54 protein-coding genes, 1 tRNA gene and 1 pseudogene (1 of these 56 cut by a window edge) are annotated in these 56,119 nt (G+C 65.6%); 24 read left to right on the forward strand and 32 right to left on the reverse strand.

Going from position 1 to position 56,119, the window contains the following annotated elements; translation table 11 throughout:
- Positions 1–271 precede the first annotated feature (271 nt).
- The 3 genes from LWE61_RS18715 (at position 272) to LWE61_RS18725 (ending at position 3,502) form a co-directional block, all read left to right on the forward strand.
- Complete coding sequence (locus LWE61_RS18715) at positions 272–1,201, forward strand: hypothetical protein (RefSeq protein WP_234152172.1); 930 nt, start codon at positions 272–274, stop codon at positions 1,199–1,201.
- Positions 1,202–1,347: 146 nt separating this feature from the next.
- A complete protein-coding gene (locus LWE61_RS18720) occupies positions 1,348–2,664 on the forward strand; it encodes a hypothetical protein (RefSeq protein WP_234152173.1) in 1,317 nt (438 codons plus the stop codon).
- Complete coding sequence (locus LWE61_RS18725; protein ID WP_234152174.1) at positions 2,657–3,502, forward strand: Cthe_2314 family HEPN domain-containing protein; 846 nt, start codon at positions 2,657–2,659, stop codon at positions 3,500–3,502. The genes LWE61_RS18720 and LWE61_RS18725 overlap by 8 nt, the downstream gene beginning before the upstream one ends.
- Before the next feature lie 268 nt (positions 3,503–3,770).
- Here the strand turns inward: LWE61_RS18725 and LWE61_RS18730 are convergent.
- Positions 3,771–3,845, reverse strand: a tRNA-Gly gene (locus LWE61_RS18730).
- Positions 3,846–3,941: 96 nt separating this feature from the next.
- Positions 3,942–5,354, reverse strand: coding sequence for an HD-GYP domain-containing protein (locus tag LWE61_RS18735; RefSeq protein WP_407696265.1), 1,413 nt, complete (start codon positions 5,352–5,354; stop codon positions 3,942–3,944).
- A gap of 93 nt (positions 5,355–5,447) precedes the next feature.
- On the opposite strand from LWE61_RS18735, the gene LWE61_RS18740 reads away from it, so the two are divergent.
- Positions 5,448–6,125: a LolA family protein gene (locus LWE61_RS18740; RefSeq protein WP_407696266.1), complete on the forward strand. Its 678-nt coding sequence runs from the start codon at positions 5,448–5,450 to the stop codon at positions 6,123–6,125.
- A gap of 463 nt (positions 6,126–6,588) precedes the next feature.
- On the opposite strand, the gene LWE61_RS18745 is transcribed toward LWE61_RS18740, so the two are convergent.
- The 3 genes from LWE61_RS18745 to LWE61_RS18755 form a co-directional block, all read right to left on the reverse strand.
- Positions 6,589–8,022, reverse strand: coding sequence for an aldehyde dehydrogenase family protein (locus LWE61_RS18745; protein ID WP_234152176.1), 1,434 nt, complete (start codon positions 8,020–8,022; stop codon positions 6,589–6,591).
- Positions 8,023–8,161: 139 nt separating this feature from the next.
- Entirely contained in the window at positions 8,162–9,802 is a 1,641-nt protein-coding gene (locus LWE61_RS18750; protein ID WP_234152177.1) for an acetolactate synthase large subunit, read from the reverse strand.
- A gap of 354 nt (positions 9,803–10,156) precedes the next feature.
- Complete coding sequence (locus tag LWE61_RS18755; protein WP_234152178.1) at positions 10,157–11,530, reverse strand: class II 3-deoxy-7-phosphoheptulonate synthase; 1,374 nt, start codon at positions 11,528–11,530, stop codon at positions 10,157–10,159.
- Positions 11,531–11,758: 228 nt separating this feature from the next.
- Between LWE61_RS18755 and LWE61_RS18760 the strand changes: the two genes are divergently transcribed.
- The gene (locus tag LWE61_RS18760; protein ID WP_234152179.1) at positions 11,759–12,811 is read left to right on the forward strand and encodes an NAD(P)H-dependent flavin oxidoreductase; all 1,053 of its coding nucleotides are present in this window, start codon (positions 11,759–11,761) and stop codon (positions 12,809–12,811) included.
- 99 nt (positions 12,812–12,910) lie between these two features.
- Here LWE61_RS18760 and cysS read toward each other — a convergent pair whose 3' ends face one another.
- Positions 12,911–14,401, reverse strand: a complete 1,491-nt coding sequence (gene cysS / locus LWE61_RS18765) for a cysteine--tRNA ligase (RefSeq protein ID WP_234152180.1) — start codon at positions 14,399–14,401, stop codon at positions 12,911–12,913.
- 254 nt (positions 14,402–14,655) lie between these two features.
- On the opposite strand from cysS, the gene LWE61_RS18770 reads away from it, so the two are divergent.
- Complete coding sequence (locus LWE61_RS18770; protein WP_234152181.1) at positions 14,656–15,276, forward strand: hypothetical protein; 621 nt, start codon at positions 14,656–14,658, stop codon at positions 15,274–15,276.
- Positions 15,277–15,550: 274 nt separating this feature from the next.
- Here LWE61_RS18770 and LWE61_RS18775 read toward each other — a convergent pair whose 3' ends face one another.
- The 4 genes from LWE61_RS18775 to LWE61_RS18790 all read right to left on the reverse strand — a co-directional run bounded on the left by LWE61_RS18775 (position 15,551) and on the right by LWE61_RS18790 (position 19,653).
- On the reverse strand, positions 15,551–15,724 hold the full coding sequence (locus LWE61_RS18775; protein WP_234152182.1) for a hypothetical protein: 174 nt from the start codon (positions 15,722–15,724) through the stop codon (positions 15,551–15,553).
- Positions 15,725–16,090: 366 nt separating this feature from the next.
- The gene (cobT, locus tag LWE61_RS18780; RefSeq protein WP_234152183.1) at positions 16,091–17,917 is read right to left on the reverse strand and encodes a cobaltochelatase subunit CobT; all 1,827 of its coding nucleotides are present in this window, start codon (positions 17,915–17,917) and stop codon (positions 16,091–16,093) included.
- Positions 17,918–17,926: 9 nt separating this feature from the next.
- Positions 17,927–18,931 (reverse strand): cobaltochelatase subunit CobS, encoded by a 1,005-nt coding sequence (cobS, locus tag LWE61_RS18785; RefSeq protein WP_234152184.1) that lies wholly within the window; start codon positions 18,929–18,931, stop codon positions 17,927–17,929.
- Positions 18,932–19,023: 92 nt separating this feature from the next.
- Positions 19,024–19,653 (reverse strand): J domain-containing protein, encoded by a 630-nt coding sequence (locus tag LWE61_RS18790; RefSeq protein WP_234152185.1) that lies wholly within the window; start codon positions 19,651–19,653, stop codon positions 19,024–19,026.
- Between the two features lie 27 nt (positions 19,654–19,680).
- Here LWE61_RS18790 and LWE61_RS18795 point away from each other — a divergent pair, with 27 nt between their 5' ends.
- Positions 19,681–19,965 (forward strand): BolA family protein, encoded by a 285-nt coding sequence (locus tag LWE61_RS18795; protein ID WP_234152186.1) that lies wholly within the window; start codon positions 19,681–19,683, stop codon positions 19,963–19,965.
- The gene (locus LWE61_RS18800) at positions 19,962–20,447 is read left to right on the forward strand and encodes an NUDIX hydrolase (protein ID WP_234152187.1); all 486 of its coding nucleotides are present in this window, start codon (positions 19,962–19,964) and stop codon (positions 20,445–20,447) included. Before LWE61_RS18795 ends, LWE61_RS18800 begins: the two co-directional genes overlap by 4 nt.
- 14 nt (positions 20,448–20,461) lie before the next feature.
- On the opposite strand, the gene LWE61_RS18805 is transcribed toward LWE61_RS18800, so the two are convergent.
- From LWE61_RS18805 to hisC, 3 genes are all read right to left on the reverse strand, one after another.
- Positions 20,462–21,529 carry a phytanoyl-CoA dioxygenase family protein gene (locus LWE61_RS18805; RefSeq protein ID WP_234152188.1) on the reverse strand — a complete coding sequence of 356 codons (1,068 nt, stop codon included), beginning with the start codon at positions 21,527–21,529 and terminating at the stop codon, positions 20,462–20,464.
- 106 nt (positions 21,530–21,635) lie between these two features.
- Positions 21,636–22,541 carry a prephenate/arogenate dehydrogenase family protein gene (locus LWE61_RS18810; protein ID WP_234152189.1) on the reverse strand — a complete coding sequence of 302 codons (906 nt, stop codon included), beginning with the start codon at positions 22,539–22,541 and terminating at the stop codon, positions 21,636–21,638.
- Positions 22,542–22,546: 5 nt separating this feature from the next.
- Entirely contained in the window at positions 22,547–23,695 is a 1,149-nt protein-coding gene (gene hisC, locus LWE61_RS18815; protein WP_407696267.1) for a histidinol-phosphate transaminase, read from the reverse strand.
- 171 nt (positions 23,696–23,866) lie between these two features.
- Between hisC and LWE61_RS18820 the strand changes: the two genes are divergently transcribed.
- The 4 genes from LWE61_RS18820 (at position 23,867) to LWE61_RS18835 (ending at position 26,205) form a co-directional block, all read left to right on the forward strand.
- A complete protein-coding gene (locus LWE61_RS18820; protein WP_234152190.1) occupies positions 23,867–24,016 on the forward strand; it encodes a hypothetical protein in 150 nt (49 codons plus the stop codon).
- A complete protein-coding gene (locus LWE61_RS18825; protein WP_234152191.1) occupies positions 24,013–24,231 on the forward strand; it encodes a hypothetical protein in 219 nt (72 codons plus the stop codon). Before LWE61_RS18820 ends, LWE61_RS18825 begins: the two co-directional genes overlap by 4 nt.
- A gap of 268 nt (positions 24,232–24,499) precedes the next feature.
- Positions 24,500–25,048, forward strand: coding sequence for a hypothetical protein (locus LWE61_RS18830; protein ID WP_234152192.1), 549 nt, complete (start codon positions 24,500–24,502; stop codon positions 25,046–25,048).
- 272 nt (positions 25,049–25,320) lie between these two features.
- Positions 25,321–26,205: a DUF2189 domain-containing protein gene (locus LWE61_RS18835; protein ID WP_234152193.1), complete on the forward strand. Its 885-nt coding sequence runs from the start codon at positions 25,321–25,323 to the stop codon at positions 26,203–26,205.
- Between the two features lie 7 nt (positions 26,206–26,212).
- Here the strand turns inward: LWE61_RS18835 and pyrE are convergent, their stop codons facing one another.
- Complete coding sequence (gene pyrE, locus LWE61_RS18840; protein WP_234152194.1) at positions 26,213–26,749, reverse strand: orotate phosphoribosyltransferase; 537 nt, start codon at positions 26,747–26,749, stop codon at positions 26,213–26,215.
- A 36-nt stretch (positions 26,750–26,785) separates the two neighbouring features.
- Positions 26,786–27,931, reverse strand: coding sequence for a succinyl-diaminopimelate desuccinylase (dapE, locus tag LWE61_RS18845; RefSeq protein ID WP_234152195.1), 1,146 nt, complete (start codon positions 27,929–27,931; stop codon positions 26,786–26,788).
- Between the two features lie 44 nt (positions 27,932–27,975).
- On the opposite strand from dapE, the pseudogene LWE61_RS18850 reads away from it, so the two are divergent.
- From LWE61_RS18850 to LWE61_RS18860, 3 genes and pseudogenes are all read left to right on the forward strand, one after another.
- Positions 27,976–28,422, forward strand: a pseudogene (locus tag LWE61_RS18850) (cupin domain-containing protein).
- Positions 28,423–28,536: 114 nt separating this feature from the next.
- A complete protein-coding gene (locus LWE61_RS18855; protein ID WP_234152196.1) occupies positions 28,537–29,004 on the forward strand; it encodes a carboxymuconolactone decarboxylase family protein in 468 nt (155 codons plus the stop codon).
- Between the two features lie 4 nt (positions 29,005–29,008).
- Complete coding sequence (locus tag LWE61_RS18860) at positions 29,009–29,905, forward strand: sigma-70 family RNA polymerase sigma factor (RefSeq protein WP_234152197.1); 897 nt, start codon at positions 29,009–29,011, stop codon at positions 29,903–29,905.
- A 37-nt stretch (positions 29,906–29,942) separates the two neighbouring features.
- On the opposite strand, the gene LWE61_RS18865 is transcribed toward LWE61_RS18860, so the two are convergent.
- Positions 29,943–30,341 (reverse strand): EthD domain-containing protein, encoded by a 399-nt coding sequence (locus LWE61_RS18865; protein WP_234152198.1) that lies wholly within the window; start codon positions 30,339–30,341, stop codon positions 29,943–29,945.
- A 257-nt stretch (positions 30,342–30,598) separates the two neighbouring features.
- Between LWE61_RS18865 and LWE61_RS18870 the strand changes: the two genes are divergently transcribed.
- Positions 30,599–31,270 carry an energy transducer TonB gene (locus LWE61_RS18870; protein WP_234152199.1) on the forward strand — a complete coding sequence of 224 codons (672 nt, stop codon included), beginning with the start codon at positions 30,599–30,601 and terminating at the stop codon, positions 31,268–31,270.
- 307 nt (positions 31,271–31,577) lie between these two features.
- On the opposite strand, the gene LWE61_RS18875 is transcribed toward LWE61_RS18870, so the two are convergent.
- The 10 genes from LWE61_RS18875 to crcB form a co-directional block, all read right to left on the reverse strand.
- The gene (locus LWE61_RS18875) at positions 31,578–32,048 is read right to left on the reverse strand and encodes a nuclear transport factor 2 family protein (RefSeq protein WP_234152200.1); all 471 of its coding nucleotides are present in this window, start codon (positions 32,046–32,048) and stop codon (positions 31,578–31,580) included.
- A gap of 10 nt (positions 32,049–32,058) precedes the next feature.
- A complete protein-coding gene (locus LWE61_RS18880) occupies positions 32,059–32,841 on the reverse strand; it encodes an SDR family NAD(P)-dependent oxidoreductase (RefSeq protein ID WP_234152201.1) in 783 nt (260 codons plus the stop codon).
- Entirely contained in the window at positions 32,841–33,347 is a 507-nt protein-coding gene (locus LWE61_RS18885) for a nuclear transport factor 2 family protein (RefSeq protein ID WP_234152202.1), read from the reverse strand. Before LWE61_RS18885 ends, LWE61_RS18880 begins: the two co-directional genes overlap by 1 nt.
- A gap of 107 nt (positions 33,348–33,454) precedes the next feature.
- A complete protein-coding gene (gene nadB / locus LWE61_RS18890) occupies positions 33,455–35,071 on the reverse strand; it encodes an L-aspartate oxidase (RefSeq protein ID WP_234152203.1) in 1,617 nt (538 codons plus the stop codon).
- Positions 35,072–35,091: 20 nt separating this feature from the next.
- A complete protein-coding gene (locus tag LWE61_RS18895; protein WP_234152204.1) occupies positions 35,092–36,021 on the reverse strand; it encodes an ABC transporter ATP-binding protein in 930 nt (309 codons plus the stop codon).
- Positions 36,018–36,737 (reverse strand): ATP12 family chaperone protein, encoded by a 720-nt coding sequence (locus LWE61_RS18900; protein ID WP_234152205.1) that lies wholly within the window; start codon positions 36,735–36,737, stop codon positions 36,018–36,020. The genes LWE61_RS18895 and LWE61_RS18900 overlap by 4 nt, the downstream gene beginning before the upstream one ends.
- Positions 36,734–37,036 (reverse strand): hypothetical protein, encoded by a 303-nt coding sequence (locus LWE61_RS18905; RefSeq protein WP_234152206.1) that lies wholly within the window; start codon positions 37,034–37,036, stop codon positions 36,734–36,736. Before LWE61_RS18905 ends, LWE61_RS18900 begins: the two co-directional genes overlap by 4 nt.
- On the reverse strand, positions 37,033–37,692 hold the full coding sequence (locus LWE61_RS18910; RefSeq protein WP_234152207.1) for an HAD-IA family hydrolase: 660 nt from the start codon (positions 37,690–37,692) through the stop codon (positions 37,033–37,035). Before LWE61_RS18910 ends, LWE61_RS18905 begins: the two co-directional genes overlap by 4 nt.
- The gene (locus LWE61_RS18915) at positions 37,689–39,047 is read right to left on the reverse strand and encodes an RluA family pseudouridine synthase (protein ID WP_234152208.1); all 1,359 of its coding nucleotides are present in this window, start codon (positions 39,045–39,047) and stop codon (positions 37,689–37,691) included. The genes LWE61_RS18910 and LWE61_RS18915 overlap by 4 nt, the downstream gene beginning before the upstream one ends.
- Positions 39,044–39,421: a fluoride efflux transporter CrcB gene (gene crcB / locus LWE61_RS18920; protein WP_234152209.1), complete on the reverse strand. Its 378-nt coding sequence runs from the start codon at positions 39,419–39,421 to the stop codon at positions 39,044–39,046. The genes LWE61_RS18915 and crcB overlap by 4 nt, the downstream gene beginning before the upstream one ends.
- 141 nt (positions 39,422–39,562) lie before the next feature.
- Between crcB and LWE61_RS18925 the strand changes: the two genes are divergently transcribed.
- On the forward strand, positions 39,563–40,345 hold the full coding sequence (locus tag LWE61_RS18925; protein WP_234152210.1) for an SDR family NAD(P)-dependent oxidoreductase: 783 nt from the start codon (positions 39,563–39,565) through the stop codon (positions 40,343–40,345).
- Positions 40,346–40,671: 326 nt separating this feature from the next.
- On the opposite strand, the gene rarD is transcribed toward LWE61_RS18925, so the two are convergent.
- Entirely contained in the window at positions 40,672–41,598 is a 927-nt protein-coding gene (gene rarD / locus LWE61_RS18930) for an EamA family transporter RarD (RefSeq protein WP_234152211.1), read from the reverse strand.
- A gap of 172 nt (positions 41,599–41,770) precedes the next feature.
- On the opposite strand from rarD, the gene LWE61_RS18935 reads away from it, so the two are divergent.
- Positions 41,771–42,535, forward strand: a complete 765-nt coding sequence (locus LWE61_RS18935) for a hypothetical protein (protein WP_234152212.1) — start codon at positions 41,771–41,773, stop codon at positions 42,533–42,535.
- Between the two features lie 376 nt (positions 42,536–42,911).
- On the opposite strand, the gene LWE61_RS18940 is transcribed toward LWE61_RS18935, so the two are convergent.
- Positions 42,912–44,243 carry a dihydroorotase gene (locus tag LWE61_RS18940; RefSeq protein WP_234152213.1) on the reverse strand — a complete coding sequence of 444 codons (1,332 nt, stop codon included), beginning with the start codon at positions 44,241–44,243 and terminating at the stop codon, positions 42,912–42,914.
- Positions 44,244–44,290: 47 nt separating this feature from the next.
- Here LWE61_RS18940 and ygfZ point away from each other — a divergent pair, with 47 nt between their 5' ends.
- Complete coding sequence (gene ygfZ, locus LWE61_RS18945; protein WP_234152214.1) at positions 44,291–45,130, forward strand: CAF17-like 4Fe-4S cluster assembly/insertion protein YgfZ; 840 nt, start codon at positions 44,291–44,293, stop codon at positions 45,128–45,130.
- On the forward strand, positions 45,127–45,906 hold the full coding sequence (locus tag LWE61_RS18950) for a glutaminyl-peptide cyclotransferase (protein WP_234152215.1): 780 nt from the start codon (positions 45,127–45,129) through the stop codon (positions 45,904–45,906). The genes ygfZ and LWE61_RS18950 overlap by 4 nt, the downstream gene beginning before the upstream one ends.
- A 168-nt stretch (positions 45,907–46,074) precedes the next feature.
- Here LWE61_RS18950 and LWE61_RS18955 read toward each other — a convergent pair whose 3' ends face one another.
- Together LWE61_RS18955 and acnA are read right to left on the reverse strand one after the other, a co-directional pair.
- Positions 46,075–46,440 (reverse strand): hypothetical protein, encoded by a 366-nt coding sequence (locus LWE61_RS18955; protein ID WP_234152216.1) that lies wholly within the window; start codon positions 46,438–46,440, stop codon positions 46,075–46,077.
- A gap of 261 nt (positions 46,441–46,701) precedes the next feature.
- Positions 46,702–49,374, reverse strand: a complete 2,673-nt coding sequence (gene acnA / locus LWE61_RS18960) for an aconitate hydratase AcnA (protein WP_234152217.1) — start codon at positions 49,372–49,374, stop codon at positions 46,702–46,704.
- 395 nt (positions 49,375–49,769) lie between these two features.
- Here acnA and LWE61_RS18965 point away from each other — a divergent pair, with 395 nt between their 5' ends.
- Positions 49,770–50,582 (forward strand): TauD/TfdA dioxygenase family protein, encoded by an 813-nt coding sequence (locus LWE61_RS18965; RefSeq protein ID WP_234152218.1) that lies wholly within the window; start codon positions 49,770–49,772, stop codon positions 50,580–50,582.
- Positions 50,583–50,586: 4 nt separating this feature from the next.
- A complete protein-coding gene (locus LWE61_RS18970; protein WP_234152219.1) occupies positions 50,587–51,012 on the forward strand; it encodes a VOC family protein in 426 nt (141 codons plus the stop codon).
- 158 nt (positions 51,013–51,170) lie between these two features.
- On the opposite strand, the gene LWE61_RS18975 is transcribed toward LWE61_RS18970, so the two are convergent.
- Positions 51,171–52,019 carry an alpha/beta hydrolase gene (locus tag LWE61_RS18975; protein WP_234152220.1) on the reverse strand — a complete coding sequence of 283 codons (849 nt, stop codon included), beginning with the start codon at positions 52,017–52,019 and terminating at the stop codon, positions 51,171–51,173.
- On the reverse strand, positions 51,917–52,504 hold the full coding sequence (locus LWE61_RS18980) for a putative porin (protein ID WP_234152221.1): 588 nt from the start codon (positions 52,502–52,504) through the stop codon (positions 51,917–51,919). The genes LWE61_RS18975 and LWE61_RS18980 overlap by 103 nt, the downstream gene beginning before the upstream one ends.
- A 278-nt stretch (positions 52,505–52,782) precedes the next feature.
- Here LWE61_RS18980 and LWE61_RS18985 point away from each other — a divergent pair, with 278 nt between their 5' ends.
- Positions 52,783–55,248 carry a glycogen/starch/alpha-glucan phosphorylase gene (locus LWE61_RS18985; protein WP_234152222.1) on the forward strand — a complete coding sequence of 822 codons (2,466 nt, stop codon included), beginning with the start codon at positions 52,783–52,785 and terminating at the stop codon, positions 55,246–55,248.
- 19 nt (positions 55,249–55,267) lie between these two features.
- Positions 55,268–56,119: the start of a 1,4-alpha-glucan branching protein GlgB gene (gene glgB / locus LWE61_RS18990; RefSeq protein WP_234152223.1), read on the forward strand. 1,371 nt of this gene lie beyond the right edge of the window; only the first 852 of its 2,223 coding nucleotides appear in the window; it begins with the start codon at positions 55,268–55,270; its stop codon lies beyond the right edge, outside the window.

Genomic DNA, 56,119 nt, shown 5'->3' on the forward strand with positions numbered 1-56,119 from the left:
CGCTTGGGGGGCGCGCAGCGCCGGCCGTGGGTCCCTCCTATGGACTACCGGGACAACCGCCTGGCAACCCGAAAAGGGGGTCCCTATTGCACGCCGATATGGGGTCCCGGTTCGACGCCTATTTACACATCTCGCGTTCTGTAGATTTGGAGGGCGGCTTCTTTGCGCTTTGAAAATCTGTGACGACGGAGATGATGGAGGAATTCTCTGGTCCATCGTTGAACGCGAACAAGAACTGAATGCTATCCGGGGCGTAGCGTTCGGGTCACCTTTGACCGTGTTTCTGTTCAACGAAATAGCGGTGAATGTCACATGGAACAGCATTCCAATTAGTGGTCAAACGCATGAGTTGGCGCTTTGGGCAACGAGTGTGCAAACAGGTCCGCTTGACCATAATCTGATCGGAGCAAAGGTCCACCGCCTCTTGGAACGGCTCCATCGTAACGTCGAAAGCGATGGCGAATGGATCACAATTGCTATCGGCGGGCACATAGATTGGAAACCGATCTACAATCACTTCATCACGAATGCAGGATCATCAAGTCTTATCGACCTGTTCGACCCCGATGAAGGCAAGCAACAAGAGCAGATTGGGGTCTGGCTTACAGATAACCTGCATCCCCTCGGCGTTCACTACAGCCCGCAAATCCCAAAGGGGAAAGGGACAAGAGAACTGACCGACATACTGCTAAGCTATGAATTCGGCAGCATCTTGCTGGAGTCAAAAGCCCTGTCCGTCCTTTCCCGCGACCGGGTGCCAGATCGAACAAAGCTGAAGGCCGATGTTTCGGGACACATCGCGAAAGCCTTTGCCCAACTGAAAGGAGGCATCCGGAAAATCAAGGCGTCGGTTGAGGTGACGGACCGTTCCGGGAATGTGATCGACGTCGAACGGACGCAACCGCCTCACGCAATTGTCCTCATTCCCGACTTGGATTTGGTCAATGACCCCGACGCCTTCGGGAGGGACTTCATCAAAGATTTCATGGAGAAAACAGGCAATGCATTTCCGCACCTGCTGGACATTTCGGAGTTGCTTCGCGTCGTTCAAGCTGCGGAGATGATTTCAAAGCAGGGTAAGACAACCACACCCATGATGGCATTCGACTATTACCTGATGGCGCGGTTCAATAAGGCCGTAGATGCTGGCAGTTTGAAACTTGAAGTCCTTTTGCGCTTTGGGAACGATCCCAAAGCCTGACACCATGCTCTCCCGTTGGAAAGGCCAGCGAGAAACGCAAAACGACGCAATAGATTGCAATCTCGCGCGCCAATGGTGCGATTCACTCTTTTTCTTGAAACGCGCGATCCTTCGAGACTAGCTTTGCAAGGTGGGGGGGATGCCGAATGAGCTACAAATCAATTCCGCTGGAAAAGCTTCAGGTTAATCGGTCAAATGATCGGCACGGTGAACTTGAAAACGAGACGACGGCGATAGCTTGGCTGTTTGCTAATCATCGCTCTCAGATGAGGAAGCTTGCCCGCGACATCGTGAATACGGGTGGTCTTTATGAACCGCCGCTTGTCTATCCCGAAGGCACAGATTTCATTATTTTTGATGGCAACAGGCGCACAACGTGCCTCAAACTGCTGGCAAATCCTAAACGTGCGCCAGACGCAGACCTCCAAAAGTTCTTTGCGGATTTACGGAGCCAGTGGCGAGGAACTTTTCCTTCACGGATCATGTGCAGAGTTGAAACGGATCGTGATGAAATCGACGAAATTCTGTTTCGACGGCATACAGGCAGCCAAGGGGGTGTAGGTCAAAGCAATTGGGACGACCGCATGAAGACCACGTTCGTTAATCGAACGGGCAAAGGCGGAAAACTCAACGTAGCCGACGAGATCGAGGAAAGGCTGAAAGCCGCTGGGTTACTGCCAAAAGGGCGGCGCATCCCACGAAGCAATCTGAATCGGCTTCTGTCGGCAGAGGCATTCAGGAATCGAGTTGGAATATCGACCGCCAAGGGCCGGTTCCAGTTTGTCCGTACAGAGGAAGTCACCTTAAAAGCACTTGCCCGGATCGCTGACGACCTAGCCCATCGCCGGATCACTCTTGATGACGTTTGGGACGTTGATCGCAAATCCCAATATCTTGATGGACTGGAATCAGAGGGTGTCCTGCCGACCGCCGCAGACGCCATTCCAAAGCCCGCAAAGGGAGGAAAAGGCAAATCTCCGAAAGGTGGGCCAGCCAAGCCCCAGCCAAAGGCTCCAAAGCCAGACAAGCGAACCACGCTAATCCCACAGGTTGAGTATGGCGTTGCCTGGGCTGGTCGGCTTCAACGCCATCGGGCTATATGGGAGGAACTGCAATTCAAGCTCGAACTGGACGAGCATCCGAACGCGATAGCGGTCCTTTGCCGTGTCCTTCTTGAGCTGTCCGTAGATAACTACATAAAACAGACGGGCCTCACGACCTCTGCCGAGAACGACGCTCTATTAAAAAAGCTTATCTGCGCGGCCGAAAATCTGCATTCCCAAGGGAAAATCAACAAGCGGTACGTTGAGGTCGTGAAGAAGGCGCGAACTATGGATGCAATCGTCTCCGTCGATACGCTGAACAAATATGTTCATTCATCTAGCCTTGCACCTGCCGCCGACCATTTGACCGCTCTTTGGGATGCTTTCTCGGAATTGGTGGTGTTGTGCCTCAATGAGTGACAGTTCGGCCATCGAGGATCAGAACGAATGGAAGCCGAAGCGAAGGCAAACGCGCTTCTTGGCTCGGCACATTGTCAGTTCTGACTCACATGGCTTTATAGGTCGCTTGTATGATCTCGGGATCGTCAGCCTCAATTTCGATACATATGAAGAGGTTTGCCAGTTCCCCGACTGCAAATATGCGATCGATAGCGTGCAGTGGGTAGAGAACCTAGCCTATCGGGTAGAGTCCCTTAACCTCGCAGGCGATCTGCTATGGCCTAAGCCGGTGCCAAAGTCGTTCAAGGAGATGCCCGTTAGCCGTTATCAGTGGCTCACGATCGCGGCCGACGTTTTCCTCATGCGCTATGTATCAGTAGTGGATTGCGCGCTGCTTCTGGTGAACCAGATATATCAGCTTAATCTACCCCCGCGATCTTGCACCGTGCAGAAGGTATTGAAGGCTTCTATCTCGGCGGAGCTGGCCTGCCATATCCGACATATGTTTGAGCAGCAGGAGTCCGTTCGCTCAGAGCGGAACGCTCGCATCCATCATGGCTTTGAACGGGACTTCACCGACGATGACCGAACCTTCAAAACAGCTTCGCTGTTCAACGACAAGCTGAATGGGATGGTTGGGACAGACATATATGGGCGCAATATTGACGTTGACCTCTCATTTCGCGAGGGCCTCGTTAACTTGCAACGCGACTTCAACCGCCATGTGCGGGAAATCGAGAAGCAACTGGATCGCCTGTATGATCTGTTATCGGATGAGTTCGAGGAGCGGTTCGCCCCACTTATAGCGGCGGCAACACACGGCATGAACGCAAGGGCGAAACAACGCCCCCCTGCCTGAGCTAGTCAATTTTTTCAAAATTTTTCTGTCGCGCGAGAAGCGGATTTCGAAATCAGAAAGAAAGTGGGGAATTTACCCCTCCCCCCACCGGGGGGCACCCCCATGACTGATCGTTAAGAAAATTAGCTGGCACCCCCACCCCTCAGGGCGGCAGGCAACGAACCGCGCCAATGGGGAAACCAGTGGGGGTTTCAAAGCTGTCTAGTGGGGATATAGTGGGGCGTTTTTCCGAGGGCTGGTCAAGCGACCCCTAAGCCCTTAAAAAAACTGGAGCGGGCGAAGGGATTCGAACCCTCGACCCCAACCTTGGCAAGGTTGTGCTCTACCCCTGAGCTACGCCCGCTCTGGCGCTTGACGAAGCCTGTGACTTCGTCGGGTGAGGCGGCCCACTAGCAGTGCTTTGCCGTCAGGGCAAGAGGCTGCATCATCGGCCGATTTCTTATCGTATCGTGACGCCGGTCGCCTTGCGGAACATGTCCGTGCTCATCTTGTCCCAATCGTCGAATCCCCAGTCGGCCGGATTCTCACGGCTGACGATCGCGTCCTTGCCGATGCGATAGACCAGGTTGAGGTCTTCCTGCTCGATCTTCTCCTGCTCCTTCGTCGCATAGAAAGTGCGGACGCGCGGCAGGGTGGGGTTCTTGGGATTCTGGTCCAGCACCATGGCCAGCTTGTCGCTGCTCAGCCGGACCAGCGTGCCGACTGGGTAGATGCCGACCGCGCGCACGAACGCCTCGAAGATGTCGGGGTCCATGCGATGCATGTCCTCGCGCATGATCGCGATCACCTGCGCCGGGTCCATGCCCGCCTTGTGCGTGCGGCGGGACGTCATGGCGTCATAGCTGTCGCAGATCGCCGCCATGCGCGCGAACAGGGAAATATCCTGCCCCTTCAGGCCATGGGGATAGCCGCTGCCGTCGAACCGCTCATGATGGTGGAGGCAGACGTCCACCACCGATTCGGGGATCTGGCCCTCCACCTCCATGAAATCGCGCGCCAGCGTGGTGTGGCTGTGCACGATCTGCTGCTCGGCGGGGGTCAGCTCGCCCTGCTTGTCATAGATTTCCTGCGGCACATGGCCCATGCCGACGTCCATCAGCAGGCCCGCCAGCCCGGCCTCGCGCACCTGATGCTGGCGCAGGCCCAGTTGCAGGGCGAGGTTTATCATCAGCGCCGACACGGCCAGCGCATGGGTGTGCAGATAGTCGCTGGTCTTCATCAGCCGCACCACGCCGTTGAAGGCATGGGGATGGCGCTGGATAGAGTGCATGATGTCATCGACCAGCGGTTCCACCGCCGCCACGTCCATCGTCTTGCCCAGCCGCGCCTGGCTGAACAGGTCGCGCATCGTCTGGCGCGACCGCTGCGCGATTTCCGACGCGGCGGTCAGTTCGCTGTTCAGCGAGCGGCTGCCCGGCGCGATCATGCGGGAGGCCAGCGGCCGATAGGGGGTGACGCGGGTCGGCGCGGTCGCGGGGGCGCTGTCCTCCGTCTGGCGGGCGCGGCCCAAGATCTGCGCGCGGCGGCCCATCTCCGAATCATGGCGGACCACGGAGGGCGCGGCGAGCGGTTCGGGCGCTTCCGCCACCTCCTCGACCAGCGGCGCACCGACGAGCGCGGCGACGCCGATGTCGCTGCCCTTCTCCACGTCGATCATGACCCATTCGACCGTGCTGCCGCGGATATCCGCCAGCTGCTTCTGGTCGTCGAGCAGGAACTTGCTCTTCCAGAACGGGTGGGACAGCCATGATCCCTCCATCTTGTGGAGGAACATGCCGAGCGCCAAATCTTCGGTTCTTATGCGTTTCAACATGGTGCGTGCCCGGACTATTTGTTTCGCCGATTTTCGCATTCCCGCCTTGCGAACGGGTAAAGAGACGTGGTTTCGAAATTCTCTCCGCCTCGGTTCAGTGGACATTCAACGGCGCGGCCCTACATCGGAGCCATGGCTTTTCCGACCCTGTCGCCGCGTCCACGCGGCCTCCTCGCCCTGTCCCTGGCTCTTCCCCTCGCCCTGATGCCCGGAGGCCCGCCGTCCCTCGTCGCCCCTGCCCAGGCGCAGACGGGGCAACCGGCCGACCTCGCCCTCGTCCAGCGCCACCTGCGCGCCATCACCACCCTGACCGCCCAGTTCAGCCAGACCGACCGCAACGGGCAGGTGCAGAACGGCCAGTTGTCGTGGAAGCAGCCGGGGCATATCCGGTTCCAATATGCCGCGCCCAACCCCCTGCTGATCGTCGCGGACGGCAAGTCGCTCTACATGATCGATTATGAGGTGCGGCAGGTCCAGCGGTGGCCGATCCGCAACTCGCCGCTGGGCGCGCTGCTCGATCCGACGCGCGACCTGTCGCGCTATGGCAAGCTGATCCAGACCGGCGACCCGTCCGTCGTGTCGATGGAGGTGCGCGATCCCGACCATGCCGAATATGGCGTCATCAACATGGTGTTCCAGCGGGACGCCCAGGCGCCGGCGGGCCTGCGCCTCTATGGCTGGGTCGCGCGCGACGCGCAGGGCAACCGCACCAGCATCAAGCTGAGCGGTACCAGCTATGGCGCGCCTATCCCCGATTCGGCCTTTCGCTGGAAAGACCCCCGCCCGGCCCAGCGCGGCGCGGGACGGTAACCGCCACCACAGGCAACCAACGCGGCCATGCAGCGGCGCGGACTTCCCGATGGAGGTTCGCGCCGTTGCGGTATCATACCCGCGGAAAGGGACGCTGACAGACTTTGCGACAAGTTTTCGGACGGACGCCCGTTTCCATTCATCCAGCGGTCAGGTGCGGGCGGCTATTCATCCTCTTGTGACGACGGATGGCTACCGGGCTTCCCCCCTGTTACCCGTACCGCCTCCGCCGTCACATGATTTCGGACCACGGATGTCCGTACAGACGAGACCCTCGCTCCATGCCCCCGGAGCGGGGGTCTTTCTGTATGGGAGCGCAGTGGGTTGCGTCGCTACGCTCGCAATGACGATTCAAGGAAAAGACATCGCGCCCTAGAAAAAAGGCCCGCTCTCACCGGAGCGGGCCTCTTCCCGTTTTCGTTCAGTCCCGTCCCGACCGGCGGGACGCACCACCTTCAACCGATCATTTGCGACGGATGATGAGGTTGCGGATTTCGGTCATGTCTTCCATCGCGAACTTGATGCCCTCGCGGCCAATGCCGCTGTCCTTCACGCCGCCATAGGGCATGTTGTCCACGCGGTAGCTGGGCACGTCGTTGATGACCACGCCGCCCACGTCCAGCCGGTCCCACGCATCCAGCGACTTGAAGATGTCGCGCGTGAAGATGCCCGCATGGATGCCGAACTTGCTGTCGTTCACCTCGTCCAGCGCCGCGTTGAAGTCGCTGAACTTCGACAGGATGGCGAGCGGGCCAAAGGCTTCCTCGCGATAGGCGTTGGTGTCGCGGCCGACATTCTCCAGCAGCGTGGCCTCCAGCATCGCGCCCTCGCGCTTGCCGCCGCACAGCAGGGTCGCACCGGAGGCGATGGCTTCCTGAATCCAACCGTCGAGACGGCTCGCCTCGCTCTCCGAAATCATCGGGCCGACGAAGGTCTTAGGGTCTTTCGGATCGCCCGCGATCAGGCCGCCGGTGCGCTTGACCAGCATGTCGCGGAACGTGTCGTAGATGGATTCATGGACGATGATGCGCTGCACGCCGATGCACGACTGGCCGCTCTGGTAGAAGGCGCCGAAGATGATCCGTTCCATCGCGTCGTTGAGGTCGGCGTCATGGTCGACGATGACCGCCGCGTTGCCGCCCAGTTCCAGCACGACCTTCTTCTTGCCGCAGCGGGCCTTCAGATCCCAGCCCACATCGGGCGAGCCGGTGAAGGACAGGAGCTTGAGCCGGTCGTCGGTGGTGAACAGGTCCGCGCCCTCCCGGTGGGCGGGCAGGATGGAGAAGGCGCCTTCGGGCAGGTCCGTCTCGGCCAGGATCTCGCCGATGATGATCGCGCCCAGCGGGGTGCGGCTGGCGGGCTTCATGACGAAGGGGTTGCCGACGGCCAGCGCGGGCGCGATCTTGTGCGCGGCGAGGTTCAGCGGGAAGTTAAAGGGCGAGATGAAGGAGCAGGGACCGATCGGCACCCGCTTCCAGATGCTCTGATAGCCCTTGGCGCGGGGCGCGATGTCGATGGGCAGGACTTCGCCGCCCAGACGCACCGATTCCTCCGCCGCGATGCGGAAGGTGTCGATCAGGCGGCCGACCTCGCCCTCCGAATCCTTGATCGGCTTGCCCGCCTCGACGCACAGGGCATAGGCCAGCTCGTCGAACCGCTCCTTGAACCGCCGAACGCAATGGTCGAGCACGGCCTGACGCTCATAGGCAGCCATGCGCGCCATCGGTTCGGCTGCACGGACCGCACCCGCGATAGCGGCGTCGATGGTCGCGGCGTCCGCCTGCGCCACGCGGAACGCGACCTCGCCGGTAAACTTGTCCGTCACCGCTAGATCGGTGTTGGGCTGCACCGCCTTGTTGTTGAGATAGAGCGGATAGACATCCTTGAGCTTGGTCATCGGCAATCCTCTTGTGCCCCGTGACGGGGCGACCGGGCGCGGGGCGGGCGGTCTGGGTGGGCGTTGGGCGGAATATGGGAAGGGCCATACTCCACGAAAACCCCTCCCCTCAAGAGCCGAGGGAAGGGGTCGGGACGGATCAGAGCGCCTGGCTCAGTTCCTTGATGTCCTTGTTAAGTATCTGGTCATTCTCGTCATAATCGACCGGGCAGTCGATCAGATGGACGCCGGGCGTCGACAGGGTATGGGCCAGCAGTTCCGCGACATGCTCCGCGCTTTCCGCCCGGTATCCGAACGCGCCATAGGCTTCGGCATATTTGACGAAATCGGGGTTGCCATAGGACAGGCCCCAATCCTCAAAGCCCATGTTCGCCTGCTTCCAGCGGATCATGCCATAGCTGTTGTCGTTGAGGATCAGCACGGTGATGTTGAGGCCGAGGCGAACCGCGGTCTCCATCTCCTGGCTGTTCATCATGAAGCCGCCGTCGCCGCAGATCGCCATGATCTTGCGCTCCGGATAGACCATGGCGGAGGCCATGGCGGAGGGCAGGCCCGCGCCCATCGTGGCAAGCGCGTTGTCGAGCAGCACGGTGTTCTGCTGCCGCGCGGGATAGTTGCGGGCGAACCACAGCTTGTACACGCCATTGTCGAGGCAGATGATGCCATCGGACGGCATCGCCTCGCGCACCTTGCGCACCAGATAGGGCGGGAAGACGGGGAAGCGGGCGTCGCTCTCCAGCTTCGCTGTATGCTCCACCTCCGCCTTGCGATAGGCGAGCATGTGCTGGAAGTCCCAGCGGGCGGCGGGGACGATGTCCTCCTTCATCTGCCACACGGCGTTGGCGATGTCGCCGATCACCTCGATCTGCGGGAAGTAGACGGGGTCCACCTCCGCCGAACGGTTGGAGATATGGATGACCTCCGCGCCGCCATGCTTCATGAAGAAGGGCGGCTTTTCGATCACGTCATGGCCGATGTTGATGATGAGGTCCGCATCCTCGATCGCACGGTGCACGAAATCGCCGGACGACAGCGCGGCGCAGCCCAGGAACAGCGGGTGCATCTCGTCGATCACGCCCTTGCCGAGCTGCGTGGTCAGGAAGGGGATGCCGGTCTTCTCCACGAACTGGAGGAGCATGCGGCCGGTCATCTTGCGGTTCGCGCCCGCGCCGATCACCAGCACGGGGCGCGCGGCGCCCTCCAGCTTGCGCACGGCGGCGCGCACGGCCTTCGGCTCGGCGGAGGGACGGCGTGCGATGCTGGGCTTGATCGGCAGGCTGTCGGTCTGTTCCTCGGCGATGTCCTCCGGGAACTCCAGATGGGTCGCGCCGGGCTTTTCCTCCTCGGCAAGGCGGAAGGCCTCGCGGATGCGCGACGGGATATTGTCGGCGCTGGCGAGCTGGTGCGTATATTTCGTCAGCGGGCGCATCATGTCGACGACGTCGAGGATCTGGAATCGGCCCTGCTTGGACTTCTTGATCGGCTTCTGCCCGGTGACCATCAGGATCGGCATGCCGCCAAGCTGCGCATAGGCGGCGGCGGTCACGAAATTGGTCGCGCCGGGGCCGAGGGTGGATAGGCACACGCCGGTCTTCCCCGTGTGGCGGCCATAGGTGGCTGCCATGAAGCCCGCGCCCTGTTCATGCCGGGTCAGGATCAGCTTGACCGTCGACGTGCGGAGCGACTCCAGCATGTCGAGATTTTCCTCGCCCGGAACGCCGAAGATATATTCGACGCCTTCTTCTTCCAGACACCGTACGAAAAGATCCGACGCCTTCATCCCTTAAACCCCTCACCCTGCGCGCAACCGCGATATAATTCGTCCACCGGCGCGCTTTGCGTGTGGACGATGTCATGATTGTCTGCCCCGTCGCATCGGCCCCGCAATGCCGGGACTCCGATAGGTCGGCAGGGTACGTAACCGGCAGCGGATGGGCAGACAAGGCCCGTCGCGCATGACTGTGACGGCAATGGCCGATTGCCGACATATGAAAAGGCGCGGTTGCCGGTCCCGTCCGGGATGCGCGGCATGGCGCGGAACGCGGGTTGCCCGCCCCGGAACGCAGCGGCCCGCGCCCCCTGTTGCGGGGGCGCGGGCCACAAAAGCGATCGACCATATCGCCCCGGCGAGCGGTCAGGCCGCCTTTGCGCGGCGATCCTTCAACTCGTCGTTCAGCATTTCGGCCAGCAGGAACGACAGCTCCAGCGACTGCGCCGCGTTGATGCGCGGGTCGCAATGGGTGTGGTAGCGGTCGGCCAGTCCCTCGTCGGTCACGGCGATGGCGCCGCCCGTGCACTCGGTCACATTCTGGCCGGTCATTTCCACATGGATGCCGCCGCCAAAGCTGCCCTCTGCACGGTGCACGGCGAAGAAGCCGCGAACCTCGCCCAGGATACGCTCGAACGGCCGCGTCTTGTAGCCGCTCGCCGCCTTGATGACATTGCCGTGCATCGGGTCGCACGACCACACCACCGGATGGCCTTCGCGCTGGACCGCGCGGACCAGCTTGGGCAGGCCCGCCTCGATCTTGTCATAGCCATAGCGGGTGATAAGCGTGATGCGCCCGGCCTCCCGCGACGGGTTGAGCGTGTCGAGCATGCGGATCAGCGCGTCCGGCTCCAGGCTGGGGCCGCACTTCATGCCGATCGGATTCTCGATGCCGCGCAGATATTCGACATGGGCCGACCCCTCGAAACGGGTACGGTCGCCGATCCACAGCATGTGCGCGGACGTCGAGTAAAAGTCGCCGGACGTCGAATCCTTGCGAGTCAGCGCCTGCTCATAGGGCAGCAGCAGCGCCTCATGGCTGGTGTAGAAGTTCGTGGCGTTCAACTGCGGCACATTGTCCGCATTGATGCCGCAGGCGCGCATGAACGACAGGGCGTCGTCGATGCGGTTCGCCATTTCCTCGAACTTCGCCGACCAGGGCGACCGGCCCATGAAGTCGAGCGTCCACTGATGCACCCGGTCCAGCGTGGCATAGCCGCCGTTGGAGAAGGCGCGCAGCAGGTTCAGCGTCGCCGTCGCCTGATGATAGGCGCGCAGCATGCGCTGCGGGTCCGGCTCGCGGCTCTCCGACGTGAAGGCGATGTCGTTGATGATGTCGCCGCGATAGCTGGCCAGTTCCACGCCGCCGATCGTCTCCGTATCGGCGGAGCGCGGCTTGGCGAACTGCCCGGCCATGCGACCGACCTTCACCACCGGCAGCTTTGACGCATAGGTCAGCACGACCGCCATCTGGAGGATGACACGGAAGGTGTCGCGGATATTGTCCGCATGGAACTCCGCAAAGCTTTCCGCGCAATCGCCGCCTTGCAGCAGGAATGCCTCCCCGTTCGCGACCTTGGCGAGATCCGCCTTCAGGTTGCGCGCCTCGCCCGCAAAAACGAGGGGGGGCTGGCGGCTCAGCTCCACTTCCGCCGCGGCAAGACCTGCCGCGTCCGGGTAATGGGGCATCTGCCGACCTTCGTGATTGCGCCAGCTTTCGGGCGACCAGTTTGTCGCCATGACCACGACTCCTCCAAATAAAGACTGCGCCCTATGCGCGCCCAGCGGCCAGAAGACAAGCCGTGCCGCCGTAGTTGAGTGGCCAATATAGGGGACGCGCAGGCCGGGGAAAAGCCGCCTTGCCTGCATGGCTGTGATCGGGTGGCTCGATTGACGGTCCGGCGGCGAGAGTCCCGGTGGCGATCCCGAAGCTATCCCTGCCGTCCTGCCGCGCCTATGGTGCCGCCCATGACCCTGTTCGACCAGCTCGCCATCCCCCTCCCCATCGTGCAGGCGCCGATGGCCGGGACCTCGACGCCCCGGATGGCGGCGGCGGTCTGTAATGCGGGCGCACTCGGCTCCATCGCGTTCGGGGCGACGGATGCGGCGGGCGCGGCAAAAGCGGTCGGGGAGTTGCGGGGGCTGACCGACCGGCCGTTCAACGCCAATCTGTTCGTCCATGCCACCGCCGCGCCCGATGCAGCGCGAGAGGCAGACTGGATCGCAGCGCTGACGCCATTGTTCGAGCGATATGACGCCACGCCGCCCACGGGTCTGCGCCCGATCTATCGCAGCTTTGCGGAGGATGACGCGATGCTGGCGATGCTGGTAGAGGCGCGGCCCGCCGTGGTCAGCTTTCATTTCGGCCTGCCCGCCGCCGATCGCATCGCCGCGCTGAAACAGGCCGGATGCGTGCTGCTGTCCACCGCCACCAGCCTGACCGAGGCCCATGCCGCACGGGCGGCGGGAATCGACGCAGTGGTGGCGCAGGGCTGGGAAGCTGGCGGGCACCGGGGCATGTTCGACCCCGCGCACCCCGACGACCGGCTGGGCGTTTTCGCGCTCACCCGGTTGCTGGTGCGGGAGGCGGGCCTGCCCGTCATCGCGGCGGGCGGCATCATGGATGGCGCGGGGATCGCCGCCGCGCTGCGACTGGGCGCGGTGGGCGCGCAACTGGGCACGGCCTTCGTCGCCTGCCCCGAAAGCAGCGCCGACGAGGGGCATCGTGCCGCATTGCTGAGCGATGCCGCCGGGCACACGGTCATGACCGATGCGATTTCCGGCCGCCCCGCACGTTGCCTGCCCAACCGCTTCACGACATGGGGGGAGGCGCATGCCGACCTGCCCCGGCCGGGCTATCCGATGGTCTATGACGCCGGAAAAGCGTTGATCGCCGCCGCCAAGGCAAAGGGCGAATGGGGCTATGGCGCGCAATGGGCAGGACAGGGTGCGCCGCTGGCCCGCGTGCTGCCCGCCGGGGAACTGGTGGCAGTGCTGGCGCGCGAGATGGCGGCAGGCTGACGCTCGCCATTTCCCGGCAGTCCGGGATTTACGGTTGCGACCTGTGCCTGCCGACCGCGACCCCAGCCTTCGCCGGGGTGACGAAAAAGCGTAGTTGGATCAGCCGCCCAGCGCGACCCGCCATTCCCAACGGAGCGGATCGCCGTCCATCACCTCCACCCCGCGCGCGATCAGGGCGTCGCGGATCGCGTCGGAGGCGGCGAAATCCTTGTCCTCGCGCGCCTGCTTGCGGCGGTCGAGTTCGGCCTCGATCTCCGCCTGCGTGATCGCGGCGTCCTTGGGCGCCACGCGCAGATCGGCACGGGTGATGGTCGCCAGCTTCAGGCCCAGCGCCGCATCCATCTTCAGCGCCACCGCCAGCTTGTCCGGCGCGGGCACCTTCTTCATCGCGACGACCGCCTCCAGATGGGTGATTGCCTTGGGGGTGTTGAGGTCTTCACGCAGGGCCGCGTCGAACCCCGTCAGTTCATCCTTCAGGCGGGGATGCACGGCGGCCAGATCGGCCGTCGGCTCGCCCGCGTGGGCGCGCAGCCCTTCCACCGCCATCACCAGCCGTTTCAGCCGGGTCAGCGCGGTCGCGACGATCTCGCCCGAAAACTCCAGCTCGCTGCGATAATGGGCGGACAGGCACAGCAGGCGATAGGCCAGCGGATGTACGCCCGCGTCCTGAAGCGAGAAAAGCGTGGTGAAGCCACCCTTCGACTTCGACATCTTGCCGGAGCGGTCGACCAGGAAATTATTGTGCATCCACCAGCGCGCGCCCGTGAAACCCTGGGGCGTGAAGCCGGCCGGCGACGCGCCGGTGCAGCCGCAATAGGCCTGATTCTGCGCGATTTCGTTGGGGTGATGGATTTCGCGATGGTCGATGCCGCCGGTGTGGATGTCGAACGGATGGCCCAGCCGGTCGAAGCTCATCACCGAACATTCGAGGTGCCAGCCCGGCGCGCCCTTGCCCCATGGGCTGTCCCATTCCATCTGGCGCTGCTCACCCGGCGGGGACTTGCGCCAGATGGCAAAGTCGGACGGGTGGCGCTTGCCCTCCACCGGGTCGATGCGGGCATTAGCGGCGTCGTCGCGCCCACCCGCCAGCGCACCATAGTCAGGCACGCTGGTCGAATCGAAATAGAGGCCGGTCGCCAGTTCGTAGCAATGCCGGTCGGCGATGCTTTTGGCGAAGTCGATCATTTGCGGCACATAGTCGGTCGCGACCGTCCATTCGCTGGGCGCTATGATGTTGAGGTCCGCGATATTGGCCTTGAATGCCTCCGTATAATGGGCGGCGATGTCCCAGATGGACTTCGCCTGCGCGCGAGCTGCGGCCTCCATCTTGTCGTCGCCCACGTCCGCGTCGCTGGTCAGATGGCCGACGTCGGTGATGTTGATGACATGGGTGACGTCCAGCCCCGCCCAGCCGAGCGTGCGGCGCAGCGTGTCGGTGAAGACATAGGCGCGCAAATTGCCAAGATGGGCATAATTATAAACGGTTGGTCCGCAACTATAGACCCGCGCCGTGCCGGGGTCGATCGGATCGAAGGGCGCGATCTCGCGCGTCAGGCTGTTGAACAGGCGGAGGGGAAGCGGGTCGGTCATGGCGCGACGACATGCGACGCTTTGCCCGCGCCGTCAACTTGTGCCCCCCGTGGTATTCTGGCGGAGCGGGCCGGGGAAAAGACGCGGTCAGGGCCGCGTTAACCCGTCGTTAGAGACTATTTCAGGTCCGAGACAAATATGTCGGTGGCGACATCTTTATGTCAGTCTATTTCACTGATATTTCAATCAGATAAAGACCTGATTTAGCCCCTCCCCCTATGGCTGATCCCCGTCAATATGACAAGGGGACAGTCATGAACATGATGAGTGTAACAGGTTCGTCGGCCACGCGGATGTCGCCGCGCGCCATGATGGACAATCGTATCGATACCGCGGTCAAGAGCGGCAGCATCAGCGCAACCGACGAAACGGCGCTGGAAAACGCGCTCGACGCCATCGACAGCGCCTTGGGCGTCGGGTCGTCGAGCGGCAGCGGGTCCGCCGCGACCGGCAAGCTCGACCCCGCCGGGATGAAGGACCGCATCGACAGCCTGATCTCCGATCAGGTGACGGCCGGCACCCTGACCGACGAACAGGCCGCAACGCTGCAATCGCTGTTCGCGCAGGGCGGCCCGCAACCGCAGGGTGAGGGCGGATCCGGGGATACCGACAGCATGGCGATGGGCGGCGTCGGGGGCCGGGGCGGCATGCGCCCCATGGGTCCGCCACCACCCCCACCATCCGGCACGGAGGAGGACAGCAGCACGTCCGGCACCAGCGCGACCGAGGATACGGACCAACTGGATGCGCTGATCTCGCTGCTCAGCGCGCTGCGCGAGCAGATGGCGTCGAAGAATGTCTATTCCTCCACGTCCGCATCGACGACGGCGGCGGACAGCCGCAACAGCGGCCTGATCGTCGATACGCTCGCCTGAGCAAGCCATGCACGACGGGGGCGGATGGAGGACCAGTCCGTTCGCCCCTCCCTGCGGTTATGGGCGCATAATCATGACGCAGGGAGCCACGCCGACAGCGCAGGGCGCTCCCGGACGATCCCGCCCCCCGCATGTCCGGTGCGGAGTCGCGCCGTGCAGGAAAAGCCACTGAGCGCCGGGGTTTACAGGCATGGTGGCGGTGCACCTCGAGTCCCGCCAAGCCGCCCGCCACCACAGCGTCCGGCCCGCCGATACCCGACCCGACCGATCGCGCCTACTGCCCGTCCCGTCCGGCGATATGGCCCTGCATCCGCAACGCCTTGCCTTCATACATTTCGGCGAGCCGTTCGTGGGTCTGGCGAATCGTGACGTCGGCCACCTTCCCCGCCTTCTCCCGCTCCTTTTCGGCGCATCGCTGATAGTAAAGGCGATCGACTTCATGGGACATGGCCCCTCTCCCTGGTTCGGGCCTGCCTCCCATCCCGCCGGAGAAGCGGTTCGCGCTCAGGCCACGGACACCGACGGGCCGCCGCCGGGTCGCATGGCGAGGCCCTCCGGGCCGTGGCCGCCGCGCAGGAACGGCCTTGTCTTGGCTTTCGCCGTGGCACCTCTCCGGTACAGGGTTGTGGGGGCAACCCCGGCCGCTCTTTGCAGCGAGGGATATAACACCTGATCGCGCCAAACTTTCCGTTCGTCGCACCCATTTGGTGAAAAAATGCGGAAAATGTGGATTCTTTGCGGAAACAAATAGTTGCGCTGAGGGCGAGGGCCGATGGCCTGCATCCGTCACCCCGCGACCCCGAAAAAATCGTCGTCAGTCGCTGTCGAACAGACCCGCAAGCTGCTCGACCATCGTGCCGCCCAGTTGCTCCGCGTCCATGATCGTCACCGCCCGCTTGTAGTAGCGGGTCACGTCATGGCCGATGCCAATGGCGACGAGTTGGACTGGCGATTTCGTCTCTATCCAGTCGATCACCTGCCGCAGATGCCGTTCCAGATAGGTTCCGCTGTTCACCGACAGGGTGGAGTCGTCCACCGGCGCACCGTCGGAGATGACCATCAGGATACGGCGATCCTCATGCCGCGCGATCAGGCGGCTGTGCGCCCATAACAGCGCCTCGCCGTCGATATTCTCCTTCAGCAACCCCTCGCGCATCATCAGGCCGAGCGACGTGCGCGCGCGGCGCCATGGCTCGTCCGCTTCCTTGTAGATGATATGGCGCAGGTCGTTGAGGCGACCGGGGTTGGCGGGACGGCTGGCGCCCAGCCAGTCCTCCCGGCTCGCCCCGCCCTTCCACGCGCGGGTGGTGAAGCCGAGAATCTCCGTCTTCACGCCGCAGCGTTCCAGTGTGCGGGCCATGATGTCCGCGCTGATCGCCGCAATGCCGATGGGACGACCGCGCATGGAGCCGCTATTGTCGATCAGCAGGGTGACGACCGTGTCCTTGAACTCGGTATCGCGCTCGATCTTGTAGGACAGGGAGGAACCAGGGCTGGCGACGACGCGGGCGAGCCGGGCGGCGTCCAGCATGCCCTCCTCCTGGTCGAAGTCCCAGCTGCGCGACTGCTGCGCCATCAGGCGACGCTGGAGCCGGTTGGCGAGTTTCGTCACCACCCCCTGCAAATGGGCAAGCTGCTGGTCGAGGAAACCGCGCAGGCGGGTCAGCTCGTCCGCGTCGCACAGGTCGCGCGCCGCGACTTCCTCGTCATGGGCGCGGGTGAAGACCTTATAATCGAAACTGGGGCTATAATCGGCGGGCGGGCGGTTGGGACGAACGGGCAGCATGCCCTCCTCATCCGAATCGCCCGGATCGCTGTCCGCGTCGGGATCGAAATCGTCCGCGCTGGCGTCCTCCTCCGTCTCACTCCCTTCGGAACGATCCTCGGAGCGCGCCTCGGTCTGGGCGTCGCTGTCGCCCTCTTCCTCGGACTTGTCCTCACCCTGGCTCTCGTCCTCGTCGCCCTCCTCGCCGTCATTCTCGTCCTCATTCTCCTCCGAATCGGGGGGGACTTCGGACTGGGTGAGGTCGAGATGCTCCAGCATCGCGAGCACGGACTTCTGGAACGCCGCCTGATCGTCGAGGGTCAGGCCCAGCGCCTCAAAATCGCCGGACGCCCGTTCGTCGATCCAGTCGCGCAGGAAAGCGACACCCTTTTCGGCCGCAGCGGGCACCGGCTCGCCGGTCAGCCGCTCGCGCAGCAACAGCGCCAGCGCGCCCTGAATCGGCACCTCGTCCGCCGACTGGGCGCGGGTGATCGGGTCAGCGCCCGTCCGCATCAGCAGGGCAGCGGAAAGATTGGCGCGCGTGCCGTCATAGCCGCGCGATCCCAGCGCCTCGTACCGCACCATCTCGACCGCGTCATAGACGGCGCGGGCGGCCGGTTCGGCGGGCATCCGACGGGCGTGGAGGGCGGCGTTGTGATGGCGCAGTTTCAGCGCCATCGAATCGGCAAAGCCGCGCGCCTGCGCCACCTGCTCAATCGGCAGGGAGCGGCTGGGCGTCGGCACCTTGATCGTCTTGCCGAGCAGATGCGGCGCATCGGCGGTGAAGCCGACCTCCGCCTCCGTATCGCGCGCGACGGCGCGGGCCGTGCCCGCCAGCACGGCCTTCAGGTCATCAAGGGGCGATCGGCTGGTCATCGGACCGCGTCAGACTTTCCCGACGATGCTTTCCGGCAGATCCTTGCCGAACACGCGCTGATAATATTCCGCCACCAGCGACCGCTCCGCCTCGTCGCACTTGTTGAGGAAGCTGAGGCGGAAGGCGAAGCCGACATCCTTGAAGATCAGCGTGTTCTGCGCCCAGCTGATGACCGTCCGCGGCGACATGACGGTGGAGATGTCGCCGTTCACAAAGCCCTGCCGCGACAGTTCGGCAACGCGGATCATCTTTTCCACCTCCGCCCGGCCACCCGGATGGTCATATTCGCCGGACTTGGCGAGGACGATCTGCGCCTCCGTCGCGGCGGGGAGATAGTTGAGCGTGACGACCAGATTCCAGCGGTCCATCTGGCCCTGGTTGATCTGCTGCGTGCCATGATAAAGGCCGGTGGTGTCGCCCAGGCCCACGGTGTTCGCGGTGGCGAACAGACGGAAATAGGGGTTAGGGCGAATCACGCGATTCTGGTCGAGCAGCGTCATCTTGCCGTCCGCCTCCAGCACGCGCTGGATCACGAACATCACGTCCGGGCGACCGGCGTCATATTCGTCGAAGACGAGCGCGACAGGACGCTGGAGCGCCCAGGGGAGCAGGCCTTCCTTGAATTCCGTGACCTGCACGCCTTCCTTCAGGACGATGGCGTCGCGGCCCACCATGTCGATGCGGCTGATATGCGCGTCGAGGTTGATGCGGATGCACGGCCAGTTCAGGCGCGCGGCGATCTGCTCGATATGGCTCGACTTGCCGGTGCCATGATAGCCCTGCACCATGACGCGGCGGTTGAAGGAGAAGCCCGCGAGGATCGCCAGCGTGGTGTCCGGGTCGAACACATAGGCGGGGTCGAGATCAGGCACGCGCTCGTCCGCCTCCGAGAAGGCCGGAACCTCCATGTCGATGTCGACGCCAAAGACGTCGCGGGCCTTCACCATCAGGTCAGGCGCATCCATAAGCGTTTCGCTACGCATGTCGGGCTGGGTGTTGGGGATGTCGGTCATGATGCTGTCAGTGCGAAGCCTTTGCCCGTTCGTCAAGCGCGATATAGGCTCCTGCCCGGTTCTCGCGCCCGATAGAGGGGGAGGCGGGCGGTTCAGGCGAAGGCGGGCGCCTTGCGCAGATGCTGGTAGGCGGCGATGACCTCCTGCAAGGCCTTTTCATGGCTGCGGTCGCCGCCATTCTGGTCCGGGTGGTAACGGCGGGCGAGCGCCGTATAGGCCTCGCGCAGGGCCTTGCGGTCCGCGTCCACGTCCAGCCCCAGCGCCTTGAGCGCGCGGCGGTCGTCGCCGGACAGCGGCCTGCCGTCGGCCCGCCCCCGTGCCTCCTGCATCCGCTGGCGAAAGCGCGCGCCGATGGCGTCGAGCGGATCGGAGAAATCCGCCCAGCGCGGCGGCGGCGTTCCCGTGGTCCCGGCGGCGGAAAAGGCGCGCGTCTCTCGCTCCCAGCCCGCCATGGGCCGCTGCGCCTCGTTGATCTCCTCCGCGCTCATGCCCTTGAAGAAATTATATTTGGCGTTGAACTCGCGGACATGGTCGAGGCAGAGCCAGCGCCATTGCGGCGGCCCGTCGGCGGCGCGGCGCACCTCCTCAGGCGGGGCGCGAAACTCGCCCGCGTTTGTGCAGCCGTCCATCAGGCACGGGCGCGCATGTCCATCGGCCACCCGACCGTGAAAGCGTGTGTGTCGCCGCGACTGTTCCTGATCCGCCAAAAAACCTCCCCGCATCAGCGCGAAGCATCCTATATAGGGGACATGGTTGACCAATCGCTAGGCCCGGTGGGGCAGGAAATCGAAACACGGGTGCGGGACGCCCTGTCCCCGGAGCATCTCGCCGTCATCAACGACAGCGCGCAGCATCGCGGCCATATGGGCGACGACGGCACGGGCGAGAGCCACTTCACCGTGGAGGTGGTCGCCAGCGCCTTCACCGGCCAGTCGCGCGTGGCGCGGCAGCGGCTGGTCAACGCGGCGCTGGGCGACCTGATGGCGACGAAGGTGCATGCCCTCGCGATCAAGGCGCGCGCGCCCGGCGAATGACCGCACCCACCGTTTCCGTCCGTCCCAAACGCCCGGCCGCGCGCCTGCTGGTCATCGACCCGGACGGTCGCCTGCTGATGTTCCGCTTCACGCCGCAGGATCGGCCCGCCTTCTGGTGCACGCCCGGCGGCGCGGTCGATCCGGGCGAGACGTTCGAACAGGCGGCGGTGCGCGAACTGTTCGAGGAAACCGGCATGATCTGCCCCATCGGGCCGCAGGTGGCGGAGATGGCGATGGTGTTCACCACGCTGGAGGGCGTGGAGGTGGATGGCGAGGAACGCTATTTCCTCGTCCGGCCGGCGGATTGCGCGGTGCGGATCGACGGGCATACGGAACTGGAACAGCGGGTGATGCAGAGCCACCGCTGGTTCACGCCGGACGAACTGGCCGCGCTGGACGAGACTTTCTACCCCGCGAACCTGATCGCGCTGTGGCAGGACCAGCAGGCCGGACCCGCCGTCGCCAAACCCACCGTCGACTGACGGACGGCGGTCGTTCAGTCCAGCTTGTACCGCCGTCCCTCGCCCTGCCCATGCAGGACATAATGGCGGCCCGCATCCAGGCCGAGGACCGCGACATCGGGGTTCAGGCGATAATAGCCCTCCGCATCGAAATCGGCGGGCAGTTTCTCCCGCAGTTCCCGCCGGATCCGGCGTTTCTGGCGCCAGCCGACCGGCGCTTCCTGCGCGACCGGCATCGGCACCACCGTGCCCAGATGGCGGTTCGGCTCCACCGCGCCCGTCGCGATATTGGTGATATAGCGCAGGTCCAGCTTGCCCACCACCTCGTCGGAGAAGGCGGGGGTGTAGTAGATGCAATCCTCGAAATAATAATGGGTCACCTGCGACCAGCGCGACAGCGCCGGATCGTGGCGGACGCTGCCGCCATGGAGCAGGTTGGCGGCCCAGATGAGGGCCTGCCCCTTGCGCGCCAGAAATGTCTCGCCCCGGCTCTGCGTCGCATCGATCATCGCCTGCCAGAAGGGTTCGAACGGTTCCTGCGCCGACCGCCTGTCACCGTCCTGCCCGCGGCGCGCCAGCATCGCGTTGGAGGGGACGGGCCAGCGATGGGAGCCGGGGTGATAGACCAGCGGCCCGGCGTTCGGCCCGATATCCTCGAACGCCAGCCAGACACCGCACATGAACCGTTCCGGCAGACTGGAGAAATGCACCGAATCGCTGTGCAGATTCTGCTGCGTTCCGACGGGGAAATTGAGCGTCTGAAAGGGAAAGGCGGCCCGGCCATAGAGTTTGGACAACAGCGCCAGCACCACGGCATTGCTCGCGATGGCGCGCACATCCTCATCGACCAGCCAGCCGTCCTGAATCCGCTTGTGCGCGGACGGATCGGCAAAGGTCGGGCCGAAGCGCGCGATGATCCGGTCCATCCGCGCGCCGATGTCAGGATCGGGAAAGTCCAGCGTGGCGAAACCGTCGCGGTTCAGCGCCACGGCAATCGCCCGCTCCTCCTCGGACAGGCCCATATGATCGACCAGCGTGGGGAACAGCGGCGATTCGACCAGCGGCACGCCGGGCAGCGGATTGGGTATGGCGGTGGAGGTCATGCCGGGATCGTCCGCCGGTGAACAGGGGCCATGACCGGCCCGCCACCGACCCTATGACGCCGCTCTGCCTGCGCCCAGCCCCGGGGGCGACATGCATCGCTCCCGGTCAATGGCTGCGCCCGAAGTCCGGCTTCGCATCGTCCTGTCCCTGCTCGATGATCGAGCGGCGGATGGCGCGGGTGCGCGAGAAGGCGTCGAACAGGACGTCGCCGTCGCCGTTGCGGATCGCCTTCTGCATCGCGCCCAGATCCTCGGTCAGGCGCTGCATCACCTCCAGCACCGCCTCCCGGTTGTTCAGGAACACGTCGCGCCACATGGTCGGGTCGGACGCGGCGATGCGGGTGAAATCGCGAAAGCCGCCCGCCGAATATTTGATGACCTCCGACCGGGTCACCGCCTCCAGATCGGACGCGGTGCCGACGATGGTATAGGCGATGAGGTGGGGCACATGGCTGGTCACGGCGAGGACGAGGTCATGATGCTCCGGCGTCATCTCCTCGACATTCGCGCCGAATCCTTCCCAGAAGGCGCGCAGGCGCAGGGTGGCGAGCGGCGGCGTCGCCTCGTCCGGGGTCAGGATGCACCAGCGCCCCTTGAACAGACTGGCGAAACCGGATTCGGGGCCGCAGAATTCCGTGCCCGCGACCGGATGGCCCGGCACGATGGTGACGCCAGGCAACGCGTCGCGCAGGGCGGCGAACACGCTGGCCTTCGCCCCGCCCACGTCGCTGACGATGGCGTCGGCGGGCAGGTCGGCGGCGATGGCGGCCGCGGCCTTGCCCATCGCGCCCACCGGCACGCACAGGATGACGAGGTCGGCGTCGATCACCGACGCGCCCGCCGTGTCCGTCACATCGTCGCACAGGTCGATGCGGCGCGCGATCGCCCGCACCTCTGCATCCGCATCATGGCCGGTGACGCGCGCGGTCGGCATATAGGCGCGCACCGCCCGGCAGATGGACGATCCGATCAGCCCCAGGCCGATGACGGTCACACGGGAAAAGGGCTGCATGGCTGTCAGCCCTCGCCCGTCACCAGCGTGCGGACGCGCGCGGCGATGTCCTTCACATGCGCCTCGGTCCCGATGGTGATGCGCAACGCCTGCGGCAGGCCCTGCCCCGGCAACCAGCGCGTCGCATAGCCCGCGTCCATCAGCGCCGTATAGACCGTCTCCGCCCCGACCGCGCCCTCGAACAGGATCAGCAGGAAGTTGGCGCCGCTGGGCACCACGCGCACGCCATGATTTCCCAACGCCTCCATCTGCTCCGCCAGCCAGCCGCGCCAGACGCGGTTATGCTCCCGGCTCTGCTCCACGAACCGCTGGTCGCCAAGCGCCGCGATGCCCGCCGCCTGCGCGCTGGTGGTCAGGTTGAACGGCGCGCGGATGCGGTGCAGCGCGTCGATCACCGCCGCGCTGGCATAGCCCCAGCCGATCCGCTCCGCCGCGAGGCCATAGATTTTGGAGAAGGTGCGGGTGACGAACACATTGGCCCGGTCCATGGCCAGTTGCAGGCCATGGTCGTCCTCATCGTCGCTCAAATATTCGGCATAGGCCTGGTCCAGCACGAAGAGGATGTCCGGGCGCAGGCCGTCGAGCAGGCGCGCAATCTCCGCCCGCGGCGTGAAGGTGCCGGTGGGGTTGTTGGGATTGGCGAGATAGACGACGCGCGTCCGCTCCGTCACCGCCGCCAACAGGGCGTCGACGTCCGTGCCATAGTCGCGGTCCGCGACCACCACCGGTGTTGCGCCCACGCGCCGCGCGGCGATATCATAGACCGAAAAGCCATATTTGACGTAGATGATCTCGTCACCCGGCCCGGCAAAGGCGCTGGCCGCCAGATGCAGCAATTCGTCGGAGCCGGTGCCATAGATGACCCGCGCCGGGTCGAGGCCATGGGTCGCGGCAATCGCCTCCCGCAGGGCCGTCGCGCTGGGATCGGGATAGGTGGCGAGGTCCGCCAGCGCATCGCGCACCGCGTCGCGCACCACGGGGCTGGTGCCCAGCGGATTTTCGTTGGCGGACAGCTTGATGAGGGTGCGTCCGTCATCGCTTTTCGCCTTGCCCGGAACATAGGGCGCGATAGCCATGATCCAGTCCTTGGCCACCGGCGCGCCGGTCGGCGACCGGGGGGCAGTATCGGAGGGGGTTTTCTGATCGCTCGTCATGCCAGCGCCCTTAGCGGGTGCGGGCGATATTGGCAAAGCGCCCGTCCCGAAAAAGCCCCTGCCCCATGCGGGAAGGACGGAATGAGGATGGCGGGAAACTTCCCGCGTGCCGGGGGGTTGTCTGGGGATGAGGTCCGCACCAGCGGCCCATCCCTGAAAAAGGCGAGGATCATGCGAAAACGAATCGGCTCCAGCCCGGCGGCCCGCGCGCCCTTCGAAGCGGACGCCACCCTGCCGCATCCCATGCTGGAGCCACCGCGCATGATCCCAAACGGCCAGCCGGAAACCGCCGCTCCCACGGTTATGGAGACAATGACATGACCAATCCGACCAGCATCGACAAGACCAAGGACCATGAAACCGACCTTGAAGGTCAGGAGAAGCCGCTCAGCAACGAGGAAAAGCTGGAGGCGGGCCTGGAAGAATCCATGGACGCCTCCGATCCGCCGGCCGCCACCGCGCCGGGCGATCATGGCGACCCCGTCCCCTCTTCCGGCTTCACGAAAGAGATGGAGGATGACAATAAACGGAAATGACGGCCGCGCTTCCCCCCTCGTCGCGGACCCTTGTTGCGCCGCCCCCTCGTGGGGCGGCGTTTTGCTTTGCGAGTCAGCGGCAGGCGTTCCGCCACCTCGCGACGAGGCAGGCGATCGCGCGAAGCCGGATTGCGACAGGATGAGGAAAAATTATGTTGCATCGCACAATGGCTATGCAAGACTAAAGTCCTGTATGCGATTAACCGTGTGTCAACCAAGATAGGCGCAACATCGGATCAATGCAGAAGGCGGTTTACGGAGACAGTGAATGGCTAGTGCGAAACCTACGGACGGTGCGGTAACCCTCGCGGAGATGCGGGAATTTGCGTCTTTTCCCTCGGCGACCCAACGATATATCCGCCGTTCCCTCGACATTGCGATGCATCGGCGCGACCCGATGAGCACCTGGAGCCGCGATCTGGTGGAAGAAGCCAGCATCCGGGCGCAGGGGCGCATCTACGCCCGCCTCGACGAAATCAGGACGATGGTGCCGGACGACAGCGGCCTCGACCAGGTGGAGCCGTTCATGGCCCCGCTGGTGGTCATCTCCGCCTTCGACCTCAGCCAGAACCGGCTGGGCAGCTTTGCCGCCTATCGCTTCCTTTACGAGCGGTTGATCGGCGCGGGATCGCGGCCCTGGTTGCCCGGCGCCTTCTGCGCCGCGGCCAGCCTGCCGCACCTCCACCCGGACAAGCGCCGGGAACTGCTCCAGTCGATCAGCGAAGCGGCGGCCACCGCCGCCGGATGGTCGAGCCGGGAGCCGACCTTCTACCCCGAATGGGTCGAGAAGGTGGATACGAGCGCGGCGGCCAACTGACCCCTCCTCCTGCCTGACGCCGCGCCATCCCGGCGCGGCGATCAGCCCTCCCTTTCCCCTCCCCGTCCTGTCCTCTTTTCGCCATCCGCCTCTCCGGCCAGAGGCTTTCCGGCGGTTTGCCCGCAGCATCCGCTAAACCGCTGTCAGCGCGGTGCAAAACCGGCTATACTCCCTCCACGAGCCTGGCGTGAGCCACAGGCTGGCGACCGAGGTTCAGCACCGGATGCACGGGGTATCTTCCCCGCGTATTCCGCATAGCTGGGAGAGTTGCCATGGTATCCATCCCCTCGCCTGTCGGTCCATCGTCTACCGCGTCGCCGTCTGTCGGCTCCCTCTCCGGCAACCCTTATGGGGCCGCACCCGGCGCATCCCTGTCCGCCAGCCCCGCCGTCGCCCCGGCGCGCGCACTGCCCACCATCCACCGGATCGACGCGCGCGACCTCAACTGGGCGTTGCGGGAGGGGATGAAGGATTTCCGCGCGATGCGGGGCGACATCATCCTTGCCGGGCTGATCTATCCCACGGTCGCGCTGCTGGCCGCCGCGCTGGCGCTGGGCGGCAACCTCATTCCCATCATCTTTCCGATGGCCGCCGCCTTCTCCCTGATGGGACCGCTGATCGCCATCGGCTTCTACGAACTGGCGCGGCGGCGCGAGTCGGGGATGGACGCCGGATGGAGCCATTTCCTCGACCCGCTGCGCGGCGCCAACCGCATGCAGATCCTCGGCCTCGCCGCCGGGCTGGTCGTCGTGGCGCTCGCCTGGCTGCTGATGGCGCAAACCATCTATGAGGGCACGCTCGGCACGCTGGCCCCCGGCAATCTGAGCGGCTTCCTGTCGATGCTGTTCACCACGGCGGAAGGGTGGCGGATGATCGTGCTGGGCAATATCGCCGGGCTGGCCTTCGCGCTCGTCACGCTGGCGACGATGCTGGTGTCCTTCCCAATGATGGTGGACAAGACGGTGCACGCCTCCGACGCGGTGGAGACATCGCTGCGCGCCAGCTTCCACAATCCGATGATGACGCTGCGCTGGGGCGTGACGGTCGCCGTGCTGCTGGCTCTGGCCTGTATCCCGCTGTTCCTGGGGCTGGCGGTCGTGCTGCCGGTGCTGGGCTATGCGAGCTGGCACCTCTACACGCGGATGGTGGAGCGGTAGGATCGCGTCAGGCGGCCGCGGACCGGCTGCCGATAATATCCGCCTTCGTCATGGCGGCGAAGACGGGGATATGGGGTAGGGCGGCGATGCGCGCCGCCCCTTCGCCGCGCCAGATGGCGCAGACGATGGCGATCACCTCTGCCCCCGCCGCCTCCACCAGACCGACGGCATCCACCACCGCGCCCCCGGTGGTGATGACATCCTCGACCAGCACGATGCGGCGACCGCCGACATCGCTGCCCTCGACCGCCTGACAGGTGCCATAATCCTTGGCCTCCTTGCGGATGAAGGCGGCGGGCAGGCCGCTGTCCAGCGACATGGCGGTGGCGATGGGCACCCCGCCCAGTTCCAGCCCGGCCAGCACCTCCGTCCCCTCCGGCAACAGGGCGAGCATCGCGCTCGCCACGCGGCGCAGCAGGGCCGGGTTCGCCTCGAACCGATATTTGTCGAAATATTCGGTCGCGACCTGCCCGGATCGCAGGCGGAATTCACCGTGAAGCGTGGCGACGGCGCCGATGGCGGCGGGCAGGCTGCTGTCAGTCATGGTTGGCTCCGTCAAAGGGCAGGCGGTGTCAAAGGATCAGGCGGCGCCCAGCGTCCGGCGCAGGAAATCGGCGTAGATGGCGGTCAGCGTGTCAAGGTCCGCAATGGCCACCGCCTCGTCCCGCTTGTGCATGGTCGCATTGTTCAGGCCGAACTCCACCACCGGGCACAGCTTGCACAGGAAGCGCGCGTCGGACGTGCCGCCGGTGGTGGAAAATTCCGGCTCCATCCCCGTCACCGCATGGATGGCGTCGCGAATTGCGACTGACAGCGCGCCCGGCTGGGTCAGGAACGGCTCGCCGCTGATCTTCGCGACCAGCGATCCGCCCTGCTCCCGCTCCACGATGGTGCGGATGATCTCGGTCAGCGACGCCCCGCTGTGCTGGTCGTTGAAGCGGATGGAGATGCGCGCCGTCGCCCGCGCCGGGATGGTGTTGGTGGACGGGTTGCCGATGTGGATGTCGGTAATTTCGATATTGCTCGGCTGGAACCAATCCGTCCCCTCGTCCAGCACGATGGCGTCGATGGCGGTCAGGATGCGCAGCAGGCGGGGCGCAGGATTGTCCGCCAGATGCGGATAGGCGACATGGCCCTGCACCCCTTCCACCGCGATCCACATGTTGACCGACCCGCGTCGGCCGATCTTCACCACGTCGCCCAGCCGGTTGGCGGAGGTCGGCTCCCCCACCAGGCACAGGTCGGGGACGACACCACGCGCCGCCATATGCTGCATCAGGACCGGCGTGCCATAGGTGGCCGCGCCTTCCTCATCGCCCGTAATCAGGAAACTGACGGTGCCGGGCAGCGCGCTCTCCTGTGCCGCAGCGACGGCAAAGGCCGCGATCGACCCCTTCATGTCCACCGCGCCGCGCCCGTAGAGCAGCCCGCCCGCCCGCGTGGGCGTGAAGGGATCGTTGGTCCATTCGTCGCCCGGCGGCACCACGTCGAGATGCCCGGCAAATGCGACATGCGGCCCCGCCCCGTTGCGGCGGATCGCCAGCAGATTCTCGACCGGCCCGTCCGGCGCCTCGCCATCCACGAAGCGTTCGACGGTGAAACCCGCCGCCGCCAGCGCGCTGTCCAGCACGTCGAACACCGCGCCGGTGGCAGGCGTCACGGACGGCGCGGCGATCAGCGCCTCGGCCAGGGTCAATGTGTCGATGTGTGGGCTGGTGTCGTGCATGCACAGCCGTTAGCCAATCCGGGCGCGCATGAAAAGGAGCGGCCATGCCAAAGCTCGACCTCGACGCCATCACGGCCACCAACGCCACCGGCTATCCGCCCTAATATGCCGATGTGGTGCAGGGCCGCTGGTATCGCCGCCTGTCGCCCGCCGCGGGCCTGACCGACTTCGGGGCCAGCCATGTCGTGCTGAAGCCCGGCGCATGGTCGACGCAGCGCCACAGGCACGAGCGGGAGAACGAACTGCTGGTCATCCTCTCCGGCACGGCGACATTGGTGGACGATGCCGACCGCACGCCGCTCCACCCCGGCGATGTCGCCGCCTTTCCCAAGGGCGACGGCAATGGCCATTGCCTGGTCAATGAGGGCGAGGGGGATTGCGTCCTGCTGGTCGTGGGGCAGTCCACCAACGGCCCCTGCCATTATCCCGACATCGACATGCAGGAATTTGGCGCGGGCGACAAAAGGCGAAAGGACGGGACAGCCTTCTGACCCGGTGCCATGTGCCCCAACTCCAGAAAAATATCCGGCATCATGTCACATCGCGCGACGCTGCCTCGTCATGGGTGCAAAGCGTCGCATGATGCGCGCTGACGGAGACAGATGATGACCCCTCGCCTCGACAATCCGCACGCCCTCGCCCCCGCCCAGATCAAGGCCATGGTTGCGCTGGAGGCCAGCTTTACGAACAGCGACCTGCCGCACCCCCTGCGCGAACTGGTCAAGCTGCGCGCGTCGCAGATCAACGGCTGCGCCTTTTGCATCCACATGCATTCGACCGACCTGCGCCAGCATGGCGAGAGCGAGATGCGCCTCTACATGCTCAACGCCTGGCGCGAATCGACGCTCTATTCCGCGCGGGAACGCGCCGCCCTCGGCTGGACGGAGGCGCTGACCCGCGTTGCGGAGACCGGCGCGCCCGATACGGACTATGCCGCGCTCCAGGCCGAATTCAGCGATGCGGAGCAGGTGCAACTGACCCTGCTGATCGGCGCGATCAACGTGTGGAATCGCCTCCAGGTCGGTTTCCGCGCGCCACATCCGGTCGCCGTGGCCGATCGTGCGGCGGCCTGACCCGATGGCGTCCGACACCGTGCCGGACCGGTTCGAGGCGCAGCGGCCCCGGCTGCTGCGCCTCGCCTATCGTATGCTCGGCGGCTTTGCGGAGGCGGAGGATGTGGTGCAGGACGCCTGGCTGCGCTGGACGCGGGTGGCGGAGAAGGGGGAGCCGGTGGACAGCGCCGCCGCCTATCTCACCCGCATCGTCACCCGCCTGTGCCTCGACCGTGCCAAGTCCGCGCAGGTGCGGCGCGAAACCTATGTCGGCGAATGGCTGCCTGAACCCTTTGTCGAGGCGGAGCCGGAGGCCATGCGCGCCGACGAACTCACCCTGACGCTGATGCTCGCCCTCGAACGGCTGTCCCCGCTGGAGCGGGCCGCCTTCCTCCTCCACGACATATTCGACATGCCGCTGGCCGAGGTGGCGGACATGCTGGGCCGGGAGCCTGCCGCCGTGCGCCAACTGACCGCCCGCGCCCGCCGCCATGTCCGCGATGCCCGACCGCGCTATCCGATGGAGGAGACGGAGGCGGAGCGGATCGCCAGCGCCTTTTTCGCTGCGTCCCAGCAGGGCGACACGACGGCGCTGCGCGCGATGCTGGCGGAGAATGTCGCCATCCACTCCGACGGCGGGGGCAAGGTCATCGCCTTCCGCAACCCCATCCATGGCATCGAGAAGGCGCTGCGCCTCTTCCTCGGCCTCAAGCGCAAATATGGGGCCAGCCAGCCGCAGACGCTGCATCCCATGCGAATCGACCGGTTGGCCGGCTTTGCCAGCCTGGTGGAGGGGCGACTGCTCCAGACCACCGCGCTGGAGATAGAGGATGGCCGCATCGCCGCCATCTACATCATGCGCAACCCGGACAAGCTGGCGCGCGTCGCCGCCGCTCTGGGCGCGCCGGGAACGGTGAATTGAGGGGCCTGTGGCAACGCCCGCCCGCGTTCCGGCCCGATCAGCGCGCGCACGCCGCCGCTTGCACCCCCGTCCCGTCCATGCCCATGTCGGAATCATATTCGACGACGGTGCAGGCCGGATTGGTGCCCTGCGCAAAAATGCGCGCACCGCTGGCGGACGCCGCCGCCACCGCATCCGGGTTGGTGGCGAGGGCGGCCATCGCCTCCTCGAAATCCGCCCGGCTGTCCCACCAGATTTCCAATATGACGTCGAAGTCCAGTTCCGCCATGTCACCGGTCAGCGGATTTTTCTGCGGCTCAACATAGCGGCGCACCAGCCGCCGGGCCTTGGGGAACAGCGCCTCGCCCAGCCGGGCATGGCCATTTTCATATTGGTCGATGAACTCCGCCATCGACAGGCCCGGTCGCCGTTTCATCATGCTGACCTGCTTCATCATGGCGGCACCCTGTATCCTGCACGGCTGGAGATCGTCCCAGCCCTGCCGCGATCATAGCGGCGCCGCGGCCGCCATCGCTTGACGGATGCGGACAGGCCCCTCCGTGCCGCCATTCCCAGTCGCCACGGCCCGGAATACTAAATGAGACAAGTATCTCATTTATCACTGGCGGTCGTAAATGTGACGTTGTACCATTTCACTTGCCCAGACAGATGATGCGCACAGGGACATCATCGCCGGGAGAGGAGCACCAGCCTATGTCGACACCCATGCAACAGTCCGGCTATCAATCGCAGAGCCGCTTTTCCCCCGCCGCCATCGGGGGCGTCGTCCTGGTCCACGCCGGGCTGGGGGCGGTCATCCTGACCATGTCGGTCGTGCACTATATCCCGGATGTGGTGAAACCCATCTGGGCCTGGAATATCCCCAAGGAACAGCCCAAGCCGGAGCCGACCGACGCCCGGCCATCGGAGACGCCACGCGGCCCGCGCGTCACCACCTCCGATCCTACGGTGAAGATGCCCGTTCCGACCTATGGCAGCATCGTCACGCCGACCATCTTTCCCGATCCCGGCAGTGGCGGGGCGGGCACCGGGCCGCTGGTATTCGACCCCGTCCCGCCCCCGCCACTGCCGCAGCCGGTCATGGTGCAGGCACGGATCGACAGCCGCTTCGCATCCGGTTTCCAGCCGCCCTATCCCGCCGCCATGCTGCGCCAGCAGAGGGAGGGCGCGGTGACGGTGCGCGTCACCATCGGGTCCGACGGGCGGGTGATCGACGTCGCACTGGTCAGCACCGCGGACCCCGCTTTCTTCGAGGCGACGCGGCGGCAGGCGCTGAGCCGCTGGCGCTTCGTCCCCGCCACGCGCGACGGGGTGGCGGTCAGTTCGGAAAAGGTGATGACGGTGCATTTCCGCCTCACGGATTGAAGGCCGGGCGAAAAAGAGGCGGAGGGGCGTCATGGCCCCTCCGCCTCCTTTTATTGGGCGAAGTATCGTTTCGACGTGGAACGGACAGGCCTACCCCTGTTCGTCCAATGATAAGGAAGTTCGTGACTCGCCAGAGCCAAGCGCACCTGTTTCGGACGAATTACAGACACCCCCACCCGTCATCCCGGACGTGATCCGAGATCCCGCTTTTCTCTTAGTGCGGTTCCCTGACGAAGAAGCCGGACACCGGATCAAGTCCGGGATGACGACGATATGGGTACAAGAATTGGCCGCCCCCCAGCCTCCCTCACCGGCTGTTCGCCACCGCGCCCTTGAACAGGCTGCCGTCCGCGCGCCAATCCTCCCGGATACGGCGATAGGCGATCAGCCAGTCGTCGCCTTCGCGGCGGAAATCGTCGAGATAATGGCCCGCATGGTCCGGCCCTATGTCGGTCCACGCCACCCAATAGGTCCGCGCGCGGGCGCTGTCCGGGCCGGTCAGTTCGATTTGGCAGGTGGACAGATGATGCCGCACAAAGCGCGCGCCATGGGTGGGCGCCACATCCCCGCCGCCCCGCCAGCGCCCGATCCACTGGCGGATCGCCTCGCGCCCGTCATAGCGAAAGCCATCGTCGGCGTTCAGCCCCACCGCCTCCATCACCGCATCGGCGGTGAAGCAGGCGATGAACGCATCCTCCTTCAACCGGTCGCCCGCCGTCGTATAGGCCGCCATCGTCTTGCGAATGGCCTCGCGGGCCAGCAGTTCCTCGATCATCATATCTGCGCCCCTATCCGATCATCACCCCGCCCGCGTCCACATTGATGGACTGGCCGGTGATGGTCCGCGCATCGTCGGAGGCGAGGAAGAGCGCCATCTTCGCCACATCCTCCGGCGTGGAGATCACTCCGGTCAGCGCCACGCCGGACAGGACCGCCGCCCGCTTCTCCTCAACGCTGATCCCCTCCTCCTGCGCGGTGCGGGCAAACCAGTTCTTGAGGAGGTCCGTCTCGATCTGGCCGGGCACCAGGCAGTTGCAGCGGATGCCATGGGGTCCGGCCTCCTGCGCCACCACCTTGGTCAGCACCCGCACGCTGGCCTTGGCCGCGCTGTAATGGCTCTTGCGCGGCAGGCCGTTCCAGCCTGCGGTGGAGGAGAAATTGACGATGCTGCCCGTCCGGCGCTCCAGCATCGACCGGCGGATCACCTCCCGGCTGCACAGCATCGCCGCCGTCACATCGACCGCGAAGGTCGCGTTCCAGTTCTCCAATGTCTGTTCCCAGATATAGAGATCCTTGCCCGGCACGGCGGCGTTGTTCATCATCACATCGACCTGCCCCCAACGGTCCATGGCGACATCGACCATGGCGGCGACGTCCGCCTCCTGCGTCACGTCCGCCTGCACCGCGACGGCGGCCTCGCCAATCCGCGCCGCGGCCTCCTCGACCAGTGCGATGCGGCGAGCGGCCATCACGACCCTTGCCCCCTCTTCGGCCAGCATCCGCGCCATGACGGGGCCAAGGCCGGTGCTGGCCCCGGTGACGATGGCGACCTTCCCCGTAAAACGGCCCATCAGGCGGGCACCTGGGGGCCGAGGACATGGCGCATCGTCTCATGCGACTCCGCTGATCCGTCCAGCGCCCGGTTGAACCGCTCCTGTATCCGCCAGCCATCGGCGGTCCGCGTCAGGCTCCACCGGTTGATTGCCGCGCGCCACAGATACCAGCGGTCGCCCTCCTTCAGCACGACATAGCTATAGCCGACCGCCTCCGCGCTATCGCCGTCGATGGCGATGCGCGGCGTGGCGGTGAGGTGGGAGCAGCCGGTGTCGACCAGCCCCTTGTGCCCCTCCGTCTCATACATCGCGACCAGATCCTGCGGCGCGACGATGCGGGTGCCACCGCTCAGCCCGCCGCTGAAATTATAGCCGCCCCCTTCGATCCACAGCGCGGCGGCGGGTTCGCTGGTCCCGCTGTCCACCAGCGGGCCATAACTGTTGAGGAGATTGAGGATCTCCAGATGATCCTCCGCCGCCCGCAGGCGCTGTTCAAGCTGCTCCAGCCGCTGTTCGATGCTCATCTCGCCATCCTCCCGATCCGGCGCTGCATACGCCTTCATCGCAGGATAGCCGGGTTTCAGGCCATGGCAACGTCGCCGTCGCCCGACCCGGTCAGGCACCAATCCGGTCAGGGCACCAATATGGTGTCCTCGGCCTCCGGCAGCATGTCGGGATAGTCGATGGTGTAGTGCAGGCCCCGGCTCTCCTTGCGCTTCAGCGCGGAGCGGACGATCAGACGCGACACCTCCAGCAGGTTGCGCAGTTCGATCAGGTCCGGCGTGACGCGGAAATTGCCATAATATTCGTCCACCTCCTGCGCCAGCAGGTCGATGCGATGCTTGGCCCGCTCCAGCCGCTTGGTGGACCGCACGATGCCGACGTAATCCCACATGAAGCGGCGGATTTCCTTCCAGTTATGCTGGACGATCACCTCCTCGTCGGAATCGGTCACGCGGCTTTCGTCCCACGCGCGGATCGGCGGCGGCGACGGCAGTTCCTCCCAATGGGCATGGATATGATTGGCCGCCGCCTCGCCAAAGACGAGACATTCGAGCAGCGAGTTGGAGGCCAGCCGGTTCGCGCCATGCAACCCGCTCTCCGTCACCTCGCCCGCCGCATAGAGGCCGGGCAGGTCGGTGCGCCCGTCGAGGTCGATCACCACGCCGCCGCAGGTATAATGCTGCGCGGGCACGACCGGGATCGGCTCCTTGGTGATGTCGATGTCGAGGTCGATCAGCCGGGCATAGATGGTCGGGAAATGCTCCAGGATGAATTCGCGCGGCTTATGGCTGATGTCGAGATGGACATAGTCGAGACCCAGCCGCTTGATCTCATGGTCGATGGCGCGGGCCACAATGTCGCGCGGGGCCAGTTCGCCACGCTTGTCGAAACGGTCCATGAACCGCTTGCCCCCGCCCGGCACGCCGGGGGGCAGTTTCAGCTTGCCGCCCTCACCCCGCATCGCCTCGGTAATCAGGAAATTCTTGACCTCCAGATTATAGAGGCAGGTCGGGTGAAACTGGTTCATCTCCATGTTGGAGACACGGGCGCCCGCGCGCCACGCCATGGCGATGCCGTCGCCCGTCGCCCCTCTGGGCGCGGTGGAGAAGAGATAGGTCCGCCCCGCCCCGCCCGTCGCCAGGATCGTCGCCCGGCCGAGCAGCGCCTCGACATGGCTCGTCCTTTTGTTGAACGCATAGACGCCCCAGACATGGCCATCGCCGGAGAAGCGTTCCCCGTGGCGCGACGTGATGAGGTCGATGGCGACCATGTCGGTGACGAGGGTGATGTTGGGATTGGCCTGCGCGGCGGCGGTCAGCGCCCGCTGCACCGCCGCACCGGTCGCATCGTCCACATGCACGATGCGACGATGGCTATGCCCGCCCTCGCGCGTCAGATGCCAGCGTTCGCCAAATTCCTGCCCCCCATTTTCGTCCGCGTTGAACGGCACGCCCAGCCGGGCCAGACGCTCGATCGCGACCGGCGCTTCGGAGACGACGAACTCCACCGTGGCCCGGTCGTTCAGGCCCGCGCCCGCGACCATCGTGTCCTCGACATGATTTTCGAAACTGTCGCCACCGTCCAGCACCGCCGCGATGCCGCCCTGCGCCCAGTTGGTCGATCCGCCGTCCAGCGCGCCCTTGGCCAGCACCAGGACTTTTTTGTCCTGCGCCAGGTTGATCGCCGCGGTGAGACCGGCCGCGCCGGACCCGATGATGATGACGTCGTAGCTTTGGTCGGCCATGGTCTACTCGTTACTTTCCCTCAAACCGCAGCCCGTGTCAGATTGAGGAACACATCCTCCAGATCCGGCTCGCGCGTCGACACCTCCACGATGCCGAACCCTTCCGCCTGCACCGCCGCCAGCACCTGTCCGGCATTGGCGCGGTCCTTGCGATAGGTGATGGTCAGCACCCGCTCACCGCTCTTTTCAACCTTTTCGAACAGGCCCGCGTCGGGCAGGCTGGCCACATCGCGGTCGACGGTCAGTTCGACCACCTTCTCCTGCGCCATGCCCACCAGTTCGCGCGTCGGCTTGTTCGCCACCACCCGGCCATGGTCGATGATGGCGATGCGGTCGCACAGCTCCTCGGCCTCTTCCAGATAATGGGTGGTCAGCACGATAGTGACGCCCTGTTCGTTCAGGGATCGCACATAGGCCCAGAGCTGCTGGCGAAGCTGGATGTCCACACCCGCCGTGGGTTCGTCGAGGACGAGGATCGGCGGCGCATGGACCATCGCCTTGGCCACCATCAGCCGCCGCTTCATGCCACCCGACAGGGTACGGGCATAGGCGTTGGCCTTATCCTCCAGATGCACCGCGCGCAGCAGCTCCATCGACTGCCGCCGCTCCTTCGGCACGCCATAATAGCCGGCCTGATTCTCCAGCGTCTCCAGCGGGGTGAAGAAAGGGTCGAACAGGATTTCCTGATTGACGATGCCGATGGAATTCTTGGCGTTGCGCGGATGGGCGTCGATGTCGAAGCCCCAGATGCTGGCGGTGCCGCTGGTCTTGGACACCACCCCCGCCAGGATGTTGATGAGGGTGGACTTGCCCGCGCCATTGGGGCCGAGCAGCCCGAATATCTGGCCGCGCGGGATGGCGAGGGAGACGGCGTCGAGCGCCACCTTGCCCCCCTTGTACGTCTTGGACAGGCCCTCGATTTCGATGGCGGCTTGGGCGGCTTCGGTCATGCCGCCGTGTCTGGCGCACCCGCAACGAGAGCGCAATAGCGGGCGGCATCATCATAGTGCGCGCGGCGGATGGCGGTGCGGGCCACCGCCTCATGATCCTCACCCCACTGGCGCACCTGCCATGCCTCGTCGACATGGGCGGCCTCCCAAAGGGCATCCGCATCGGTCGCGCCCTCGACCAGCGCCAGCGAGCCGACCAGCGAGCCGCTGATCGACACGATGGTGGACAGGGCGGACAGCAACCATGGGTCGAGCGCATGGGCGGCGGCGGTCAGCCGCTCCACGGTGGCGGCGGGCTGCTGCACCGGCATGATGCCGCTGGTGACGACAAAGGCCGCGTCGAAGCGCCCCCGCGCCCAGTCGAGCAGCGCATCCCAATGCCGGGCCTGTTCCTCCACCAATGGCTGAGGCCCGTCCGCGCGATAGCAGAGCAGGTCGCTGGCGGCGTATTCGGCGATGGTCGCGGCAAAGGTCGCGACATCGGGCAGCACCTGGTCGATGGTCGCATTGGCGAAGCCGGTGACGGGCATGGCGCCGGGGTCGATCGTCTCCCCCTGTCCCTGCCACTCCGCGACGATGGCGGCGGCCAGCCCCTCGCCCGGCACGGACAGCGGCGCGCGCATCGGCGTCTTGACCGGGCGGCCGTCGAGCAGGATACGATAGCCGCCGCTCTCGTCGTCCCGCTCCGACAGGGCGAGCGTGTAGAAACGCTTCATGGCTGGTCCGATGTCGGCGCGGGTGGAAGCGAAGCGGAGGGCGTGCGGAAAGCCCGTAGCAGCATGCGCGGGATCACCATCATCTGGATGAAGCCGACCGCCACCACGATCATGCCCATGATCCGCGCCTTCTCACCGCGCACCCAGCCGAAATGCTGCTGCGCGATGGCAACGCCAAAGACGAGGATCAGCGCGCCCGAAATGCGGAACAGGCTGATGGCGAAAAAACGCTGGCGCGCGGCGCGGGCCTGCGATTGCGCATCGGGGAGCGGCGAGAGGCCGGGATCGGAATCGGTCATGGCAGGCCGATATGACGGGCGAGTTCCGGGCTGTCCATCGCCACGCTGTGTGCGCCGGCGTCGAACAGCCGTTCGGGCGCATGGTAGCCCCAGCCGACACCAAGGCCCCGCACACCCGCCGCGACCGCCATCGCCATGTCGAAACTGGTGTCGCCGATCATGACCGTGGTGTCCGGCACCGCGCCCGCCTCCGCCATCGCCAGTTCGATCATGCTGGGGTGCGGCTTGCTGGGATGGCGGTCCGCGGTCTGGAGCGTGACGAAGCGGCCCATCAGGCCGTGCACCTCCAGGCAATGGGCAAGGCCGCGATCCGAATTGCCGGTCGCCACGCCCAGCAGCCAGCCATCCGCGTCCAGCCGGTCGAGCAGGTCGGCGATGCCGTCGAACAAAGGCTCGCCCAGTTCGCCACGCGCCCGCATCGCTTGGAAATGGGACTTATACCCCTCCGCGACATGAATGTGCAGCGCCTCCGGATCGTTGGGCAACAGCGCGGCGATGGCCGGGACCAGCGACAGGCCGACGATGGAGAGCGTCTCCTGCCGCGACGGCGGGGTCAGGCCCGCCCCGGTGAAGGCACCGTCCATGGCCGCGACGATATTATGCTGACTGTCGACGAGCGTGCCGTCGCAATCGAAGATCGCAAGGCGGTTGCTCATTTCTTTGGACGGCCTCCGGGCTTGCCGCCCCGGCCTGCGCCACCACCCGCCGGACCCGTGGTGCGCGCGGCACCGCGCCCGCCCGTCCGGGGACCGGCGCCAGCACCGGCGGACCGGGCGCGAGAGGGCGTCGCCGCTTTTGCCGTGCGCGGTCCGCTGGTCGGCTTGGTGCGGGCGACGCTGGCGGGTTTCTTGCGCGCGCCACTTTCCGATCCGGTGCGCGACGCGGGACGCGGTCCTTCCACCACGCCCTCGCGCGACCGCCGCTCGCCGCGCCGTCCCTTGCGGAGCTGCTTGCTGTGCGCCTTCGCCTGCTGCTTCTCCACCTGTTTGCGCGGTGCCTTGGGCAGTTCCTCGTCCAGCAGCATGTCGCCCAGATCGAGGTCGAAGCCCAGGTCGATCAGCGTCTCCATGAAGTGCGCCGGCGGCTCCGCCCGTATGTCCAGCGGCGATCCATCGGGGTGGTCGATGCGCAGGCGGCGGGCATGCAGATGCATCTTGCGGCTGATCGTGCCGGTCAGGAAGGCGTTCTTGCCACCATATTTGCCGTCGCCGACGATGGGATGGCCGATGGCCGCCATATGGACGCGCAACTGGTGCGTGCGGCCGGTATAAGGTTGCAGTTCCACCCAGCAGGCGCGGTTGCCCGCGCGCTCGATGATGCGATAGCGGGTGCGGGCGGGCGCGCCCTCCTTCTCGTCCACATGCATCTTCTCGCCGCCCGTGCCGGGCTGCTTGGCCAGCGGCAGTTCGATGATGCCGTCCGCGACGCTCGGCACGTCCATGACGATCGCCCAATAGACCTTGCGCGCGGTCCGCGACGAAAAGCTCTTGGCGAAATGCGCCGCCGCACGGGCCGACCGGGCCAGCAGCAGCGCGCCGCTCGTGTCCTTGTCCAGCCGGTGGACGAGGCGGGGACGGTCGTCCCGCTCGAACGCCAGCGCGTCCAGCAGGCCGTCGACATGGTCGTGCATCTTGGTCCCGCCCTGCGTCGCAAGGCCGGGCGGCTTGTTGATGACGATGGCCTGCGCGTCGCGGTGGATGACCATCGCCTGCGCATAGTCGGTCTGTTCGTCGGTCAGCGGCGTGCGGACGCGCTCGCCCTTGGCCGCCACGGCGCGGGCCGAATCGGCGGGGGGGACGCGGATGGTCTGCCCTTCCTTGATATGGTCGCCCGGCGTGGCGCGCGCGCCATCGACCCGCAACTGCCCGGTGCGCGCCCAGCGCGACACGGTGGCGAAGGTCACATCCTCCATATGCCGCTTGAACCAGCGGTCGAGGCGGATGCCGTCATCATCCGCATGGACGCGAAACTGGCGGACCGACGTCGGGTCAGTGCTCTTGTTGATGCTCATGCGACGGCCTTCCCCAAGTTGAGGCCAATGGCCAGTGCGCCCACCGATGCGACGACGGACGCCAGTATATAGGCGGTGGCGGAGGTGATCTCCCCCCGCTCTATCATCGCGAATGTTTCGAGGCTGAAGCTGGAGAAGGTGGTAAAGCCCCCCAGCACGCCGATGGCGACGAACAACCGCATCGGTTCGCCATCCCCCCCACGCAGGGCGAGCCAACCGGTGAACAGGCCCATGGCCAGTCCACCGCTGACATTGACCAGCAACGTCCCCCACGGCCAGCCGCCGCCCAGCAGCGCGAGGCTGTATTTCCCTGCATGATAGCGCAGCGCGGCGCCGATCGCGCCGCCCGTCATGACCAAAATCGTTTGAAGCATGGCAACGCCCTAGCGGTTTTGCGCGCTTGTGGAAATGCCCGAGCGCCAATGGCTCTGGCGAAGGCCCTGACAATGGACTAGCCAGCGTACCAAGCCCGTCAAGACGGGTCCGCAGATCCAGAGGATGGGAAGGAAATATCCATGGTGGACATGACGAATGCATCGGCCATCGTCACCGGCGGCGCCGGTGGTTTCGGCGGCGCGACCGCGCGGCGGCTGGCAAAGCTGGGCGCGAAGGTGGTGATCGCCGACGTCGCCGACGACCGGGGACAGGAATTGGCGGCGGAACTGGGCAATGGCTCCGTCTATGTCCGCACCGACATCACCGATTTCGATTCCATCGCCCTTGCGGTCAAGACGGCAACGGACCTCGGCCCGCTGCGCGCCGCCGTCATCACCCATGGCGGCCCGCCGCCGCCGGATCGCGGTGGCCGCCTGATCGGCAAGGACGGGTCGCGCCTGTCCTATGCTCATTTCAGCCATATGGTGAACATCTTCCTCAACAGCGCCTTCGAAGTGACCGCGCAGGTCGCCGAGGCTATGGCGAAGAATGATCCGGTCGCGTCCAACCAGCGCGGCGTCATCATCAACACCGCGTCCATCGCCGGGTTCGAAGGCCTGCCAGGCCAGGTGCCCTATGCGGCGGCCAAGGGCGGCATCATCGGCATGACGCTGACGCTGGCGCGTGACCTGGCCCCGCTGGGCATCCGTTCGGTGGCGATTGCGCCGGGCACCTTCCTGACCCTCGCCTATTCGCGGTCGATGACCGATGAGGAGGCTCAGGCCAAGTTCGGCTCGACCGTCCCCAACCCCAAGCGCATGGGCGACCCGGACGAATATGCCACGCTGGCGCAGCAGATCGTCGAGAATGACTTCCTGAACGGCACCACCATCCGTCTGGACGGCGCGCAGCGGTTCCAGTGATGTCAGGCGGCGGGGCCGGGCGAATGCCGGGCCTCGCCGCCGCACGGTGCTGACAAGACGCTTCGGTCGCAGGGCAACTCCCCGGACATGACCGGATGATCCACGCTTCATGCCGTGAGCGCCATCGGGGCAGCGGTGCCCCCCGATCGACGGGTGCGATAGTCCACGCCGGAACGCCGGTTTTCCGAGAGCCTTGAAGCAAGGCAAGGCACGCGCTTCAACGCAGCTTACTCAAGGTCCACAACATCGGAAGCCCGGGGAGAGAACCGCGTCACGCGAACCCGTTCAACCCTTTGGAGTCCGTCAGGGCGGACCGTCGATTGACCTCAGGCCTTGCCGCGGTCCTCGACAGCCGCCACACCGGCCGGGGCGGACCGCCCCGCGCGCAGCGTATGCCCCGCGAAAATGACCAGCCCGGTCCAGATCAGCGCAAAGCTGGCCCATTGGGCGGTGGACAGATGCTCGCCATAGAGGAGCACGCCGCACAGGAACAACATGGTCGGCGTGACATACTGGATCAGGCCCAGCGTCACCATGGGCAGCAGCCGCGCGGCCACCGCGAACATGATGAGGGGGACGGAGGTGATGAGACCGCCGCCGACCAGCAGCGCCGAAACGCCCACATCCTGCCCAAAGCCCAACCCGCCATGGCCCGCCGTCCAGGCCAGCCCGGTCAGCGCGGGCGGCAGCAGCGCCAGCGTCTCGATCCCCAGCCCGGTCAGCGGCGACACCGGCGTCAGCTTGCGCACCAATCCATAGATGGCGAAGGTCAGCGCCAGGAACAGGCTGATACCCAGCGTTTGCGGCGCGCCCGCGCCCAGCACCACGACGCCCGCCGCCGCCAGCCCGATGGCGCACCACTGCACGACGCGCAGCCGCTCACCCAGCAGCACGACCCCGATCAGCACATTGACCAGCGGGTTGAGGAAATAGGCCAGGCTGGCCGCCACGATATGATTGTGCAGCACGGCCCAGATATAGACCAGCCAGTTCAGCGCGATCAGGATGCCGCTGGTGGTCAGCGCGGCCAGGATGCGGCCATCGCGCATCGTTTCCACAAAGGCGCGAAATTCCCGTCGCGCGCACAGGAAGATCAGGATGAAGACGCACGACCAGACGACGCGGTGCGACAGCACCTCGATGGGACCGACCGATCCGACCAGCCGGAAATAAATGGGAAACAGGCCCCATGTGGCATAGGCCAGAAAGGCGTAGATCAGGCCACGCCGGTGCTCGCTGCTTTCATGCTGCATGGCTATGCCCTTCGCGCGGGGGTGGCCGTCCGTCAAGCGTCCCCATGCGGGACAGCCGATATTGGACCGCGAAACAGGCGGTTGCCCGTTAACCGCATCTCCTTACGGAATATTAACCTCTGCCGGCCCATAGCGGTCCTTAAGATTTTGTTAACGATTGGAGGCCGATTCGATGCGCCGTTCCGCCCTGCCCCATGCCCTGGGTACGCTCGCCCTTCTGCTGTCGCTGGCCAGTTGCGGCGGCGGCGGCGAGAGTGCCGGGCAGGATAATGCCGGTGCGCTCGCCTCGCTCGACACGCGGCTGACCAACGGGACGGCGGAGCCAAAGGCTGCCCCGGTCGGCAAGCCCATCGCCGGGCCAGCCGCTGCTCCCGTCACCGCACCGGCCCCCGTGACCGAAACGGCGCAAGCCGCCACGCCCGGCGCCACCGTGGACGCCGATGGCGCGGCGGTGCGCGCCGCCCATGCCGCGATCATGACCGCCACCCCATCGCAGCCGGCACGCGGAACCGATGCCGCCGCGCACAGCGACAGTGCAGGGGCGGCGCGATCGCTTGCCGCGGCGGTGGGCAAGGCCGTGGGCGGCTGCGCGGGCCGCGACCTGCGCCATGGCGCGCAATGGGCGTCCGCCATGCCCGACGGGCTGGGCCTCTATCCCGGCGCGCGGCTGGTCGAGGCGGCGGGGACGGATACGGGCCGTTGCGCCCTGCGCGTCATCAGCTTCACCACCGCCGACAGCCCGCAGGCGGTGGCGACCCATTATGCCACCCGCGTGGGCGAAGCCGGTTTCGATGCGGAGCGCCAGCCGTGCCGGACGGAAATACGGCTGGGCGGCACGCGCCGGGGCGACGACGCGGCCTATATGCTGTTCGCGCGGCGGACGGCCAAAGGTCTGACCGAAGTGGACATCGTCGCGAGCGCAGGACCGACCGCCTGACGACAGGCGCGCGTATCGGTCCGGAACGACGCCCACCCTTGCCGCTGCCGATTATCCCGGACCTGTTTTGTCGTCCTACTGGAGCCGCCTGAACAGAAACACGGTCCCGGATCAGGTCAGAGACTATCCCCTGGAAGCACCTACCGCCCTCCCGTTCGCCCTGTTCAAACGAGGCGGATGCCTCGCTTGAATGTCGAAGGACCGCCCTTTCCCTGCAATGTCGCTTCAAGATTGAAGGGCAGCCGTTGGGCTTCGCCCGCCCGTCGGGTCGACAAGCTCAGGGCGAACGGTATTTCTATCTTACAGGCCCAATCGGAATAATCGCCGGTCAGGTCCGGGGAAGGGGGACGAAGCCGCCCGCCCCCAACCCGTCGTGTCAGGCGAACTCGGTCGCCTCGAACCGCAACGCCTCACCCGTCGCCGCGTTGGCGAGGCTGTCCTCCCACATCACCCGCTGTCCCCGGATGACGGTGCCGATGGCCTTGCCGGTCAGTGTGTCCCCCTCGAACGGCGACCAGTTACAGCGCGACGCCAGCCATTCGCTGCCCACCGTCCACCGCTTCTTGAGGTCGACGATGGTGAAATCCGCGTCATAGCCCGCCGCGATCCGCCCCTTGCCGACGAGGCCGAAGATCCGCTGCGGCCCCGCGCTGGTCAGGTCGATGAAGCGTTGCAGCGTCAGCCGCCCCTCCGCCACATGGTTGAGCAGCAGCGGCACCAGCGTCTGCACGCCCGGCATGCCGCTGGGCGAGGCGGGATAGGGTTTCGCCTTCTCCTCGATGGTGTGCGGCGCATGGTCGGAACCGAGCACGTCGGGCACGCCCTGCCGCAGCCAGTGCCACAGGCCATCCCGATGGGCGGCGCTGCGGATCGGCGGGTTCATCTGCGCGTAGCTGCCCAGGCGCGGATAGGCATCCTCCCCCGCCAGCGTCAGATGCTGCGGCGTCACCTCGCAGGTGGCGATGTCCTTGTGCTGCGCCAGAAATTCCAGTTCCGCGGGCGTGGTGATGTGCAGCACATGGATGCGCCGCCGCGCCTTGCGGGCCAGCCCGACGATGCGCCGCGTCGCGATCAGCGCGCTCTCGTCATCGCGCCACACCGGATGGCTGGAGGCGTCGCCCTCCACCCGATGATCCTTGCGCGCGTTCATCCGCGCCTCATCCTCCGCATGGATGGCAACACGGCGGGTGCCGGACGCCAGCACACGGGCCAGCGCATCGTCATCGTCCACCAGCAGGCTGCCGGTCGAGGCGCCCATGAAGATCTTGACGCCCGACGTGCCGGGAATCCGCTCCAGTTCCTTCAGATGCTCCGCATTGTCGGCGGTCGCGCCGACATAGAAGGCATGGTCGCACCACATGCGATGATGGGCGCGCTTCAGCTTGTCATGGACCCGTTCCGCCGTGTCGGTGTTGGGGTTGGTGTTGGGCATTTCGAACACCGCCGTCACGCCGCCCAGCACGGCGGCGCGGCTGCCCGATTCCAGGTCTTCCTTATGCTCCAGCCCCGGCTCGCGGAAATGGACCTGGCTGTCGATCACGCCGGGCAGCACGTCGAGGCCGGTGCAGTCGATCCGCTCCCCCGCATCGCCCAGGGACGTGCCGATGGCGGCGACCTTGCCGCCCGTCACGCCGACATCGACCTGTGCCGGGCCGCCGGGCAGGTGAACGGTTCCACCGGAGAGGATGAGGTCGAAAGTCTGGCCCATGATGATGTTCCCTTTGCGCTGGCGGCGGATCGTCCTACCTAAGCCCGATGACGGAAACCACCCCTGAACCGCCGCCCCCCTCCGAAACACCCGACCGGGCGACATGGTTGTCCGACCGCGCGCTGATCCGCGTCGGCGGGGCGGAGGCACGCGCCTTCCTCAACGGCCTCGTCACCAATGATGCGGGCAGGCTGGCGGAGGGCGCCCCCCGCTGGGCCGGGCTGCTGACGCCGCAGGGCAAGGCGCTGTTCGACTTTTTCCTCTGGGCGGACGGGCCGGAGGATGTGCTGATCGACTGCGAGGCGGCGCAGGCCGACGCCCTCGTCCGGCGACTCAGCCTCTATCGCCTGCGCCGTCCAATCACGATCGCGCGCGAGGATGCGCGGGCGGTCCACTGGTCGCCCGACTCAGGGGGCAGGGACGTGGCGGACAAGCCGGTCGACCCCCGCCTCCCCGCGCTCGGCCATCGCTGGCTGGCCCCGGTCGCGGCGGATGCGACCACCCATGCCGATTCACTCTATCGCGCATGGCGGCACAGCCATGGCGTGCCCGAAGGGCTGGACGAGCTGGGCAGCGACCAGACGCTCTGGCTGGAAACCAACGCGCGCGAGCTGAACGGCGTGGATTTCACCAAGGGCTGCTATGTCGGGCAGGAGAATACCGCCCGCATGCATTATCGGTCCAAGGTCAACCGGCGGCTGATCTTCGTGCCCCGCGACCGGTCCGATCCGAAACGGCAACGGCTCGACCTGCCGGAGGAAAATCTGGCGCTCGACTATCTGCGGACGGAAAATCTGGGCGACCTGCCCGTTCCCGTCTGGCTGGCCGAGGCACTGGCCGACGCGCAGGCCGGGGAGGAAACACAGGCCGGGGAGCAGGACGCGTGAGAAAGACCGGCCTTTTCCTCCTGCTGGCCGCGACCGCCCTGCCCGCGCAGGCGGAGACGGGCTGGACCCTTGTCGGCTCCCTTCCCCATGATCCCACCGCCTTTACGGAGGGGCTGCTGGTCCATGACGGGCTGCTCTATGAATCCACCGGGCTGGTCAGCCGGTCGGACATTCGCATCAGCCGCCTCGCGGACGGCAAGGTCGTGCGGCGCGCCGCGGTGCCCACCCCCTATTTCGGCGAGGGCATTGCGCTCACGCAGGATGCAAAGGGCAAGGACCGGCTGGTCAGCCTGACATGGCGGCATGGCAAGGGCTTCCTCTGGTCCCTGCCCGACCTGAAACAGACCGGCGAATTTCGCTATTCCGGCGAGGGCTGGGCGCTGACCGGCGACGGCAGGCGCCTCATCATGAGCGACGGCACGGCGGACCTGCGCTTCCTCGACCCCGTAACGCTGAAGGAGGCGGGCGGCGTCACCGTGCGGACGGCGGACGGCAGGCCGGTGCCGCTGCTGAACGAACTGGAATATGTGGATGGCGAAGTGCTCGCCAATGTGTGGATGACCAGCCGCATCGCCCGCATCGACCCGAAGAATGGTGCCGTCATCGACTGGATCGACCTGTCGGCGCTGGTGGACAAGGCGCGGGCGGAGGGCGCGACTGGCGAGGATGACGTGCTGAATGGCATCGCCTGGGACGCGGCCCATAAACGGCTGTTCGTCACCGGCAAGAACTGGCCGAAGATATACGAGATCAGACTGGAGAAAGCGGCGCGCTGACAGGGTGGGATCGCCGCGCATTGCATCGCGTTACTCCGAACCTGCCGCCTTTTCAGCCGTCTTTTCAGCCGTCATCGCGAAAAACGAAATACCGGATCGAGGAACAGAGATGTGCGGACGATAGGACTATCCTGACGGCCGTTATCGCCACCCCCAGTCCACAATCGTTCAGCCCGGCTCCGTCAGCCACAGCCGCGCATCCGCCAGATTCAGGAACACGCGCACCCGTGGATGGACCAGCGTCCGTTCGGCCTGCGCCCTGTTCAGCAGGCTGCCGACCACCACGGCGCTCCGGCCGCTGGTCAGGGTCATGCCGCCGCGCATGACATCGGTCAGCAAGTCCGCGACATCATTCGCCTGAACCGGAAATTCCAGCGATTCGACCAGCACGTTGAAATCGTCGCGCGCCGCCCGCGCCTCCCGCGCCTTTGCGCCCACCTCCTTGGCGAAGGCGGGCACATCCTCCGGCTTCCAGAAGCCCTTGACCATGATGGTCAGGCAATTGGCGGCATGGTCATAGTCTACCTGAAACATGGCGTCCTCGGTTTTCGGCCCGGATGATCGCGGACCACGACCCACATCCGATGGCGGCTTTCCGCGATCTTCACCATCGGATTATTGCCTCGGTCGCCCACATTCGCCCCCGTTCACATGGCCTGTGGTCGATGCCCGGCCCAATCCCTCCCGAACCGGCCATGGCCCGCGCGCACTCCCTTCTGGCCAATGCACGACAGGCACAAAAAAACGCGGGGACCGGCGAGCCTTGCGCCCGCCGGTCCCCGCGTCCTGTCAGGATCAGGCTGCCAGCTTGCGCAGCACGTAGGGCAGGATGCCGCCGTTCAGGAAATATTCCAGTTCGTTCACCGTATCGATGCGGCACAGCGCCTCGAAGGTGAAGGTCGAACCGTCGGCGCGCGTCACCTGCACCGGCACCAGCTGGCGCGGCTTCAGGTCGGCGACGCCGGTGATGGTGAAGGCTTCGTCACCGGTCAGGCCCAGGCTCTCGCGATTGTCGTCGCCCTGGAACTGGAGTGGCAACACGCCCATGCCGACCAGATTCGAACGGTGGATACGCTCGAAGCTCTCGGTGATGACCACGCGCACGCCCAGCAGGTTGGTGCCCTTCGCCGCCCAGTCGCGCGACGATCCGGTGCCATATTCCTTGCCCGCGACGACGACCAGCGGGGTGCCATCCGCCTTGTAGCGCATGGCCGCGTCATAGATGGGCAGGACTTCGTCCTTATACTTGGTCATGCCGCCTTCGATGCCGTCCAGCATCTGGTTCTTGATGCGGATGTTGGCGAAGGTGCCGCGCATCATGACTTCATGGTGGCCACGGCGCGCGCCATAGCTGTTGAAGTCCGCCGCCGCGACCTGATGCTCCTGCAGGTAGATGCCGGCGGGCGAGGACGCCTTGATGTTGCCGGCGGGGGAGATGTGGTCGGTCGTGATCGAGTCGCCGAAGATCGCCATCAGCTTGGCGTCGACGATGTCGGTGACCGGCGCGGGGGTCATCGACAGGCCCTCGAAATAGGGCGGGTTGGCGACATAGGTCGAACCGGCGCGCCAGGCGTAGGTGTCCGACCCCGCAACGTCGATCGCCTGCCAGTGCGCGTCGCCCTTGTACACGTCGGCATAGCGCGCCTGGAACATCGCACGGTCCATGCAACCGGCCATGGTGGTGGCCACTTCCTCGTTGCTGGGCCAGATGTCCTTCAGATACACATCCACGCCGTCCTTGCTCTGGCCGATGGGGGTGGTGATGAAGTCCTCGATCACCGTACCCTTGAGCGCATAGGCGACGACCAGCGGCGGGCTGGCGAGGAAGTTGGCGCGCACGTCCGGCGACACGCGGCCTTCGAAGTTGCGGTTGCCGGAGATGACGGCGGCGGCGACCAGACCATGCTCGTTGATCGCCTTGCTGATCGGCTCGGCCAGCGGGCCGGAGTTGCCGATGCAGGTCGTGCAGCCATAGCCGACGAGGTTGAAGCCAACCGCATCGAGATGCTCCTGAAGGCCCGCGCGGTTCAGATAGTCGGTGACGACTTGGCTACCGGGGGCGAGCGAGGTCTTGACCCATGGCTTGGGCTTCAGGCCCAGTTCGTTCGCCTTCTTGGCGACAAGGCCCGCGGCGACCAGAACGCCGGGATTCGACGTGTTGGTGCAGCTTGTGATCGCGGCGATGGTGACGTCGCCGTCGCCGATGTCGAAGTCGCGGCCCTCGACCGGAACGCGGGTCTGCGCCTTCTTGTAGACATTGACCATGTCGGCGTTGAACACATCATCGACGTCGGGGAGAGCGACGCGGTCCTGCGGGCGCTTGGGACCGGCGAGGCTGGGGACGACGGTGGCCAGGTCCAGCTCGATCGTGTCGGTGAAGACAGGGTCGGCGGCGGCGGGGTCGATCCAGAAGCCCTGCTCCTTGGCATAGGCTTCGACCAGCGCGATATTCTCCTCGGTGCGACCGGTCAGGCGCATATAGTCCAGCGTCTTGTCGTCGATGCCGAAGAAGCCGCAGGTCGCGCCATATTCCGGCGCCATGTTGGCCAGCGTCGCACGGTCGGCGAGGCTCAGCGAGGCGAGGCCGGGGCCGAAATATTCCACGAAGCGGCCGACGACGCCCTTGGCGCGCAGCATGGCGGTGGCGGTCAGGACGAGGTCGGTCGCGGTGACGCCTTCGGTCAGCGCGCCGGTCACCTTGAAACCGACGACTTCGGGGATGAGCATGGAGACGGGCTGACCGAGCATGGCCGCTTCCGCCTCGATGCCGCCCACGCCCCAGCCGAGGACGCCCAGGCCATTGATCATCGTGGTGTGGCTGTCGGTGCCGACGCAGGTGTCGGGATAGGCGATGGTGGTGCCGTCAGGCCCTTCGCTCGACCATACAGCCTGCGCGATATTCTCCAGGTTCACCTGATGGCAGATGCCGGTGCCAGGGGGCACGGCGTAGAAATTGTTCAGCGACTTCGAACCCCATTTCAGGAAGTCGTACCGCTCGAAATTGCGCTGATATTCGATCTCGACATTCTGTTCGAACGCCTTCGGCGTGCCGAACTCGTCGACCATGACCGAATGGTCGATGACGAGGTGGACGGGAACCTGCGGGTTGATCTTGCTGGCATCCGCGCCCAGCGCGTTCATCGCGTCGCGCATCGCGGCCAGATCGACCACGCAGGGAACGCCGGTGAAGTCCTGCAACAGCACGCGGGCGGGGCGATACTGGATCTCGCGCTCGGCCTTGCCCCGGTCATTCTGCCAGTCGACGATCGCCTGCACATCTTCGGTGGTAACGGTCACACCGTCCTCGAAGCGGAGGAGGTTTTCCAGCAGAACCTTCATGGAGAAAGGCAGGCGCGAGACGTCGCCCAGCTTTGCCGCGGCCTTCGCCAGCGAATAATAGCCATAGGCCTTGCCACCCACGTCGAGTGTGTCGCGCGTGCCGAGCGTGTCCTGTCCAATTGCGGTCATTGCCCCGAATCTCCCTTCTCACATGCCTTGCCGGTCCGGCAGGGGAGAAAGCGAGACGCTGCGACAGGATCATATGTCCGTCGCGAAGACCTGCACCCTGTCCCCACTCCAGAAGAAGGGCAGGAGGGCCGGTCCGGTCAGCTCAACCAACGGCCAAGGCGGTTTCGTCCGATGCCGCAGCGCAATAACGGTTGCGGACGCCCTGTCAACAAGGATGGGTTGAAAGCGACTCGCAACAGGGAAGCGGCGCGACTGTATAGGCTTGCAACACATGGTGGAGCGGCTAAGGCCAGCGGGAGGCATGATGCAGGATCGCCCCGCTGGGATGGGGCAACAGGCGGCATCATGGAGACACACCCCTCGCGACAAGGGGGGCGGCAAGGATGAGTGACGCCATGTTCGAAGCCCATGACATTTCGCCGCGAGTCGGCACCCGGATCACGATCAGCAAGGCCGACCTGACCAGCGGCAAATACGCCGGCGACATCGAGGAACTGCTCAAGACGCGCAGCGCGCTGGTGTTCAAGGAACTGTTCCTGGAGGACGAGGAGCAGCTCGCCTTCGCCAACACCATCGGCACGGTCACGCTGCTGGGCGACGATGGTGTGTCGAAGATTTCGCTCGACCCCACCGTCTCCGACACCGCCGATTACACGCGCGGGGCCTTCTTCTGGCACATCGACGGCGCGAACGACGTCTATCCGGCCAAGGCGACGATGCTGACCGCCAAGACTTTGTCCGAATGGGGCGGCGACACGCTGATCGCCAACACCTATGCCGCCTATGACGACCTGCCCGATGCGGACAAGGAGCTGTTGTCCACGCTCAAGGTGCGGCACGCGCTGGAGGCGTCGCAGCGCATGGTCCATCCCGACCCCAGCTATGCCGAACTGCAACGCTGGCGCACCCGCCCGTCGCAGACCCATCCGCTGGTCTGGCATCATGCCGATTCGGGGCTGAAGTCGCTCGTGCTGGGCGCGACCGCCTATTATGTGCACGACATGTCGCGGGAGGACAGCGACGCGCTCCTCTGCCGCGTGCAGGAATGGGCGACGCAGGATCGGTTCGTCTATCGCCACAAATGGAATGTCGGTGACCTTCTGGTGTGGGACAACACCGGCACCATGCACCGCGCCGATACCTATTCGCTGGAGAGCAAGCGGCTGATGCATCGCACCACGCTGGAGGGCGAAGAGGCGCTGGGCTGACGGCATGACCGGAAACATGACCCCGCCGCCGTTGCGTTTCTACAGCATCGTGCTGGCGGTGGCGGACCTTTCCCTGATGCAGCACTGGTATGCGCGGGCGCTGGGCTTTGCCGAGCGTCTGTCCGGTGCGTCGGAGGCGGATGGCACCGCCTTCGCCGTGATGGACGGGGCGGGCACCTGCATCGAGCTGGTCGCGCGGCGGGGCGCAACCCCCGCCCCGCCGCCGGAACCGCCCACCCATCTGGATACGACCGGCTGGAGAACGCTGGACCTCGAAAGCGACGACCTGCTGGCGCTCGACGCGCATTTACGGCGGGAGGGGGTAACGATCCTGACCGCCATGCAACCCCTCTCCCCCCGCCGGGCGATGACGGTGATCCGCGATCCGGAGGGCAACCTCATCGCCATCTTCGGGCCGGTGCCGGGGTGAGGGGCTGACGGGTTGCGATCCATCGTCGCCACCCCGACCTGATCGGCCATTACCCCTCAGGAGCATGTAGCCCTCTCCCGCTCCTTCCTGATGCGGCTCTTAATAAGGGCAACAGCGGGTCCAAGATGACGGACGCCCCCCCCCCCCTCCCACGTCCCTCAATCCACGCACCCCTTCTTGCGCTTGCGGAACACGAACTTCGCATTGCCCATATCCTGCGTCCGTTCGAGACAGGCGTCGGAACGCGGCGCCCTCTCCCGCGCAGGTTCTGGCGCCTGCGGCCCCCGGTTCCTGCCGTCCCGACCACCGCCGCCGCTGCCGAGATGCTCGTTGAAGAAACGCACGATCTGGTCATAGGCGTCCCGCGCCTCCGGCAGGGTGGACTGGTAGATGTAGCAATGGCCCATCCCCTCCCCCACGATCAGGTTGCTGCGAACCCCCGCCTTCAACAACTGGTTGTTGGTGTAGATGGCCGGTGACAGATCCATCGCCCGTGTGCCGGTAATCAGCAGGGTCGGCGGGAATTTGGCGGCGAGGTCGGGGTAGGCGGCGGGCGACACCATCCGATCCGTCAACGCCACGCCCCGGAAATAGGGCAGCGGAAAGGTCGATCCGTCCGGCTTGGGCGGCGGGAAGGAAGCGTCGATGTAGCCGGCGACATAGGCCGAATCGCCCGCCCCGAACCGCACCCCGCCCGCACCGAAGATGCCGACCGCACCCGGCTGCACAATCCCCTTGTCCGCGAACCACGCCACCGATTGCGCGGTCAGCGCCCCGCCCGCCGAACAGCCATAGATTCCGATATTCTCCGGCCGATAGCTTTTGAGCAGTTGCTGGTAGACGGACGCCACATCCTGCGACGCGGCGGGAAAGACATTCTCCGGTCCCTGCCGGTAATCGACCGTCACCACTCGGAAACGGCCGACCGCGGCAATGGGGATGGATTCGACCATCGCGCACCCTTCCGCGCATTGGCTGAACCCGCCGCCATGCAGGTTGATGAGCACGCGGCTGGCGTTCGCCTCCCCCCTTTCGGCGTGACGACACGGGTGCGAACGCCGCCGATCTGCTGCTCCACGATGTCGACGGGGTAGCGTTGCTGCATCTCCACCACGCGCGGGGCGAGCAATCGCTCGGTCATCGCGCGCAGGTCCGCGATGGACGTGCCGACCAGCCGGTCCACGACCGGCATCGCCGCGCGCGCTTTCTGCTGGGCCAGCGCCTCCGGGCTGAGGAAGGGCGACGGCGGCAGGTCGAAGGCGGGGACATGCACGGTGCCGCCGGGATCGAAGACGGGCCGGGCGGCCGGAGCCTGACCAGAGTGGGACGGAGCCGTCCGGGCCGCACCATCCTTCGGCCTCTGCTGCGCGACCAGCGCGGACGCCCCGGCCATCGTTATCGCCAGCACCCCTGCCTTCACGATCCGCTGCTTCATCGCATCCTCCCATTTTTTCTCTGCGCCGATGCCATCCGCTGAAATGGTATGCGTCATGCCAATTCGGCGGCGGTGAGCAAAAAGCCGCTCCACCTTCCGCCCCGTCCTTTCCTTGCGCCCCACGCACCCGCCGCGCCCGGCCCTGCCCACCAATCCATCCCCATCCGAAACGATAGCGTCGGCCATGGTCGATTGGGGCTTTCGCTGTCCGAATATTAGTGCATTAATGTTGCAGTGCGGCATGGGGCGTCGTTTCGCGTCATGCACAGTTTCTCAAGGCTGCGGCCCTATGCCACCGGGCACGGGCGTGGCCCGACGCGAGGAGGTCGAGCAAAATGCAGAACACAACGGTCGCCCTGCCAACCCTCACCCCGCGCGAGACGGACCCGGATTCGCTGGCCAGGGACATCGTCGAGCATCTGACCCACCGGATCGGCAAGAATCCCTCCGCCGCCAAGCCGCACGACTGGCTGGCCGCGACCATCGCCGCCATCCGCGACAGCGTCATCGACCGCTGGATCGCCTCCACCACCAAAACCTATGAGCAGGGTGGCAAGCGGGTCTATTATCTCAGCCTCGAATTTCTGATCGGTCGCCTGATGCGCGACACCATGTCCAACCTGGGCATCATGGAGAATGTGCGGACCGCGCTCGAAAAGCTGGGCGTCGACCTCGACCTGGTGTCGGAGCTGGAGCCGGACGCGGCGTTGGGCAATGGCGGTCTCGGCCGTCTCGCCGCCTGCTTCATGGAGTCGATGGCGACGGTGGACGTGCCCGCCTATGGCTATGGCATCCGCTATGTGAACGGCATGTTCCGGCAGGAAGTGCATGACGGCTGGCAGGTCGAACTGCCGGAGACATGGCTGGCGCACGGCAATCCGTGGGAGTTCGAACGGCGCGAGGCCAGCTATGAGATCGGCTTCGGCGGGCTGGTCGAACCGGCGCGCGCCGACGGCAGCGGCGACGACGCACGCTCCTGGCGCCCGCAGGAGCGCGTCATCGCCACCCCCTATGACACGCCGGTCGTCGGCTGGCGGGGCGAGCGGGTCAACACGCTGCGCCTGTGGACCGCCGTGCCCATCGATCCCATCCTGCTCGACGCCTTCAACGCGGGCGACCATATCGGCGCGCTGAAGGAGAGCAACAAGGCGGAGAGCCTGGCGCGCGTCCTCTACCCCGCCGACTCCACCCCCGCCGGGCAGGAACTGCGCCTGCGGCAGGAATATTTCTTCTCGTCCGCATCGTTGCAGGACATCGTGCGGCGTCACCTCCAGTATTTCGGCGACATCCGCACCCTGCCGGACAAGGCGGCGATCCAGCTGAACGACACCCATCCCGCCGTGTCGGTGGCGGAACTGATGCGCCTCCTCATCGACGAGCTGGACCTGTCCTTCGCGGAGGCATGGGACGTCACCCGCCGGACGTTCAGCTACACCAACCACACCCTGCTGCCGGAGGCGCTGGAAACATGGCCGCTGCCCCTGTTCGAGCGGCTGCTGCCCCGCCACATGCAGCTCATCTATGCGATCAACGCCCGGCTGCTGATCGAGGCGAAGCGGGACAAGGGCTTTGACGACCGGGCGATCGGCGCCATCTCCCTGATCGACGAGGGTGGCGAACGGCGCGTGCGCATGGCCAATCTCGCCTTTGCCGGGTCGCACAGCGTCAACGGCGTCGCCGCACTGCACACGGAACTGATGAAGGAGACGGTGTTCGCCGACCTGCACCGCATGTTCCCCGACCGCATCAACAACAAGACCAACGGCGTAACCCCGCGCCGCTGGCTGATGCAGTGCAACCCGGAACTGACCAGCCTGCTGCGCGAGACGATCGGCGACCGGTTCCTGGACGATACGGAGGCGCTGGCCGACCTCGTCCCCTTTGCCGACGACGCCGCCTTCCGCGAAAAATTCCGCGCGGTGAAGCAGGTGAAGAAGGGCAGGCTGGCCGATGTGCTGAAGGATCGGATGGGCCTGCGCGTCGACCCTTCCGCCCTGTTCGACGTGCAGATCAAGCGCATCCATGAATATAAGCGGCAGTTGCTCAACATCGTCGAGGCGGTCGCCCTCTACGACCAGATCCGCAGCCACCCCGAACGGGACTGGCAACCGCGCGTGAAGCTGTTCGGGGGCAAGGCCGCGCCCAGCTATCATAATGCCAAGCTCATCATCAAACTCATCAACGACGTCGCCCGCACGGTGAACCACGACCCGGCGGTGCAGGGCCTGCTCAAGATCGCCTTCGTGCCCAACTATAATGTGTCGATGGCGGAGATCATGATGCCCGCCGCCGACCTCAGCGAGCAGATCTCCACCGCGGGCATGGAGGCGTCCGGCACCGGCAACATGAAATTCGCCCTCAACGGCGCGCTGACCATCGGCACGCTGGACGGCGCGAATATCGAGATCATGGAGCATGTCGGGCGGGAGAATATCCGCATATTCGGCCTGACCGCGCAGGAAGTGGCCGACACCCGCAACAACGGCTACAACCCGCGCGCGGTCATCGAGGGTTCGCGCGAACTCGCGCAGGCGCTCAACGCCATATCGTCCGGCGTCTTCTCGCCCGAAGACCCGACCCGCTATCGCGACCTGATCGGCGGCATCTACGACCATGACTGGTTCATGGTGGCGGCCGATTTCGACAGCTATCACGCGGCCCAGCGCGAACTGGACACGCTATGGGCGAACAAGGCAGAATGGGACGCGCAGGCGGTTCGGAACACTGCGCGCGTCGGCTGGTTCTCCTCGGACCGGACCATCCGGCAATATGCGCGGGAAATCTGGAAGGTGCTGCCATAACCTATTCGAGAGGGTGTTCGTGAAACGCCACGAAGCCGATGCGCTGATCCAGGGGAGCCATGCCGATCCGTTTGCGGTGCTGGGCCTGCACCGCGACGGCACCGCCGCCAATGCGCCCTATGTGGCGCGCTGCGTCATACCGGGCGCGGATCGCGTCACCGCCTTTGCCCGCAAGGGCGACGGCGTGGCGCCCGGCGGCGTCGCGCTGACCCGCATCCACGACGGCGGCCTGTTCGAGGGGCGGCTGAAGGTGCGCAAGCTGCGCCCGCTGCGCTATCTCGCCGCCAATGATGGCGGGGAATGGTGGGTGGACGACCCCTACAGCTATGGTCCCGTCCTCGGCCCGATGGACGATTATTATATGGCGGAGGGATCGCACCTGCGCCTGTTCGACAAGATGGGCGCGCATTTCCTGACCCATGAGGGCAGCGACGGCGTGCATTTCGCGGTCTGGGCGCCCGATGCGCGGCGCGTGTCGGTGGTGGGCGATTTCAACGACTGGGACGGGCGGCGGCATGTCATGCGCCTGCGCCGCGACACCGGCATCTGGGAAATCTTCGTGCCCGGCATCGCCGCGGGCAGCGCCTATAAATATGAGATACTGGACGCCAGCGGCGCGACCCTGCCGCTCAAGGCGGACCCCTTTGCCTTTCGCAGCGAATATCGCCCCGCCACCGCCTCCGTCACCGCGCGCCCGCTGGCCCATGACTGGGGCGATGCGGCGCACCGCGACCATTGGGGCCGGGTCGATGCCCGCCGCCAGCCCCTCTCCACCTATGAGGTGCATGCCGGGTCATGGCGGCGCGACGCGAACGGCGCGTTCCTGAGCTGGGACGCGCTGGCCGACCAGCTCATCCCCTATGTGGTCGAC

Origin of the sequence: Sphingobium sufflavum, assembly GCF_021403115.1 — a bacterium.
Lineage (GTDB): Bacteria > Pseudomonadota > Alphaproteobacteria > Sphingomonadales > Sphingomonadaceae > Sphingobium > Sphingobium sufflavum.

Bases quoted from the DNA above. Each gene is read 5' to 3' on its own strand.
- LWE61_RS18720 (WP_234152173.1), top strand. From the start codon at position 1,348: ATGAGCTACAAATCAATTCCGCTGGAAAAGCTTCAGGTTAATCGGTCA.
- LWE61_RS18725 (WP_234152174.1), top strand. From the start codon at position 2,657: ATGAGTGACAGTTCGGCCATCGAGGATCAGAACGAATGGAAGCCGAAG.
- LWE61_RS18735 (WP_407696265.1), bottom strand. From the start codon at position 5,354: ATGCGAAAATCGGCGAAACAAATAGTCCGGGCACGCACCATGTTGAAA.
- LWE61_RS18740 (WP_407696266.1), top strand. From the start codon at position 5,448: ATGGCTTTTCCGACCCTGTCGCCGCGTCCACGCGGCCTCCTCGCCCTG.
- LWE61_RS18745 (WP_234152176.1), bottom strand. From the start codon at position 8,022: ATGACCAAGCTCAAGGATGTCTATCCGCTCTATCTCAACAACAAGGCG.
- LWE61_RS18750 (WP_234152177.1), bottom strand. From the start codon at position 9,802: ATGAAGGCGTCGGATCTTTTCGTACGGTGTCTGGAAGAAGAAGGCGTC.
- LWE61_RS18755 (WP_234152178.1), bottom strand. From the start codon at position 11,530: ATGGCGACAAACTGGTCGCCCGAAAGCTGGCGCAATCACGAAGGTCGG.
- LWE61_RS18760 (WP_234152179.1), top strand. From the start codon at position 11,759: ATGACCCTGTTCGACCAGCTCGCCATCCCCCTCCCCATCGTGCAGGCG.
- cysS (WP_234152180.1), bottom strand. From the start codon at position 14,401: ATGACCGACCCGCTTCCCCTCCGCCTGTTCAACAGCCTGACGCGCGAG.
- LWE61_RS18770 (WP_234152181.1), top strand. From the start codon at position 14,656: ATGAACATGATGAGTGTAACAGGTTCGTCGGCCACGCGGATGTCGCCG.
- LWE61_RS18775 (WP_234152182.1), bottom strand. From the start codon at position 15,724: ATGTCCCATGAAGTCGATCGCCTTTACTATCAGCGATGCGCCGAAAAG.
- cobT (WP_234152183.1), bottom strand. From the start codon at position 17,917: ATGACCAGCCGATCGCCCCTTGATGACCTGAAGGCCGTGCTGGCGGGC.
- cobS (WP_234152184.1), bottom strand. From the start codon at position 18,931: ATGACCGACATCCCCAACACCCAGCCCGACATGCGTAGCGAAACGCTT.
- LWE61_RS18790 (WP_234152185.1), bottom strand. From the start codon at position 19,653: ATGCGGGGAGGTTTTTTGGCGGATCAGGAACAGTCGCGGCGACACACA.
- LWE61_RS18795 (WP_234152186.1), top strand. From the start codon at position 19,681: ATGGTTGACCAATCGCTAGGCCCGGTGGGGCAGGAAATCGAAACACGG.
- LWE61_RS18800 (WP_234152187.1), top strand. From the start codon at position 19,962: ATGACCGCACCCACCGTTTCCGTCCGTCCCAAACGCCCGGCCGCGCGC.
- LWE61_RS18805 (WP_234152188.1), bottom strand. From the start codon at position 21,529: ATGACCTCCACCGCCATACCCAATCCGCTGCCCGGCGTGCCGCTGGTC.
- LWE61_RS18810 (WP_234152189.1), bottom strand. From the start codon at position 22,541: ATGCAGCCCTTTTCCCGTGTGACCGTCATCGGCCTGGGGCTGATCGGA.
- hisC (WP_407696267.1), bottom strand. From the start codon at position 23,695: ATGACGAGCGATCAGAAAACCCCCTCCGATACTGCCCCCCGGTCGCCG.
- LWE61_RS18820 (WP_234152190.1), top strand. From the start codon at position 23,867: ATGCGAAAACGAATCGGCTCCAGCCCGGCGGCCCGCGCGCCCTTCGAA.
- LWE61_RS18825 (WP_234152191.1), top strand. From the start codon at position 24,013: ATGACCAATCCGACCAGCATCGACAAGACCAAGGACCATGAAACCGAC.
- LWE61_RS18830 (WP_234152192.1), top strand. From the start codon at position 24,500: ATGGCTAGTGCGAAACCTACGGACGGTGCGGTAACCCTCGCGGAGATG.
- LWE61_RS18835 (WP_234152193.1), top strand. From the start codon at position 25,321: ATGGTATCCATCCCCTCGCCTGTCGGTCCATCGTCTACCGCGTCGCCG.
- pyrE (WP_234152194.1), bottom strand. From the start codon at position 26,749: ATGACTGACAGCAGCCTGCCCGCCGCCATCGGCGCCGTCGCCACGCTT.
- dapE (WP_234152195.1), bottom strand. From the start codon at position 27,931: ATGCACGACACCAGCCCACACATCGACACATTGACCCTGGCCGAGGCG.
- LWE61_RS18855 (WP_234152196.1), top strand. From the start codon at position 28,537: ATGACCCCTCGCCTCGACAATCCGCACGCCCTCGCCCCCGCCCAGATC.
- LWE61_RS18860 (WP_234152197.1), top strand. From the start codon at position 29,009: ATGGCGTCCGACACCGTGCCGGACCGGTTCGAGGCGCAGCGGCCCCGG.
- LWE61_RS18865 (WP_234152198.1), bottom strand. From the start codon at position 30,341: ATGATGAAGCAGGTCAGCATGATGAAACGGCGACCGGGCCTGTCGATG.
- LWE61_RS18870 (WP_234152199.1), top strand. From the start codon at position 30,599: ATGTCGACACCCATGCAACAGTCCGGCTATCAATCGCAGAGCCGCTTT.
- LWE61_RS18875 (WP_234152200.1), bottom strand. From the start codon at position 32,048: ATGATGATCGAGGAACTGCTGGCCCGCGAGGCCATTCGCAAGACGATG.
- LWE61_RS18880 (WP_234152201.1), bottom strand. From the start codon at position 32,841: ATGGGCCGTTTTACGGGGAAGGTCGCCATCGTCACCGGGGCCAGCACC.
- LWE61_RS18885 (WP_234152202.1), bottom strand. From the start codon at position 33,347: ATGAGCATCGAACAGCGGCTGGAGCAGCTTGAACAGCGCCTGCGGGCG.
- nadB (WP_234152203.1), bottom strand. From the start codon at position 35,071: ATGGCCGACCAAAGCTACGACGTCATCATCATCGGGTCCGGCGCGGCC.
- LWE61_RS18895 (WP_234152204.1), bottom strand. From the start codon at position 36,021: ATGACCGAAGCCGCCCAAGCCGCCATCGAAATCGAGGGCCTGTCCAAG.
- LWE61_RS18900 (WP_234152205.1), bottom strand. From the start codon at position 36,737: ATGAAGCGTTTCTACACGCTCGCCCTGTCGGAGCGGGACGACGAGAGC.
- LWE61_RS18905 (WP_234152206.1), bottom strand. From the start codon at position 37,036: ATGACCGATTCCGATCCCGGCCTCTCGCCGCTCCCCGATGCGCAATCG.
- LWE61_RS18910 (WP_234152207.1), bottom strand. From the start codon at position 37,692: ATGAGCAACCGCCTTGCGATCTTCGATTGCGACGGCACGCTCGTCGAC.
- LWE61_RS18915 (WP_234152208.1), bottom strand. From the start codon at position 39,047: ATGAGCATCAACAAGAGCACTGACCCGACGTCGGTCCGCCAGTTTCGC.
- crcB (WP_234152209.1), bottom strand. From the start codon at position 39,421: ATGCTTCAAACGATTTTGGTCATGACGGGCGGCGCGATCGGCGCCGCG.
- LWE61_RS18925 (WP_234152210.1), top strand. From the start codon at position 39,563: ATGGTGGACATGACGAATGCATCGGCCATCGTCACCGGCGGCGCCGGT.
- rarD (WP_234152211.1), bottom strand. From the start codon at position 41,598: ATGCAGCATGAAAGCAGCGAGCACCGGCGTGGCCTGATCTACGCCTTT.
- LWE61_RS18935 (WP_234152212.1), top strand. From the start codon at position 41,771: ATGCGCCGTTCCGCCCTGCCCCATGCCCTGGGTACGCTCGCCCTTCTG.
- LWE61_RS18940 (WP_234152213.1), bottom strand. From the start codon at position 44,243: ATGGGCCAGACTTTCGACCTCATCCTCTCCGGTGGAACCGTTCACCTG.
- ygfZ (WP_234152214.1), top strand. From the start codon at position 44,291: ATGACGGAAACCACCCCTGAACCGCCGCCCCCCTCCGAAACACCCGAC.
- LWE61_RS18955 (WP_234152216.1), bottom strand. From the start codon at position 46,440: ATGTTTCAGGTAGACTATGACCATGCCGCCAATTGCCTGACCATCATG.
- acnA (WP_234152217.1), bottom strand. From the start codon at position 49,374: ATGACCGCAATTGGACAGGACACGCTCGGCACGCGCGACACACTCGAC.
- LWE61_RS18965 (WP_234152218.1), top strand. From the start codon at position 49,770: ATGTTCGAAGCCCATGACATTTCGCCGCGAGTCGGCACCCGGATCACG.
- LWE61_RS18970 (WP_234152219.1), top strand. From the start codon at position 50,587: ATGACCGGAAACATGACCCCGCCGCCGTTGCGTTTCTACAGCATCGTG.
- LWE61_RS18980 (WP_234152221.1), bottom strand. From the start codon at position 52,504: ATGACGCATACCATTTCAGCGGATGGCATCGGCGCAGAGAAAAAATGG.
- LWE61_RS18985 (WP_234152222.1), top strand. From the start codon at position 52,783: ATGCAGAACACAACGGTCGCCCTGCCAACCCTCACCCCGCGCGAGACG.